This is a genomic window from Streptomyces sp. NPDC053493, from assembly GCF_044544825.1.
Taxonomy (GTDB): domain Bacteria; phylum Actinomycetota; class Actinomycetes; order Streptomycetales; family Streptomycetaceae; genus Streptomyces.
The window spans coordinates 1-55,756 of the sequence record NZ_JBITXS010000004.1 but is presented as its reverse complement, the minus strand read 5'-3'; the positions used below and the strand labels follow the sequence as shown (position 1 = coordinate 55,756).

Genomic DNA, 55,756 nt, shown 5'->3' with positions numbered 1-55,756 from the left:
GTCCGGCTCCGGCAACTGCGGATACCGCACCTCGTGCCCTCGCCCGCGCAGTTCCCCGGCGAGCCAGTGCTGCCAGTGGCCGGGCGGCCGGTGGTTCTGGAAGCCGTGCAGGACGAGGTAGGTGGCCCTGGAGGGGGTGGTCGCGGAGGGGGTGGTCGCGGAGGCGGTGGCCCTGGAGGGGGCGGGCCCGGGAGTGGTCGTCATGGCTCCGATCGTCCGGGCCCGGGCCCGGACGGTCCAGAGCGGTTCCGAGGAATGGACGCGCTGGGAGCGCTGGGAGCCCTGGGAGCGCTAGGAGGCGTGCAGGCCGAGCAACTGGCGTATGCCCGCCTTCAGTTCGGCGGCCGAGAGGCGCTGTTCCTCGGAGAGGTGGTGCATCAGGCTCGGCGAGAACGGGGCCAGGAGGAGATGGGCGACGAGGGCGGCGTTGGCGGCGGGGCGGGCCTCGGCGAGCAGGAGGGTGACGTGGGCGTGCATCGCGAGATAGGCGCCGCTGGTGTAGCGGGCGACGGGGGCTGCGGTCTGGGCGGCGAGGAGGATCGCGCGCTGCTCGACGACGCGGTCCACGAGCGCGTCGAGGAAGGCGTCGAGACGTTCGGCGGCCGGCGCGCCGGGGCCGAGCGGCGGCGGCCCGCCGAGATAGGCCTCCTGGAACTGCCGCTCGCGGTCGTCGAGCAGGGCCCAGAGCAGTTGCGAGACGTCGCCGAAGCGGCGGTAGACCGTGCCGACGCCGATGCCGCTGGCGTGGGCGACCTGGTTCATGGTGACGGCCTCGGGGCCCTGCTCGGCGACGATGCGGGCGGCGGCGTCGAGGATCTTGCGCCGGTTGCGGGCGGCGTCGGCGCGTTCGGGCGCCGGGCCTCCGACGGTCGGGAGCAGGTTGAGCAGGGGTGCCGACGCGCCCGGGCCGGGCCGGCCGGCCGCCTCGTCGGTGCCCGGTTTCCTCGTGCTCATGACCCGCCGCCCGCCTTTCCTTCGGTGCCCGTTCCCCCCTCGGTCCGTTCCGTTCCTTCCCGAGCATACCCGCACCTCTTGCGAAGCGGATAGCTGTCCGCTTAGCCTGATGGCATTGAAACGGAAAGTAATCCGTTTGTCGTCCGGTTTTTGGAGGGCTCGTCATGTCCGTCAAGGTCGCCGTCATCTACTACTCGGCCACGGGGAACGTCCACCAGCTCGCCCAGGCCGTCGCCGAAGGCGCCGAGAAGGCCGGCGCCGAGGTCCGCCTCCGCCGGGTCGCCGAGCTCGCGCCCGACACGGCCATCGACGCGAACCCGGCCTGGCGCGCGCACGTCGACGCCACCGCCGACGCCGTCGAGGTCGCCGCGCTCGACGACCTGGAGTGGGCGGACGCCTACGCGCTCGGCTCGCCGACCCGCTTCGGCAACGTCGCAGCCCAGCTCAAGCAGTTCATGGACACCACCGGCGGCCTGTGGCAGCAGGGCGTGATGGCCGACAAGCCCGCCACCGCCTTCACCAGCGCGTACAACACCCACGGCGGCAACGAGTCGACGCTGCTCGCGCTCTACAACACCTTCCACCACTGGGGATCGGTCATCGTCTCGCCCGGCTTCACCGACCAGTCCGTCTACGCGGCCGGCGGCAACCCGTACGGCACCGCCCACCCGGGCACCAACGGCGCCCCCGACGAGAAGGTCCTGGCGGCCGCCCGCTACCAGGGCGAGCGCCTGACGAAGATCGCCAAGCGCCTGAAGGGCCTCGCGGTCGACTGACCCGACACCTCCATCGGCCGCCCGGGGCGCCGGGAGTGCGTCAGGCCAGCGAGAGGAACAGCTTCTCGAGCCTGGCCCGCATCTTGTCGGCATCCTCGCCGTCGCCCCGCCCGTTCTCCATCTCGGACAGGCACTGCTGGAGCCCCGTCGCGATGATCGCGAACCCGGCCCGGTCGAGAGCCCGCGAGGCGGCGGCGAGCTGCGTCACGACCTCCTCGCAGTCGCGGCCCTCCTCGATCATCCGGATGACGCCGGAGATCTGCCCCTGCGCCCGGCGCAGCCGGTTCAGCACGGCCTTGAGCTCAGCGCCCGCCAGATCCAGTTCCACGACCACTCCTCCACAGACACCCCAGCGGGTACTTCGCTCCCCCGGCCCGGGGTCCCGTCGACGTCCAAGGATGACACCCGCCTGCCCCCTCGCCCTTCTTCCCACTCCCTCGCCCCGGCCACTGCCGCGACGACGGAGCCGCCGGGAGGAAAGCCGTGGTCAGGGGTCCAGGCGGGCGGCGCGGGTTTGGAGGTAGCGGCGTTCCGGGAGGCTGAGGGTGGCGCGGGCGGCGGCGCGGTAGGCGTCGGCGGCGGCGCGGCGGGCGCCGGTGCGTTCGAGGAGGTGGGCACGGACGGCGGGGAGGCGGTGGGAGTCCGGGAAGCGGGGCTCCAGGGCGGCGAGGGCCGCGAGGCCGGCTTCCGGGCCGTCGACCATCGCGAGGGCGACCACCCGGCCCAGCTCCGCCATCGGGTCGGGCGTCCGGGTGACGAGGACGTCGTAGAGGGCCAGGATCTGGGGCCAGTCGGTGCTGCCGTGGTCCGGGGCCTCGTCGTGGAGGGCGGCGATCGCCGCCTGGAGCTGGTACGGGCCGGGCGGGCCCTCGGCGAGGGCCTCCTCGACCAGGGCGGTGCCCTCGGCGATCGCCGCCCGGTCCCAGCGGGTGCGGTCCTGCTCGTCGAGCGGGATCAGCTCGCCCTCCGGCCCGCTGCGGGCGGCGCTGCGGGCCTCGGTCAGCAGCATCAGGGCGAGCAGCCCGGTCACCGCGCCCTCGCGCGGCAGCAGCCGGCGGGCGGCGCGGGTCAGCCGGATCGCCTCACGGGCGAGGTCGGCGCGGTGGAGGGCGGGGCCGGAGGTGGCGGTGTAGCCCTCGTTGAAGATCAGATAGAGGACGTGGAGGACGGAGGCGAGGCGCGCGTCCCGGTCCTGCGGGCGCGGCGGGCGGAAGGGCCGGTCGGCGCCGGCCGCGCGCAGCTTCGCCTTCGCCCGGCTGATCCGCTGGGCCACCGTCGCCTCCGGCACCAGGAACGCCCGGGCGATCTCGGCCGTCGTCAGGCCGCCCACCGCCCGCAGCGTCAGCGCGATCCGGGCGGCGGGCGGCAGCGCCGGGTCGCAGCACAGGAAGAGCAGGGTGAGCGTGTCGTCGTCGGCGGGCGCCGCCCGTACCTCGCGCGGCTGCAGCCGGAACGCCGTCTCCTCCCGCCGCGCCCGCGCCGCCTCCGACCGCAGCGCGTCCGCCAGCCGCCGGGACGCCACCCGGATCAGCCAGCCGCGCGGATTGGCCGGCACACCGCCGTCCGGCCACTGGGCGGCGGCGGCGAGCAGCGCCTCCTGCACGGCGTCCTCGGCGGCGTCGAAGTGGCCGTACCGCCGTACGAGCGCGCCGAGGACCTGCGGCGCGTGCAGCCGCAGCAGGTCCTCGACGCCGTGCCCGCCGGTGTGCCCGCCGGTGTGCGCGGAGGTGTGCGCGGCGGTCACCCGAGGTCGCTCCCGCCCGCCTCGTCGATCGGCCGGATCACCACCGGGTACTCCGGCGCCCCGGCCGGCTGCGGGCACTGCGCCACACGCGCCGCGATCTCGGTGACCCGGTCCAGGCTCGTGCAGTCGAGCACCCAGTACCCGGCCAGCACCTCCTTCGTCTCCCCGTACGGCCCGTCCGTGACGACCGGCCGTCCCTCGGAGTCCGCCGTCACGAACCGCGTCCTGGCGGGCTCGACCAGGCCCTGCGCGTCGACGAGCTCACCGGTCTCGGCGAGGTCGTCGTTGATCGCGTTCATGTACGCGAACATCGCCCTGAGCTCCTGCTCGCTCCACGCCGGGCTGTGCTCGGAGGCCTTGCCGTTCATCGCGGCGTAGTCGGCCTGAGCGCCCTGCACCATCACCAGGTACTTCATGACGTCCTCCTTCGGCGAACCGGAGTGACCGCCTGTCACCGTGTGCCGGTTCCTACACAAGAGACGTCGGAGCCGGTGCGCGATCCTCGACACACCGCCCGGACCGAGCCCGATCTCACCCGGAGGGAGGAAGGTGCGGCCGCGGCCGCCGTACGAGCCTCAGGGCGGGCGCCGTACGAGCCTCACCGCGGGCGCCGCATGAGCCTCTGAGCCTCATGACGAGGAGAGTTCCCGCTCCAGCGGCGTACGGAAGCGGGGCGTGATCCGTACGTCGGCGACCCAGGCGCTCAGCCGGGCCGCCTCCGCCTCCACCGCGCGCACCGCCTCGCTCCCGACGTCGGTGAGCAGCCGCCACACGACCTCGCCGTCCGCGCGCTGCGCCCAGCCGCCGACGACCCGGCCGTTCCACCACACTGTCGGGCCGATGTTGCCGCTGCGGTCGAAGAGCGCGGGCCGGTGCTCCGGGTCCAGGAACCAGTCCCGGTACTGCCATCCCATCGGCGTCGGGTCGAGCGCGGGCAGCAGCGCCGCCCAGGACTGCCCGGCGCGGGCGGGGCCTGCGGGGCCGGTGGGGCCGGTGGCGCCGGTGGGGTCGGCGGGCCCGCCGACGACATCGAGGGCATCGAGGGCATCGAGGTCGTCCGGCAGCACGTAGCCCGGTCCCTCGTCGAGGACCACCTCCACCGCGCCGACGCCGGTGAGCGCCCGCCGTACGTCCGTCACCTTCCAGCCCGTCCACCACTTCAGATCGGCCTCGGTGGCCGGACCGTACGCGGTGAGCCAGTGCCGTACGAGCTCCGCCCGCGCCTCCTCGACCGGCAGGTCCGCGTGCGGCGGCACCAGCGCCCACCGGAAGCGGCTCGACGTCCAGCCGCCCTGCGGCCGGCCCCGGGCAATCCGGCCCTCCATGCCGAGGACCCGCAGGACGCGGCTGGAGACGGACTGCGGTCCCTCCTGGTTGGTGCCGACGCCGTACACGTACTGCGCACGCAAACGCGGTACGGCGCTGCCGAGTTCGGCGCCCGTCGCCTCGCCCCGGGTCGCCAGCTCGGCGAGCACCTGGCGCTCGGTCTCGGCCAGCCAGTCGGCGTCGTAGTCGCTGCCGGCCGCCAACTGCTTGACCAGCATGGCGCGTTCGCGCGCCGAGGCGGCGTCCGTGGTGGAGGAGTGGACGGTGGCGGCGAGCGCGGTCGGCACGACGAAGAGCGTGTGCCGCATGCCGTGCATCCGGGTCAGCGTCCGCTCCTCGTACAGCGCCCGCTCGACCTCCGCCACCGGGTCGCGGCCGCCGGCAAGGCGAGCGCCGGTCGCGAGGAAGACCGTCGCCGCGTCCGTCGCGTGCAGCGCCACGAGCGAACCGGCGACCTCCTCCGCCGTCGCCGCCCGAGCCGCCCCGGCCAGCCGGTGCCGCGACGCGAGCCGGGCCCGGCGTTCGTCCGCACCGATGGTCCTTGTGCTCGTGCCCGTGCTCCTGCCCGTGCTCTTCCTCATGGGACCAGGATGACGCCGCCCGGCGGTTCCTGGGACAGGAAACAAGGGCCGGCGGGGCAGCCGCGAGGACCTGGGGCCTCAACAGCGGCCCCGGCCCCGGCTCAGTCCGCCGCCGCCCGCTCGCCCGCCGGGCGGCGGCGCAGCGCGGGGTCGGTCAGGACGGGCGGCCGCCAGGCGCCGTCGGCCTGGTAGAGGTCGGTGCCGGGCGGGACGATCGCGTCGATCCGGTCCAGGACCTCGTCCGTCAGGACCAGGGACGCACCCTTCAGCAGCCCCTCCAGCTGCTCCATCGTGCGCGGCCCGAGGATCACCGAGGTGACGGCCGGGTGCGCGGCGGCGAAGGCGACGGCCAGTTCGGGCAGCGTGCAGCCGATCTCCTCGGCCAGCGCCACGAACTCCTCCACGGCGTCGATCTTCGCCGCGTTGGCCGGCAGGGCCGGGTCGAAGCGGTGCGGCGTGAGCGCGGGCCGCCCGGTGCCGAGATCGGTCGCCCGGCCCTTGCGGTACTTGCCGGTGAGGAAGCCGGACGCCAGCGGCGCCCAGGTCAGCACGCCCATCCCGTACCGCTGCGCGACGGGCAGGACGGAGGTCTCGACGCCGCGCGCGAGCAGCGAGTACGGCGGCTGTTCGGTACGGAAACGGCGCAGGCCGCGCCGTTCGGCGACGGCGTGCGACTCGACGATCTGCTCGGCGGGGAAGGCCGAGCAGCCGAAGGCCCGGATCTTGCCCTGGGAGACGAGGTCGCCGAGGACGTCGAGGGTCTCCTCGATGTCGGTGCGGTGGTCGGGCCGATGGATCTGGTAGAGGTCGATCCACTCGGTGCCGAGCCGTTTGAGGCTTGCCTCCACGGCCTGCGTGATCCAACGCCGTGACGACCCGCCCCGGTTGGGGCCCTCGCCGCCGACCGGGAAGTAGACCTTCGTCGCCAGCACCGTCTCCTCGCGGCGGCGCGGGTCGCGCAGCGCCTTGCCGACGATCTCCTCGGACTCGCCCGCCGAGTACATGTCGGCGGTGTCGACGAAGTTGACGCCCTGGTCGAGGGCGGCGTGGATGATCCTCACGGCATCCTGGTGGTCAGGATTGCCGACGGCCCCGAACATCATCGTGCCGAGGCAGTACGTGCTGACTTCGATCCCGGTCCCGCCGAGTACCCGATAGCGCATGCGCCGCACCCTAGGTGTTGGAGTCCACTCCAGCGCAAGGCCCTGCCACGTCCTCGGCGAGGAATCCGGCGACGAGCGCGTGCAGCACCTCCGGCCGCTCCAGGTGCAGGTCGTGCCCGGTGCCGGGTACGCAGACACCGCGCAGCGCGGGCAGCCGGCGCGCCATCTCCTCGTACTCCGCCTGCCCGATGATCCCCGTCTGGCCGACGACGGCGAGGACGGGCACGCGGATCGCCGCCCACTCCTGCCACCAGTCGCGCCCGGTGTTCTCGGCCAGCGAGGCGATCAGCACCTCGGGGTCGAATCGGGGCCACAGCCCGCCGTCGCGCTCCTCCAGGCCGTCCGCCCAGCCTTCCCCTACGGGTCCGCCGCCGAGGTACGCGACGGCCGCCTCCCGCGACGCGAACGGCACCGGCCAGGCCCGCAGCCAGCCGCCGACCTCCGCCACGACCTCCGGTCCGGCGCCGCCCGGCCCGGCCTCGACGAGGACGGCGCCGGCGATCCGGTCGGAGTGCGCGGCGGCGGTGAGCAGCGCGGCATGCCCGCCGTACGACTGCCCCACTAGCACGGCGCCGTCGTGACCGTGTTCGCCGTGAGGTTCGTCGTGGAGTTCGTCGAGGAGGTCGAGTACGGCGAGGACGTCGGCGACGTACGCGGCCCGCGAGACGTCGCCCGGGTGCCGTTCGCTCGCGCCGTGCCCGCGCTGGTCGAGGGCGAGGACCCGGTGTCCGTCGGCGCGCAGCCGCCGGGCGACGCCGTCCCATTCGCCGGCGTGCCCGGCGAGCCCGTGGAGCAGCAGGACGGGCCGCCGTCCGGTGCCGCCGGCCCCGTCACCGTCGCCGCCCCAGTCGCGCAGGGAGAGCCGTACGCCGTCGCGTACGAGAGTGCGCTCGGTCCAGTGCGCGGTGGGCGGGGCCGTCCGTGTCATACGAGTTCCTTGGGGCAGAGCAGGGCGTCGGCGACGGCGGTTCGGGCGTAGAGCACGGACCGGCCGCTGCGGTGGGCGGTGACGAGACCGGCGTTCTTGAGGGCGGTGAGGTGCTGGGAGACGGCGGCCGCCGACAGGCCGAAGGCGGCGGCGAGATGGGTGGTCGAGGCGGGCGTGTCGAGTTCGGCGAGCAGCAGGGCGCGCGAGCGGCCGAGGACGCCGGCGACGGCGTCGGTGGCGGTCGTGGTGGTGCGCGGCTCCCAGAGGTTGCCGATTCCGCGGGCGGGATAGGCGAGTTGGGGCGGGTCGGGCGCGACCGAGCGGGTCAGGACCTTGGGCCAGGCGAAGGCGCTGGGCACGAGCAGCAGCCCCGAGCCGGCCTGGTCGCGGGTGATCCCGCAGGCCCGCCGCACGAGCCGCAGGGTGCCGTCGTCCCACCGTACGGTCTCGTGGAGTTCGCCGAGTACGCGCGCCGATCCGTGCTCGGCGACCTGGCGGGCGCGGTGGAAGACGTCCGCCTCCAGGAGGCCGCGGATGCGGGCCCAGTAGGGGGCGAGGGCGAGTTCCCAGTAGGTGGTGATCTCGTCGCAGAGCCGTTCGAGGTCGATGCCGGGCTCGCCCGCGAGGTCGTTGCCCGGCCCGTCACCGAGGTCGTCGCCGGCGCCGGCAGCGCCGGCCGCCGCGGCGCCGGAGGCGATCCGGCCCAGCTTGCCGAGGTCGCGGGCGATCAGGTCGGGCGGAGTGCGCCGGATGGCGTCGAGTTCGCCGTCCAGGGTCGGAAACGGCCCGGTAGGTGTCGGGTTGAGGAAGTCGGCGAGGAAGCCGCCACCGGGGACCAGTCGGGCGAGCAGCCCGCGGTCGAGCCCGGCGCGGACGACCCTCGGGCGCACCTGGGAGGCCCAACGCCGGTGGAGCGGCGGGTCGACCGGCTCCCGGAGCAGCCGGAAACTGGTGACGACCTCCCACATCGGGGAGACGGCGAAGCGGGTCTGGGCGAGGTCCGCCGCGGAGAAGCTGAGTTCGGTCTCCACGCGTTCCTACCTCCCAAGGCCCCGCGCTTCCGCGCCCGGATTCGGTCTGAGCTTAATCATTGGAGGGCGGGCAGGGCAGAGGCGCAGTCTCACCGCATGCCCTCCTCCCGGACCTCGCTCCTGCCCTCGTCGTTCACCGCCCTCCCGGCCACCGTGTGGACGGTCTTCGGCGGCACGATCGTCAACCGCATCGGTCACATGGTGACCCCGTTCCTGGTGTTCTTCCTCGCCGCGCGGGGCGTGACCGGGACCGAGACCTCCTACGTCCTCGGCGCGCTCGGCGCCGGCAACCTCCTCGGACCGGCCGTCGGCGGCGTCCTCGCCGACCGCCTCGGCCGCCGCCCCACCATGCTCATCGGCCTGATCGGCGCGGCGGTCGCGCAGGGCGCGCTCTTCGTCGCGCCGGGCGTGTGGACGATGGCCGCGGCGGCGCTGCTGATCAGCTCGGCCAGCACGGTCGTCCCGCCGGCCGCGTACGCGCTGATGGCCGACGCCGTCGACGCCGAGCGCCGGCAGCGCGCGTACGCCCTCTTCGGCTGGGGCGTCAACATCGGCACCGCCGTCGCCGGCGTCCTCGGCGGCGTGCTCGCCGCCCACGGCTACTGGCTGCTGTTCGCGGTCGACGCCGGCACGATGCTCATCTACGCGGTCGTCGTCGCCACCCGCCTGACCGAGCCGGCGCGCGGGCCGCGCCCCGAGAAGGACGGCCTCGGCTACGGCGTCGTCCTGCGCGACCGTCTCACCGTGCTGCTGCTGCCGATCTTCGGCGTCCAGCTGTTCGTCTACTCCCTCACCGAGGTCGCCCTGCCGCTCGCGATCCACGACAGCGGCCTCTCGCCCGCCGTGTACGGCGCGATGGCGGCCGTCAACGCCGTCCTCGTCGTCGCCCTCCAGCCCTTCACGACCGCCCGCCTCGCCCGCCTGCCCCAGATCCCGGTGCAGGTCGCGGGCAGCGCCCTGATCGCCGTGGGCGTCGCCCTCACCGGCCTCGCGGACGGCCCGCTCGGCTTCGCCGTCTCGGTCGTCGTCTGGTCCCTGGGCGAGGTCGTCGTCGCCGGCATCGGCGCGGCCGTCGTCGCCAACCTGGCCCCGGCCCACGCCCGCGGCCGCTACCAGGGCGCCTACAGCTGGACCTGGGGCGTCGCCCGCTTCGCCGCCCTCACCGTGGGCGTCACCGTCTACACGGGCCTCGGCGCCGCCACCCTCTGGTGGTCCGCCCTGGTCATGGGCCTGGCCGCCTCCGCCGCCACCCTGGCCGTACGCCGCCGGGTCGAGGCCCGGACCGAGTCAGCGCTGACGAGCGTGAGCGACGAGAGCGTTGGCGTGGCCGTGGCCTAGCCCGAACTCGGCCTTGAGCCAGGCCACGAGCTCCATGTGCTGGACGAGCGGGGAGGCGTCGATGAGCTCGAGCCACTCGGCGACGGGACGCCCGTACTTCTTCTCGATGGCGGGAAAGTAGCTGGCGGGACCCTTGACGGCGGGGCTGGCGGACATGCGAGACCTCGTCTCTTCGAAGCGGCCGCGGAACGGCTGACATACGAACAGACGTCGGGGCCACCGAAAACTCATCGGTGGCCCCGAGATCTTTCCCGCTTCCTTGCGGCTCCGGCTCAGTCCCGCCGGATGTGCTCGGGATCGACATGCCGCCGTACGACGGGCAACGAGGCCACTCCACCGGCCACCAGCACCCCGAGCGCGCACACCACCAGCAGGGGCAGTCCCTCCCAGTCCCAGTGCACGGCCCCGCCGCCGGTGATCAGGTAACTCGACTCCGCCAGCCACCCGGTCACCACCGCCGCCCCGAGCCCCACCCCGAGCGGCAACACCACCTGCGCGGCCTGCGCCACCCGCAACGTCCCACCCCGCGCCCCCAACAACACCAGCGCGGCCACCTGCCCCCGCCGCTCCATCGCCCGATCCGCCACCGACACCACGAACGCCGCCACCCCGACAACCAGCCCGAGCACCATGCCGGAGGCGAGCAGACTGCGGATCACGGTGAGCTGGTGGAGCGAGCTGAAGACGATGCCGACGGGCTCGACGTGCGCGGTGGGCGCGATGGCACCGATGGCATCGAGGGTGGCGCGGACGGTGGCGGGGTCGGATGCGGTGACCAGATGCATGCGACCCTCCGCCAGGACAGTGCCGCGAGGTAGCAGCGAGGGAGGGATGAGCACGCTCGCACTGGTGAAGGCGGAGGGCTGGTACGTGTGCACCGTCACGACCTCCCGGGGAACGGCAACGTTGAGCTTCGTTCCATCACTGAGAAGGAACGGGAAGCTTCGCCCGGGCACGGCCGCCGCGTCTTCGGCAATGACCGGGTCGTGAAGGCGGATCACCTTACCGTCGATGCAGCCGCTGGACGCTTTGACGAAGGCCTTCAATTGGGCGCACGTGGCCACCGCCGCATAGAGGCGAGGCGGATTGTCCTCGTCGAGGCTGCGGATCCACGAGTCGGCGGTGATGGTGTGACCGCCCACTCCCTCGACGCGAGTGAGTCGAGTCCGCTGCCCGTTGTCCAACTCTTCGAGGGGCAGTTCGAATTCCTGCACGGGCGCGGTCCGTCGGCTCACCTGATCGAGTTCGACCAGAACACCCTGCGTCAGCGAGGTCGCGTAGACGAGAAGCACCAGGCCGGTCACGACTCGCAGGGCACTTCCGGGCTCGACCTCAGCCCGGCGCATCGCGAGTGAAAGCGGCAATGACTGCACTCTCTGGGCCAGGAGACGGGCAAGCCATGCCGTGATCGGCGCGAGCCCGAGCACGAGCCCTGCGCCTGTCAGCAGTACAGCTGCTGGTACGAGGACGGTGTTGCCACTGCCGCCGGACGGGTCACGTCCCAGAACGCTGAGTGCGCAGTATCCCCCGATGACCCCTAGGCCGGGCAGCAAGAGAAGCGTTCCGTACTTCCGCGGTGGTTTTCCCTGCGCGGTACGACGCACGTTGAGCGGCGTGAGCGCGGCTTCCCGCGCGGACCTCCGCCCGACGAACCACGCCAGCGCCGGGCACAGCACCAGGCACAGGACGACGGTCGTTGCCTCGGGCCGCCCGTCGGCCGGGAACCAGTGGAGCCCCGGGAGCCCCACCCGCGCCATGACCTCGTTGAAGCCGAGGTACCCGACAATTCCGAGCAGGGCTCCAAGAACGGCCGCGGCGACCGTCTCCCCGGCGTTGACCCGCAACGTGTCCTTCACGCTCAGCCCGACCAACCGCAGCGCGGCGAGCCGACGGGCCCGCGACTCGGCGGACAGCCGGGCGCAGACGGAGAGGAAGACGGCGAGCGGCAGCAGGACGACGCAGGAGAGAGTGAAGCGCAGGATGTCGAGAGTGGACTCCTCCACCACGTCGTGGCGGGGATACGGCTTTCCAAAGGACACCACTGCGCTTGCGTCCGAAGGCAGTTGTTTCACCGTACGACCGATGTAGGCGTAGAGGTCGTCCTGACCGGCCAAGCCGCTAGGCCCGATCACGTCCACGATCCTGCCCGGCACGAGCCCGGAGAGCGCTGGCTCCTGGGCCAGGATGTCCTTCAGCCGAGGAGAGACGATGGCCTCGCCCGCAGCAGGCAGCCGCTTCAGTCCTGGAGGCACCGGGGCCGCCCCCGGCGCCGTCCGTGCGACGAAGAGCCGGTAAAGCGGCTCGGATCCGTAGGCGTCGTCGCGCTCGGCCACCGCGATCGTTGTGACGGGACGCGGTTGCATTTCCGGCGTGACGAAGAGGGGATTCCGGGCAGCGTCGCGAGCCGCGTTGGCATCGAGGATCGTCGGAATCGTGAGCACCGCAGCCAGGCAGGCGACCCCGAGTGCGCACCCTGCCGTCATCAGGGCGAACCGGGCCCTTCCTCGGCGTCCGGTGCGCCACAGCAACCTCAGGCCGAGAAGGAAGCCACTCATTTCAGGACTCCGTCGACCATCGTGTAGCTCGTATCGGCCTGAGCGGCGACGCTCTGGTCGTGGGTCACGATCACCACAGACGTGCGCTGGTCGCGGGCGAGCCTGAGGAACTCGTCCAGCACCGCCGCCGCGTTGGCGCTGTCGAGTGCGCCCGTTGGCTCGTCCGCGAAGACCACGGCCGGCCTGTGCACCAGCGCCCGCGCGACGGCGACCCGCTGGCTCTGGCCGCCGGAGAGCTGTGAGGTCCTGCGCTGTAACAGCTCGGTCATTCCGAGGCGCCCCAGCACCTCGCCGGCCGCCTCGTGCGCGGGGGCCTTGCGCTGGCCCGCGAGGCGCAGCGGCAGAGCCGCGTTCTCCTCGACTGTCAGCTCGGGCAGCAACTCCCCGTACTGGAAGACGAACCCGAACTGCTCCCGCCGCAGCGTGCTCAGTTCCTCGTCGTCGAGGCTCTTGAGATCGACGCCGTCGAAGACGACCCGCCCGCTCGTGGGTGCCAACACCCCGGCGAGGCAGTACAGCAGCGAGGACTTGCCCGACCCGCTGCTGCCCATGACGGCGGCCACTTCTCCGCGCCGAAGAGCGAAGTCGGCACCGTGAACGGCCCGGTGGGCCCCGTAGTAGAGATCAACGCCCTCGGCGCGGAGAACGGCACTCATGACGTCCCGTTTCCCTCTCGATGGAAGTAGAGGGTGGTGGTGCAGTTGTCCGGGCGCAGCGAGCCACGGTCACGGCACAGGTGGAGCCAGGCGTCCGAGGTGTACTGAGCTTGGCCGTCGTAGACGACCTTGTCGATGTGCACGGTCTTCTTCTGCGTGCCCTTGAGGCGATTCCAGTCGTATCCCTCGACCTTCACCTCGAGGTAGACGTTGTGACCGTCGCCAGGCTCGATGTCCGCGAGGTCGCCCTTGAGATGGAAGCCGCCGTGGTTCCTGCCCTTGGGTTCGAAGACGTATTGGCCACCGCGGAATTCCGCCCCGCCGGTGTACTGATGCGGAATGGTCGTCCAAGACGCGGCCACGGCCCCGCTCGCCCCACCCATGAACAACCCGGCAGCCACCGCCACCGAAACCCACCTGCGCATAGCGCCTCCAACTCGGGAAAGACGGCCCCGACGGGTCGTCGCCATGAGTATCGAGGTGATAGCGCTCCGTAGTGAAATGGTGGATCGTTTCCTTCCCACCATCCGGTGAACCGACGAGCAGACCGCCGTCAACGGCGCCCCACCACCCCGCCGGTCGCGCAGGGCGCGCGAGGCCGCTCCAAGCGCAAGGCCCCAGAGCCGCCCCGCCTGCCCCGCGTGTCGCGCCATTTCCGCCCCCCGGCTCGCGCCGCCTCCTACGCTCGGTCCGTGACCGAGAACGAGATCAAGCTCAAGGCCATCGCCGCACTGACGGCGCTGCGCGGCGGAGTCGACGAGGGACTCGTTTCGGACCTCCTGGGTGAGGTGATTCCCGGGCAGTTCGCGGTGCCGTCCGAGGCGACCACCGAGGAGGTGGGCCTGGCGGTGCTGGCCCAGTTGTCCGATCCGCTCAGCGCGCTCGTCAACGGCTTCATCCTCGCGTTCGAGGCCGTCGCCGACGCCCACGACGGCTCGGGTGCCAAGCCCGCGACCGAGGCGATCCTGCAGGAGCTGGCGCTGCGGCTGGCCAGCGACGACAGCTTCTGACCGGCGCTGGGAGAGACGGCAGCTCCGGCGCGTCCGCCCCGTACCTCCACCGGCCCTCCCCGCGCGCCCACCCGGCTCCGCCGCGCGCGCTGATCGGGTGAAGGCGAGGTGTCGCTGACGCGTGCGCGTCCGGGCGCGCCCGCATGTTGGGCGCGTCGGTCGGAGCCGTCGGTGATCGCGCCGCGGTCCGGCCCGGCCCCGGAGAGGAGCGTGTATGTCCGTCTCGGACGCCCGGCCCGGCGAGGTCCGCCGCAGGCCGTTCCCTCGACGCCCGCGTAGATGGTTCGCCGCCAGGTTCCTCGCCGCGGCCGTCGCCACTCTCGTCACCGCTGTAATGGGCAACGTCGTCCTGACCGTCCCGGCTCCCGCGTACGCCGACGACGCGGTGACGAAGGGCGGCCTCGACATCCGTACGGGCCCGCCGGGCACCGCCCTGACCTGGGGCTACAACGGCTCGGGGCAGCTCGGAGACGGCAACACGCCGGTGGACTCCCGCGTTCCCGGGCGGGTCTGCGGGAACGCCACCTGCACCACGGCGCTCGACAAGGTCGTACAGGTGGCGGCCGGCGGTCTCCACAGCGTCGCCCTGCTCGACGACGGAAGCCTGCTGAGCTGGGGTGACAACGGGCACGGCCAGCTGGGCGACGGGACCCGGACGGCTCGCACCACGCCGGTCCGGGTGTGCGCGGTCGGTGAGCCGGCGCCGTGTGCCGCGTTTCTGAGGAACGTCGTCGCCGTCTCGGCCGGCAACGCGCACAGCCTCGCGCTGCTCGCCGACGGGACGGTCGTGTCCTGGGGCGACAACACGTACGGCGAGCTGGGCGACGGCACCGCGGCCCCCGACCGGACGTCTCCCGTGCAGGTGTGCGCGGTCGGCGCGACGGCGCCGTGCGGCTCGTACCTGAGCAACGTCACCAGCATCTCCGCGGGGTACGTGCACAGTCTCGCGCTGCGTACCGGCGGCTCGGTCAACGCCTGGGGCTACAACGGTTCCGGCGCCCTCGGGGACGGCTCCACCACGAACCGCAACGTCCCCGTCCACGTCGGCGGCGCGGCCTTCAGCGGGGTGTCGGTGGCGGGCGGTGTCTTCCACAGCGTCATGGCCCGGGACGACGGCTCCGTCCTGGCCTGGGGCGAGGGCCAGGCGCTGGGCGACGGTGTCGGTGAGCTGACCACGCTTCCCGTACGGGTCTGTGCGCCCGGGGCGACCGCGCCCTGCACCTCGTACCTGTCGGGTGTGACGTCCGTGGCCGCCGGCGCCCTTCACACCCTGGCCCTCCGGAACGACGAGACGGTCTTCGCCTGGGGCGTCAACGACGGCGGTCAGCTGGGCAACAACACGACCACGCCGAGCGCGGTGCCGGTCCAGGTCTGCGCGCCGGCGGACTGCGTCACCACGCTGTCCGGCGTCACCGCCGTCGCCGCGGGCAGCACCGGCGACCATTCGTTGGCGCTGCGTTTCGACGGATCGGTGCGCGCGTGGGGCACCAACTTCAACGGTCAGCTCGGCGACGGCACCAGCATCCACCGCCTGCGGCCGGTGCCGGTCTGCGCCGTCGGCCAGACGGCGCCGTGCACCCGGTTCCTGGAGGGTGTCACGGCGATCAGTGCCGGCTCGAACTTCAGCGCCGCCGTCTTCCGGCCGCTCGCCGACCTGGCCACCTCGATCTCCGCGAGCCCGGAGCCGGTCGCCGACGGCGGCACGCTCGTCTACACGATCCGGGTCCGCAACTTCGGCCCGACGGCCGCGGAGAAGGTCGTCCTCACCGATCACCTGCCCGCGACCGTCCGCTTCGTGAGCGCGTCGACGTCCAGCGGAAACTGCGACACCCCGGCGGCGGGGTCGACGGACTCGGTCGTCTGCCATCTGGGGACCGTTCCCAAGGGCGGAACGGCGACGGTGACGCTTTCCGTGCGGGTACGGGCGGCCGGCGGCGGCGTCACCGACAGCGCCTCGGCCACCAGCGACACCCCGGACCCGAGTAAGGACAACAACACGGCCACCATCACCACGCCGGTGGGGTGATCACCCGGTAGAGGTGATCACCGGTGTGCCTGCGTGATCGGGCACGGCGCGGCTGACGAGGATGCGCCCATGCGCCTTTCCTCCTCGCTCCCGCGCCGTGCCCTGCTGCCCGCGCTCGCGCCGTTCGTGGCGGCCGTCGCCCTGCTGACCACGGCGGTTTCGGCCACCGCGACCGCCGCCGAGGCCTGCGGTTCGATCATCACGGCTCCGCTCGCCCCGCCGGTCCCGGCCGACGACCCGTGTCCGAGCACCGACCCGGTCGTGTGCCGGATCCGTGTGATGCCGATGGACGAGAAGGTCGACGCCCAGCGGACCCGGATCCGCTACCACGACCTCCTGGAGGACATGCACCGCACGGAGGCCGACATGCGCGCGGCGGGCGCGACCGAGGAGGAGATCGCCCGCGAGATGGTCGACATGCGCAACCAGGCGAAGGAGATCACCCGCGCCGGCATGACGCCCGACGAGGTCCGCGTCCTGGAGGAGCGCAACCAGGCCAAGTACGGCAACCCGCTCGGCCCGACGGCCGACCAGCTCTACGCGAAGTACGGCTCCTGGGAAAAGGTCACGGACGCCTCCATGCGCACCAGCTACGCCGTGGACCGCGAGCTGAGCCTCGAGTACCGCCCCTGCCCGGTCTGAGGGAGAAAGCGGCGCGGCGGGTGCGCGCCCGACCTGACGCCGCCGCCGTGACGGGACAACGCCAAAGGGCCGGACCGCTTGTGCGGTCCGGCCCTCTGGGCTGGCGGAGGATACGAGATTCGAACTCGTGAGGGGTTGCCCCCAACACGCTTTCCAAGCGTGCGCCCTAGGCCTCTAGGCGAATCCTCCGTGGAGAACATTACATGACCGGGGAGGGTGCTCGCGCACGTGATCCGGAGCGGAGGGTGGGGCGAAGGTCGCAGGTGGGTGGGGAGGTGGGGGAGGGGGCCGAGCGGGGGTCGGGATCGGGTACTCTGGGCGGAGCCCCTCACGTGGCGCTATCTGACTGAACTCCCCCAGGGCCGGAAGGCAGCAAGGGTAGGTCGGCTCTGGCGGGTGCGTGGGGGGCGCTTGCGTTTGCGGGTGCCCGGGTTGTCAGTGGGCGCCTATAACCTCGTATACGTGTCGTCTCTCGCGCTGTACCGCCGCTACCGCCCCGAGTCCTTCGCCGAGGTCATCGGGCAGGAGCATGTCACCGACCCGCTGCAGCAGGCGCTGCGGAACAACCGGGTCAATCACGCGTACCTGTTCAGCGGGCCCCGTGGCTGTGGCAAGACGACCAGTGCGCGGATCCTCGCCCGGTGTCTGAACTGTGAGAAGGGTCCCACGCCGACGCCCTGCGGGGAGTGCCAGTCCTGCCGGGACCTCGCGCGCAACGGGCCGGGTTCGATCGATGTCATCGAGATCGACGCCGCTTCGCACGGTGGTGTGGACGACGCCCGTGACCTGCGGGAGAAGGCCTTCTTCGGGCCGGCCTCCAGCCGCTACAAGATCTACATCATCGACGAGGCGCACATGGTCACCTCGGCGGGCTTCAACGCCCTGCTGAAGGTGGTCGAGGAGCCGCCGGAGCACCTCAAGTTCATCTTCGCGACGACCGAGCCCGAGAAGGTCATCGGCACCATCCGGTCGCGGACGCACCACTATCCGTTCCGGCTCGTGCCGCCCGGCACGCTGCGGGACTATCTGGGCGAGGTCTGCGGGCGCGAGGGCATCCCCGTCGAGGACGGCGTGCTGCCGCTGGTCGTGCGGGCCGGTGCCGGGTCCGTGCGTGACTCGATGTCGGTGATGGACCAGCTGCTGGCCGGTTCGGGCGAGGACGGTGTGACGTATGCCATGGCGACGTCGCTCCTCGGCTACACGGACGGCTCGCTGCTCGACTCCGTCGTGGACGCCTTCGCCGCCGGCGACGGTGCCGCGGCCTTCGAGGTCGTCGACCGGGTCATCGAGGGCGGCAACGATCCGCGCCGGTTCGTCGCCGACCTGCTGGAGCGGCTGCGTGACCTGGTGATCCTGGCGGCGGTGCCGGACGCCGCCGAGAAGGGGCTCGTCGACGCGCCCGTCGACGTCATCGAGCGCATGCAGGCGCAGGCCTCCGTGTTCGGCGCGGCCGAGCTGAGCCGGGCCGCCGACCTCGTGAACGCCGGTCTGACCGAGATGCGCGGGGCCACCTCGCCGCGGCTCCAGCTGGAGCTGATCTGCGCGCGCGTGCTGCTGCCCGCCGCCTTCGACGACGAGCGGTCGCTGCAGGCCCGCCTCGACCGGCTGGAGCGCGGGGCCGCCGCCGCGCCGCCGGCCGTCTTCACGACCACCTCGCCCGCGCCGCAGATGGGTTACGTGCCGACGGCCGAGGCGCACGTCCCGCCGCCGGCCCCGGCGCAGCCCGCACCGCAGGTCCAGGAGGCGCCCGCCCAGTCCGCGCCCCAAGCTCCCGCGCCGCAGCCGGCACCCCAGGCTCCCGCGCCTCAGGCGGCACCCCAGGCTGCCGCGCCGCAGGCCGCGCCGGCCCAGGGGCAGCGGCCCGGTGCCTGGCCCGGGGCCGCCAAGCCCGGCGGCGGTGCGCCCGGCGCCTGGCCCGGAGCGCCCGCGCCCGCCCCGCAGCACCAGCCTCCGGCCGCGGCTCCCGCGCCGCAGCAGGCCGCGCCGGCCGCCGCGCCCGCCGCCGGCTCCACGGCCGCGGGCGCCGCGCAGGTGCGCGCCATGTGGCCGCAGATCCTGGAGGCGGTCAAGAACCGCCGCCGCTTCACCTGGATCCTGCTCTCGCAGAACGCGCAGGTCGCGGGCTTCGACGGCACCACGCTCCAGCTCGGCTTCCTCAACGCCGGCGCCCGCGACAACTTCGCCAGCAGCGGCAGCGAGGACGTCCTGAAGTCGGCGCTGGCCGAGCAGTTCAACGTGCACTGGCGGATCGAGGCGATCATCGATCCCTCCGGCGGCGCCAACCCGCCGCCCGCCGCCGGAGGCTTCGGCGGCGGCCGCCCGGCCGCGCAGGCCCCCGCGCCCGCCTACCAGCCCGCGCCCGCGCCCGCGCAGCACCAGGCCCCGGCCCCCGCGCCCGTACAGCCGCAGGCCCCGGCTCCGGCGCCCGCGCCCGTACGGACTCCGCCGCCCGCCCCGCAGGCGCCCTCGCACGCACCGGCGCCGCACTCGCCCCAGGCGCCGCCGCCCGTCGCGCCCGAGGACGACGTGCCCGAGGAGGACGACCCGGACCTCGTCGACTCCGCGCTGTCCGGTCACGAGCTGATCGTGCGCGAGCTCGGCGCCACGGTCCTGGAGGAATACACGAACGAGTAGGAGCGTCTCGCTCGGTGGCCCGCACAAGGAGCGGCCCGCCCCGCGGGCTACCCTGGCTGGCGTGAAGGTCCTCGTCATCGGCGGCGGCGCCCGCGAACACGCCCTGTGCCGCTCTCTCTCCCTCGATCCCGACGTCACCGCTCTGCACTGCGCGCCCGGCAACGCCGGAATCGCGGAGGTCGCCGAGCTCCACCCCGTCGACCAGCTCGACGGCGACGCCGTCGCCGCGCTCGCCACCCGGCTCGGCGCCGAGCTCGTCGTCGTCGGCCCGGAGGCCCCGCTCGTCGCCGGTGTCGCCGACGCCGTCCGCGCGGCCGGCATCCCGGCCTTCGGCCCCTCCGAGGAGGCGGCGCAGCTGGAGGGCTCCAAGGCCTTCGCCAAGGACGTCATGGCCGGTGCCGGCGTTCCCACCGCCCGCAGCTACGTCTGCACCACGGCGGAGGAGATCGACGAGGCGCTGGACGCGTTCGGCGCCCCGTACGTCGTCAAGGACGACGGTCTCGCGGCCGGCAAGGGCGTCGTCGTGACCGACGACCTCGCCGAGGCGCGCGCGCACGCGCTCGCCTGCGACCGCGTCGTCATCGAGGAGTACCTCGACGGCCCCGAGGTCTCCCTCTTCGCCATCACCGACGGCACCACCGTCCTCCCGCTGCAGCCCGCGCAGGACTTCAAGCGCGCGCTCGACGGCGACGAGGGTCCGAACACCGGCGGCATGGGCGCCTACTCGCCGCTGCCGTGGGCCGACCCGAAGCTGGTCGACGAGGTCCTGGCGACCGTCCTGCAGCCCACCGTGGACGAGCTGCGCCGCCGCGGCACGCCGTTCTCCGGTCTGCTGTACGCGGGTCTGGCCATCACCAGCCGCGGCGTGCGGGTCATCGAGTTCAACGCGCGCTTCGGCGACCCGGAGACCCAGGTCGTGCTGGCCCGGCTGAAGACCCCGCTGGCCGGCGTCCTGCTGAACTCCGCCAACGGCACCCTCGCCGACCAGGAGCCGCTGCGCTGGAGCGACGACGCGGCCGTGACCGTCGTCGTCGCCTCCCACAACTACCCGGGCACCCCGCGCACCGGCGACCCGATCGAGGGCCTCGCCGAGGTCGCGGAGAAGGACGCGCCGCACGCGTACGTGCTGCACGCCGGTACGAAGCGGGACGGCGACGCCGTGGTGAGCGCGGGCGGCCGCGTCCTGTCGGTCACCGCCACCGGAACGGACCTGGCCCAGGCCCGCGAGCGGGCGTACGCGGCGGTCGGCCGTATCCGCCTTGACGGTTCGCAGCACCGCACCGACATCGCCGAGAAGGCCGCCCGCGGCTGAGCCCGGCGCCCGGCGGCGCGGTCGCACAGTGAAGCGTACGGCCGCGCCACCGTCATCACCTTTGCCCAAAGCCATTCCATCGAGTGACGACGGGGCCATCCGGATGACGCCCGCCGACACCCCAACTAGGGTGCGGCGAAGGCGGTCCGGCACTTGGCCCACCGACATTGCGATGTCAGTGGCGGGTGCCACAGTGGGGGAGTGAGCAACACCGCCACGGGCAGTCCCGACGAGGGCAGGAGGGGGTGATGTACGGCGTGACCGGTACCGGTTCCGCGGCCGGCGAGGAGCTCGGCGCGCGCGCCGCGCGCTCCCGGGCCCTCGCCGTGCTGCGCGTCCGGGGCAGGGCCCTGGGCATCGCGGTGCTCCCCGCCGCCGTCGCCGTCGTGCTGTACGCGGGCGGCGTCACCGGCCACTTCACGGGCCCGGGCTGGGACACCGCCCGCTGGCTGGTGACCGCCCTCGCGGTGGTCGTGCTGCTCGTCGCGGCGGCCGTCGCGATCGTCGTCGTGCGCTCCCGGCCGGCCGTGACGCCGACGGTGGAGCTCGCCGAGAGCGCGGCTCCCGACCTCTACCGACTGGTGCGCGACCTCGCCGACCGGCTCGGCGTGCCCGCGCCCTCCGGGATAGCCCTCACGCCCGACTGCGACAGCTGGCTGGAGGACCGCTCGCACCCGACGCACCGCCGGCACCACGGCGGCTCGGGCGGCGACGCGCCCGTCCTCGTCATCGGCTCGCCCTTCCTGTGGTGGATGCGGGTCGGCGAGCTGCGCGCGGTCCTCGCGCCGGTCGTCGCCGGTACGGGACCGGCGGCCCACCCGGACATAGCGGCGGCCCGGCGTTTCGTCCGCGGGCTCGACGCGGCGGTCGCCGTGCCGCGCCGGCCCGGCCTCGACCCGGTCAGCAGACTCGGCGCACAGGGCGTCGGCCGGCTGGCCCGGATCCTGCTCAAGGGCTGTCGCGGGCATGCCGCCGAGATGGAGCGGGGCGTCGCGGCGGCGGGCTCCGAGCGCGCCCAAGCCGTCGACTACGGCGTACGGATCGTCGCCCAGGAGCAGGTGGGCCTCGCCTACGCCGGCTGGGACCGGCTGCTGACCCGGGTCGCGCTGCCCGCCTGGCGGATGGGCCGCTGGCCGGCCCGCCTGGACGCGGGCGTGGTCTCCGCGCTCACCGAGCTGTCGCGCCGCGACCGGCTCGCCGAGAGCTTCGGCTCCCGGCTCGGCGAGCGGCCCGCGTGCGACCTCCTGGAGGAGCCGGGCGCGGTCGACGAGGCCACCTCGCTGCTCGCCGCCCGCCTCTTCCACGGCGCCCCGGCGGAGCCGGGCGCGGACTGGGCGCCGGTGGAGTGGAGCGAGTACGCGGAGGAGGTCGTCGACCGCAAGTGGCGCACCGACGCGGCCCGCCTCCACCAGGTGCTCGACCGCCTCGGGGTCAGCCCTCTGGACACCCGCCCGACGACGGGCCCGCCGTCCGACGGCCCGACCCTCACCCGCATCATGTCCCACCTCGCGACCCCGCGAGCGAAGCCCGACACCCTGACGGCCCCGGCGGAACGGGACGATGCCCGTGTGGACGGCGCCCTCAGCGCGGGCCCCGTCGATCCGCCGGACCCGACGTCGCCGGACGGCGCCCCCGCGGACGGCGCCCTTGCGGACGGCGGCCCTGCCGACCGCGGCCTTGCCGGTCCTGCTGACCATTTCGCGGAGGACGACCCCGTCGACGACGACCTCGCCGCCCCCCGTGACCGCGCCGCCGTCGACGCGCTCGCCGCCGCGTTGGCCGCGCAGGCCGCGCGGGAGGAAGGGATGCGGCCGGTGGCGCCGGCGGCGGAGGGGCCCGACGGGCCGTTGCCGTTGTTCCCGTTGCAGCCGCCGCGCACCGGGCGGGACCTGCTGGCCGATCACGTGGTGGCCATGGTGTGCTGCGCCGCCGTGGACACGGCGGAGGCGGCGCCCGGCCTCGACTGGCTGGACGGGCCCGCGCTGTTCGTGCGGGGCGTGCGGAGCACGGACCTGACGGCCGTGGTGCTCGCGCTCGTCGAGGACGGCGATCCGGAGCCGCTGCGGGCCTGGCTGACCAGGACCGGAGTCCGCCCCGAGAAGCCGGTCCGGCTCGTCTGACGGCGAGGCTCCAGACGGAAGACCGCGTTCCACTCCCGTCAATTCGCGACGAACGGTGACGGAGTGCGTGCGTTATGTGATGTGCTGGAGACCGGCACTGACAGAGGCAGACACCAGAGGCACTGACCAGCCGACCAGTCGACCGGCCGACCGGGGGAGTCGAGGGAGGGGCGCACCATGGGGGCGGAGCAGCAGATCGGGCGCTGGGAGTCGGGCGCGCTCGCCCACGCCGTCTCGGATCCCTTCGGCCAGGGCCCGCTGCCCTGGCTGCGCGGTTCGGAGAACTACTTCGACGGCACCGGCCAGCTGGTGCCCTGGTACGCGGACGAGACGCTGGCGCGCGGCGGCGCCGGCGGGCCGCGTACGGCCGACGACGTGCACGGCCAGATCAAGGGCTTCGTGTCGAGCGGGGCCGTCGCGCCCGGCGAGGCGATCGACTTCCATGTCACCGTGGACCCGCCGCAGCAGTTCTCGGTCGACATCTACCGCATCGGGCACTACGCCGGCGACGGCGCCGCCAAGATCACCACCAGCCCGCGGCTGTCCGGCATCGTCCAGCCCGCTCCGCTGACCGCCGACCGGACGGTGTCCTGCCACCACTGGTGGCAGTCGTGGCGCCTCCAGGTCCCTTCGTACTGGTCGATCGGCGCGTACGTCGCCGTGCTGACCACGGCCGGCGGCTATCGCTCCCACATTCCTTTCACGGTCCGCGACAGCCACCCGGCGGACCTGCTGCTCGTCCTGCCGGACGTGACCTGGCAGGCGTACAACCTCTATCCGGAGGACGGCCGCACCGGCGCCAGCCTCTACCACGCCTGGGACGAGGAGGGCCGGCTGCTCGGCGAGGAGGAGGCGGCGGTGACCGTCTCCTTCGACCGGCCGTACGCGGGCGCGGGCCTGCCGCTGCACGTCGGGCACGCCTACGACTTCATCCGCTGGGCCGAGCGCTACGGCTACGACCTGGCGTACGCGGAGACCCGTGACCTGCACGCGGGCCGGGTGGATCCGAGCCGCTACCGGGGCCTGGTCTTCCCGGGCCATGACGAGTACTGGTCGGTGCCGATGCGCCGTGCCGCCGAGCTCGCCCGGGACCAGGGCACGTCGCTGGTGTTCCTGTCCGCCAACACCATGTACTGGCAGGTGGACCTCGCGCCCTCGCCGTCCGGTGCCCCGGACCGGCTGCTGACCTGCCGCAAGCGCCGAGGCCCGGGCCGGCCGGCGCTGTGGCGGGAGGTCGACCGGCCGGAGCAGCAGCTGCTCGGCATCCAGTACGCGGGGCGGGTGCCCGAACCGCACCCGCTGGTCGTGCGGAACGCGGAGCACTGGCTCTGGGAGGCCACCGGAGCGGGCGAGGGCGACGAGATCCCGGGCCTGGTCGCGGGCGAGGCCGACCGCTACTTCCCGCGGACCCCGCTGCCCGAGCACCAGGGCCGCATCCTGCTCGCCCACTCGCCCTACCGGGACGGCGAGGGCGCGCTGCGGCACCAGGAGACGAGCCTGTACCGGGCGCCGTCCGGGGCCTGGGTCTTCGCCTCCGGCACCTTCGCCTGGTCGCCCGCGCTGGACCGGCCGGGCCATGTGGACACCCGGATCCAGCGCGCCACCGCGAACCTGCTGGACCGGATCTGTAAGAGGGACTGAGCGCGGGCTCACACGGCCCGGCGGACGGACCCGCCCGCATGTACGAGAGAATCGGACTCGCTCCTGGATCAACCTACGCGGAGGAACCGTGTCCGGATTCGTAGAAAAGCCCGAACCCGTCCAGGTCCCGGGCCTGACCCATCTCCACACGGGCAAGGTTCGCGACCTCTACCGCGACGAGGCGGGCGACCTCGTCATGGTGGCGAGCGACCGCATGTCCGCGTTCGACTGGGTGCTGCCCACCGAGATCCCCGACAAGGGCCGGGTGCTGACCCAGCTGTCGCTGTGGTGGTTCGACAAGCTCGCCGACCTGGCGCCCAACCACGTCCTGTCGACCGAGCTGCCGGCCGGCGCGCCCGCCGACTGGGCGGGCCGCACCCTGGTGTGCAAGTCGCTCAACATGGTGCCGGTCGAGTGCGTGGCCCGCGGCTATCTGACCGGTTCCGGCCTGCTGGAGTACAACGAGTCCCGCACGGTCTGCGGCCTGGCGCTTCCCGAGGGCCTGAGCGACGGCTCCGAGCTGCCCGCGCCGATCTTCACCCCGGCGACGAAGGCCGCCGTCGGCTACCACGACGAGAACGTCTCGTACGAGGAGGTCGCCCGCCAGATCGGCGCGGAGACCGCGGCGATGCTGCGTCAGATGACGTTGGCCGTCTACAGCCGGGCCCGGGACATCGCCCGTGAGCGCGGCATCATCCTGGCCGACACCAAGTTCGAGTTCGGCTTCGAGAGCACCCCGCACGGCGACCGTCTCGTCCTCGCCGACGAGGTCCTCACGCCGGACTCGTCCCGCTTCTGGCCGGCCGACCAGTGGCAGCCGGGCCGAGCCCAGCCCTCGTACGACAAGCAGTTCGTGCGGAACTGGCTGGTCTCGCCGGCGTCCGGCTGGGACCGCAAGAGCGAGCAGCCCCCGCCGCCGCTGCCGCAGGAGGTCGTGGACGCGACCCGGGCGAAGTACATCGAGGCGTACGAGCTGCTGACCGGCCACGCCTGGTCCTGAGGTCCGGGGCCGAGGAACGAGAAAGCCCCCGGTCGGATCGACCGGGGGCTTCTTCATGGAGCGGACGACGAGATTCGAACTCGCGACCCTCACCTTGGCAAGGTGATGCTCTACCAACTGAGCCACGTCCGCATGCGCCGTAGCGCGCTGCTAACTATACCCAAGCTTCCCGGGCGGATGGCAAATCCCTCTGTGGCGGTGGTCACTCCGCTTTGCCCGGAGAACGACGAAGGCCCCGGTTCCAAGAACCGGGGCCTTCGTTTCCCTGAGCGGACGACGAGATTCGAACTCGCGACCCTCACCTTGGCAAGGTGATGCTCTACCAACTGAGCCACGTCCGCATGCCTCCGACCGGCTTTCACCGGGCGGTGCGAGCACCACTCTACCTGATGCACCGGAGTGCTCGGTAATGCGATGCAGAGCGGGTGACAGGGATCGCACACTGCGCCTTCCCCCTGGAAGGGGGCTGTTCTGCTACTGAACTACACCCGCACGCTGCGTGAGGTTCGGCTTTGCGGCCTCGCCCCTCGGCGTGATCCAGACTCTAGCGGATCATGGGGGGTGTCATGCAAATCGGCCGACGCGAAGGCCCTGACCCGGGGCCGGTGCGGGCCGCGACCTCTGCCGTCTCCCCGCCGCTTCCCTGCCGCCCCCGCCGTCTCAGCTCGCCGCGCGGAAGGCCTCGTAGACCCGCTTCGGGATCCGGCCGCGGGCCGGGACGTCCATCTTGTTGGACTGGGCCCAGGCGCGGACGGCGGCCGGGTCCGGGGCGAGCACGGTGTGCTTCTGGACGTTCGTGGACGGGCCCGGCCGGCCGGCGGACCGGCCGCTCAGCTTGCGGCCGGCGGCGAGGTAGGGCGCGAGCGCGGTGCGCAGTTTCTTTGCATTGGCGGGATTCAGGTCGATCTCGTACGTCTTCCCGTCCAGGCCGAACGCGACCGTTTCCGCCGCTTCTCCGCCGTCGATGTCGTCGAAGAGGGTGACCACCACACGCTGAGCCACGGATATCGGTCCTTTCCTGCGGATTGCCTGCCGTATCGACGCGGGCACGCTTCTGACGTGCGGCGATGCCGATACTGCGGCCCTCCGGGGGCAATTTTGCGTTCCTCTGTATTCCTTTGTACAGCGGCGGGTGGCGCAGGGGGAAGCCCACGCAATTGTTTCCGCGTGTCTCGGCGTGCTCGCAATATTCCGCTTGAATTCATCGAGGCGCTGTTTGGGCGCCCTTTGTAGGATCCTTCAGACTTCTACTCGCGTAGAATTTGGAGGCAGGTACGCTGAAGGAACCGCCCACGCAACACACCACCGGGAGTGCCAGTGGCACGCGTCGTAGTCGACGTCATGCTCAAGCCGGAGATCCTCGACCCGCAGGGACAGGCGGTGCAGCGTGCACTGCCCCGCCTCGGATTCCAGGGGATCGCCGACGTCCGCCAGGGGAAGCGCTTCGAGCTGGAGGTGGAGGGACCGGTCGACGAGGCCGCCCTCGCCCGCATCCATGAGATGGCCGAAACCTTCCTTGCCAACACCGTGATCGAGGACTTCATCGTGAAGGTGGAGTCGTGACCGCACGCATCGGCGTCGTCACGTTCCCCGGAACGCTCGACGACCGCGACGCGCTGCGCGCCGCCCGCCTCGCGGGCGCCGAGCCCGTCTCCCTCTGGCACCGCGACAAGGACCTCAAGCAGGTCGACGCCGTGGTCCTCGCCGGCGGCTTCTCCTACGGCGACTACCTGCGGGCCGGAGCCATCTCCCGCTTCTCGCCGGTGATGGAGACGATCATCGAGCAGGCGAAGGCGGGCATGCCCGTCCTCGGCATCTGCAACGGCTTCCAGATCCTCACCGAGGCCCACCTGCTGCCGGGCGCCATGCTGCGCAACAACCACCTCCACTTCATCTGCCGCGACCAGAAGCTGCGGGTGGAGAACGCGGAGACCGCCTGGACCGCCGACTACGAGCAGGGCCAGGAGATCGAGGTCCCGCTCAAGAACATGGACGGCCGGTACGTCGCCGACGAGCGCACGCTCGACGAGCTGGAGGCCGAGGGGCGGGTGGCCTTCCGCTATCTCGACATGAACCCCAACGGCTCGCTGCGCGACATCGCGGGCATCACCAACGCCGCCGGCAACGTGGTCGGCCTCATGCCGCACCCCGAGCACGCCGTCGAGCCGCTGGTCGGCACGGGCAAGACCGACGGCCTCGGTTTCTTCACCTCGATCCTCAAGAAGCTGGTCAACGCCTGATGAGCCTCGACACCGTCAAGCACGCCACCGAGACCCCGGACGTCGAGCAGCCGTGGGCCGAGCTCGGCCTCAAGCAGGACGAGTACGAGCGCATCCGCGAGATCCTCGGCCGCCGTCCCACCGGCGCCGAGCTCGCCATGTACTCCGTCATGTGGTCCGAGCACTGCTCCTACAAGAGCAGCAAGATCCACCTGAAGCAGTTCGGCGAGAAGGCCCCCGAGAACGACGCCATGCTCGTCGGCATCGGCGAGAACGCCGGCGTCGTCGACGTCGGCCAGGGTTACGCGGTCACCTTCAAGGTCGAGTCGCACAACCACCCCAGCTACATCGAGCCCTACCAGGGTGCGGCCACCGGCGTCGGCGGCATCGTCCGCGACATCCTCGCCATGGGCGCCCGCCCGGTCGCCGTGGTCGACCCGCTGCGCTTCGGCGCCGCCGACCACCCCGACACCAAGCGCGTGCTGCCCGGTGTCGTCGCCGGCATCGGCGGCTACGGCAACTGCCTGGGCCTGCCGAACATCGGCGGCGAGGTCGTCTTCGACGAGTGCTACCAGGGCAACCCGCTGGTCAACGCCGGCTGCATCGGCGTGATGAAGCACGAGGACATCCACCTCGCCAAGGCCTCCGGCCCCGGCAACAAGGTCATCCTCTACGGTGCCCGCACCGGCGGCGACGGCATCGGCGGCGTGTCCGTCCTGGCCTCGGAGACCTTCGACGACACCAAGCCGACGAAGCGCCCCGCCGTCCAGGTCGGCGACCCGTTCCAGGAGAAGCTCCTCATCGAGTGCACCCTGGAGATCTTCAAGGAGAAGCTGGTCGCCGGCATCCAGGACCTCGGCGGCGCCGGTCTGTCCTGTGCCACCTCCGAGCTGGCCTCCGCCGGCTCCGGCGGCATGCGGGTCGAGCTGGACACCGTCCCGCTGCGCGACGCGACGCTCTCGCCCGAGGAGATCCTCATGAGCGAGTCGCAGGAGCGCATGTGCGCGATCGTCGAGCCGCAGCACGTCGACCGCTTCATGGAGATCTGCGAGAAGTGGGACGTCACCGCCACCGTCATCGGTGAGGTCACGGACGGCGACCACCTGGAGATCTTCTGGCACGGCGAGCTCATCGTGGACGTGCCGCCGGGCACCGTCGCGCACGAGGGCCCGACCTACCACCGGCCGTACGAGCGCCCGGAGTGGCAGGACGCGCTGCAGGCCGACGACGCCGGCAAGCTGCCCCGCCCGCAGAACGGCGCCGAGCTGAAGGACCAGGTCCTGAAGCTCGTCGGCTCGCCGAACCAGGCCTCGAAGTCCTGGGTCACCGACCAGTACGACCGCTTCGTGCAGGGCAACACCGTCCTCGCGCAGCCCGAGGACGCGGGCATGATCCGGATCGACGAGGAGTCGAACCTGGGCGTGGCCATGGCGACCGACGGCAACGGCCGCTACGCGAAGCTCGACCCGTACACCGGTGCGCAGCTCGCGCTGGCGGAGGCGTACCGCAACGTCGCCGCCTCCGGCGCCAAGCCGCTGGCGATCTCGGACTGCCTGAACTTCGGTTCGCCCGAGGACCCGGCCGTCATGTGGCAGTTCGCCGAGGCCACCCGTGGTCTCGCGGACGGCTGCCTCCAGCTCGGCACGCCGGTCACCGGCGGCAACGTGTCGCTGTACAACCAGACCGGTGACGTGGCCATCCACCCGACGCCCGTCGTGGCCGTCCTCGGTGTGATCGACGACGTCAACCGCCGCACCCCGATCGCCTTCGCGGAAGAGGGCCAGCTCCTCTACCTGCTCGGCGACACCAAGGAGGAGTTCGGCGGTTCGGCCTGGTCCGAGGTGATCCACAAGCACCTCGGCGGTCTGCCGCCGGCCGTGGACCTGGACCGGGAGAAGCTGCTCGGCGAGATCCTGATCTCGGCCTCCCGCGACGGCATGATCGACGCGGCCCACGACCTGTCCGACGGCGGCCTGGTCCAGGCGGTCGTCGAGTCCTGTCTGCGCGGCGGCAACGGCGCGCGCCTGGTCGTGCCCGAGGGCCTGGACGCCTTCACCTTCCTCTTCAGCGAGTCGGCCGGCCGCGCGGTCGTCGCCGTCCCGCGCAGCGAGGAACTCCGCTTCACCGACATGTGCGGTGCGCGGGGTCTGCCGGCGACCCGGATCGGTGTCGTCGACGGTGACGCGGTCGAGGTGCAGGGCGAGTTCAGCGTGACGCTGGAGGAGCTGCGCACCGTGCACGAGGCGACGATCCCGGGCCTGCTGGCCTGATCGGCACCGAGGTGTGACGAGCCCCCGCCCGGGACCTTGGGGCGGGGGCTTCGTCGTCAGCGGTCCGGCGAGGAGAACCCGCCCGGTTCCTCCGGGCGAGGACTTCGTCGTCAGCCGTCCAGCGAGTAGAACGCGTCGAGCTCCGCGATGTCCTCGACGCACTCGTCGATGTCGGAGACCTTGCCTCCGATGATCGTGAAGAAGAGGGCGCCCGGCATCTCGATGCCGCGGTCGCCGTGTTCGGCGAACCACTTGTGGCTCGCGATGGCGTGGCCGCGCCCGTCGACGCAGATGCTGCCGAGTTCGATGCGCATGGTGCCGCCGGTGTACTCGGCCATGGCCGCGTACATGGCGAGGATGTTGTCCCGGCCCTTGAAGTGCCCGCCGAAGCGGGTGCTGCCGGGCGCGTGGTGGGTGCAGTCGCTGGTCATCATCGCGCCCAGCGCCTCCATGTCACCTTTCTCGAACGCTTCGTAGCCCTGGCGGACCAGGGCGGCATCGGGGTGCTCGTGATGGGTCATGGCCCTGGCACCGCCTTCCGGTGAGGGGATGCCCCCTCCTCCAAGTCTCGGGGCTAGCCTCTGCCCATGCCACCCGCCAAGAAGCGCTCCCGCAGCTACGACTCCGCCAAGATCCGCGCCGCCGTGCTCGCCCAGTTCGGGCACGTCAGGGACGCGGTGCTCGCGCTGCCGCCGGCGGCGCTCGACGGGCCGACGCGGCTCGGTGGATGGACGGTGCGGGACCTGGCCGGGCACATCGCGTGGATGGTCGACAGCGTGCCGCAGCTGCTCGCCGCGCCGGAGCCCGCGAAGCAGGAACTCCCGCTGCTCGACTGGCCGTTCGCGACCGCGGCGGCGGCCGGAAGGATCGACGAGCACACCCGGTCGCTGGACTCCGCCGATCTCGCGGGTCTGTACGAGCGGACGCGCGAGGCGTACGGGCAGGCGGTCGCCGGCGCCGCGGACAGCCGGCTGCTGCCGGTGAGCCTCGGCGCGATGACGCTCGCCGACTTCCTCGTCACGCGGACTGTGGAACTGGTCGTCCACACCGACGACCTGGCCGCGGCGACCGGCGCCGCCATCCCCTACGACCGGCAGGCGCTCGCCGCCTGCACCCGGCTCCTCGCGGACGCCCTCGCGGCGAAGGCCCCGGGCGGCGCGGTAGAGGTGCGGGTCCCGCCGTACGCGGTGGTGCAGTGCGTCGAGGGCCCGCGGCACACCCGCGGCACCCCGCCCAACGTGGTCGAGACCGACCCGCTCACCTGGATCCGGCTCGCGACCGGCCGCTCCGGCTGGGCGGCGGAGCTGGACGCGGCCCGGGTGCGCGCGAGCGGCGAGCGCGCGGACCTGGCGGGGCTGCTGCCGATCATGGGCTGAGCGCGGGAGGCCGGTCTTCGTGCGGAGGGCGCCGGCCGTCGCGTACGGGTCCCGTACGGGTCCGCGCCGGGGTCCTTACGGGCGTGGCGCCCGGAACCGTACGGGCGTGGCGCCCGGAACCGTACGGGCGTGGCGGCCGTCCCATTCGCATGCAGAAGCCGCGTACGACCGCCGTCCTCGCCGTCTCCGTCCTCGGCGTCCTCCTCTCCGCGTGCGGTGCCCAGCCGGGCTCGGGCTCCGACGCCGCACCGGACGCACCGGACCTGCCCGTCGCGGGCACGCACTGGACGATCGCCTCGGTCACCGTCGACGGCGCCCGCTCGGCCGCCCCGCCCGGCGCGAACCTGGAGATCACGCAGAAGGGCCGCGCCCAGGGCCACACCGGCTGCAACGGCTTCGGCGCCGCCGTCGACGTGCACGGCGACAGCCTCACGGTCTCTCCGCAGGAGGTCACCGAGATCGGCTGCCCGCCCGACCGGGACCGTTTCGAGCGCGCCCTGCTCAAGGCCCTCGACGGGAAGCTGAAGGGCAGCATGCGGGACAAGGCCCTCACGCTCACCTCGGCCGACGGCCGCAGCACCGTCGAGCTGACCGCCGAGCCCGACGCGCCGCTCGTCGGCACCACCTGGACGGTGAACGCCCTGCTCGCCGGGGACACCGCGGGAGCGCTGCCGGCCGGCTCGGAGGGCAAGGCGAAGCTGACCTTCGGCAAGGACGGCCGGCTGACCGGCAGCCTGGGCTGCAACCGGGTCACCGCGCCCGCGCAGATCACCGGCTCCCGCATCACGCTGGGCGCGATCGCGACGACCCGGATGATCTGCACGGGCCCGGAGATGGACCTGGAGACCAAGCTGTACGACGCGCTCGACGGCCCGCTGACCTTCCGGCTCGACCACCGCACCCTGACCGTCACCGACGCGGACGGCCAGGGCTTCACGGCGCAGGCGGGCGAGGCCGGGCAGGCCGGACAGTCCGGACAGGCCGGTCAGGCGCCCTCCGGGGCGTCGCGCTAGTTCGCGTACGGCAGGAGGCCGGCGTCGGTGCGTTCCCAGGCGGCGCGCAGTTCGGCCAGCCGCTCCTTCTCGTACGGCGCCCGGTCGGCCTGCTCGCGGGCGTCCTCGGTGAGGTGGAAGAGCTGGTCGCGGCCGCTCTTGCCCCGGTAGTACTTCCAGTCGCCGCGGCGCAGCGCCCGCTCGCCGCGCACCCGCCAGAACAGGTCGCGCTCGCGGACCGGCTCGCCGCGCAGCAGGTGCCCGGCGAGGCTGGTGCCGTCGAGCGGGTAGGCGGGATGGGGCCGGGCGCCGGCGATCTCGAGGAGCGTGGCGGTCCAGTCGGGCGAGAACACGGGCAGGTCGCTGACCTGGCCGCCGTCGATGCGGGCGGGCCAGCGCAGGATCGACGGGACGCGGATGCCGCCCTCCTGCAGCGAGCCCTTGTTGCCGGCGAGCGGCCAGTTGTAGGAGAAGCGCTCGCCGCCGTTGTCGCTGCCGAAGAAGACGAGGGTGTCGCGCTCGCGGCCGGCCCGCTTGAGCGCGGCCAGGACCTGCCCGACGGAGCGGTCGAGGTCCTCGACCATCTGCGTGTACTTCTCGACGGAGCCGCCGTCCTGGTGCCAGAGCGCGGAGCGGTCGCCGGCCTTGATGCGGCGGACGATCTCGGCGCTGGCCTCCTCGTCGCCGTCGGCGATCCAGGGCCAGTGGGGCGTGGTGAAGTTCAGGTTGAGGAGGAAGGGCCGGTCGTGGTCGCGGGCGACGTACTCGCTCGCCCGCTCGGTCAGGACGCGGGTGTAGTAGCGCAGGTCCTTGTACTCGGCGTCGCCTTCGTAGAGGTCGTACTCGCCGCCGAGGCCGAGCTTGGAGTAGTACTCGAGCGCGCCGCCGAAGTTGCCGAAGAACTCGTCCCAGCCGGAGCGGGTGGGCGAGTAGTCGGGCAGGTAGCCGCAGTGCCACTTGCCGATGAGGGCGGTGGTGTAGCCGGCGTCGCGCAGCAGCGAGGCGAGCGTGGGGTGGGTGGGCTCGAGGCCGACCGACCGGTCGGCGATGGGCTCGGCGAGCCCGCCCTTCGTGCGGCCCGGGTAGCGGCCGGTGTAGAGGCTGAAGCGGGTGGGCGAGCAGGTCGCGGAGCCGGAGTAGGCGTCGGTGAAGCGCACGCCCTGGCGGGCGAGCCGGTCCAGGTGCGGGGTGTGGATGTGCGGGGAGCCGTACGAGGAGAGGTCGGCCCAGCCGAGGTCGTCGCCGAGGATGAACAGGATGTTCGGGCGGGCGGAGTGCCGACCGGGCGCGGCGCGGAACGGCCGCTCCGGTGCCGGAGCGGCGGCCTGGGCGGCCTGGGCGCTGGGCGCGGCGGCGCCGAGGGCGGCCGCGGCGGCGGCGGTGACGGCGGCGCCGCCGAGGGCACGGCGGGACAGGGACGAGGACATACGTGTCTCCTGGTGGAATGCAGGACTGCCTGAAGAAGCGCCCCGAGCGGGGCGGAACCCCGAGTGGGGCGGGCACCCCTAGCGCGGGGTGGAACCCCGAGTGGGGCGGGCGCCCCGAGCGGGGCGGGAGAGATTTCAGGCGCGGCGACAGATCGCGCTCGCGACACGGGCCAGGTCCACGTGCCGGCGCGCGACGAGGGAGACCGAGAGGTCGAGGTCGCTGACGGGCTGCATGATCACGAAGAGTGGCGGAGCCCCGCCGGAGGTGTCAACGCCCGTCCCGCCCCGTGGACGGCCCGCGGCCCACCGGCCGTCATCCCACCGCCCACCGGCCGCCGTCCCGCTGCCGTCCCGCCGTCGTTCCGGCCCCGCCCCGCCGCGGACGATCACCGTCCCGTCGTGGACTCCGTCACATCCCGACCGTTCGGACCGTGGCGTACGAGCGTCCGCTCGGGATCACCCCACCCGGCCCCAGCCCTTGCCCCGCATGCTTTGTGGGCTCCCACAAGCAAGCGACGATCAGTTCATGCGATCGCACAGTCGCGTTATCACGCTCCTGAGCGAATTCGGACCGGTGGTCGATCTCGCCTACACTCGGTGGCGTGCCACGTGGTGACGGACGACTCAACCACGACCTGCTCCCCGGTGAGAAGGGCCCCCAGGACGCCTGCGGCGTCTTCGGTGTCTGGGCTCCGGGCGAAGAGGTCGCAAAGCTCTCGTACTTCGGGCTCTACGCCCTCCAGCATCGGGGTCAGGAATCCGCGGGAATCGCGGTCAGCAACGGCTCCCAGATCCTCGTCTTCAAGGACATGGGACTTGTCTCCCAGGTCTTCGACGAGACCTCTCTCGGTTCCCTCCAGGGTCATATCGCGGTCGGTCACGCCCGCTACTCGACCACCGGAGCGTCCGTGTGGGAGAACGCTCAGCCGACCTTCCGGGCGACCGCCCACGGCTCGATCGCGCTCGGCCACAACGGCAACCTGGTGAACACGGCGCAGCTGGCCGAGATGGTCGCCGACCTTCCCAAGAAGGAGGGCCGGGCCACCCAGGTCGCCGCCACCAACGACACCGACCTGGTCACCGCGCTGCTCGCGGGCCAGGTGGCCGAGGACGGCACGCCGCTCACCATCGAGCAGGCGGCCGCGAAGGTCCTCCCCGAGGTCCGGGGCGCCTTCTCCCTCGTCTTCATGGACGAGCACACGCTCTACGCGGCCCGTGACCCGCAGGGCATCCGCCCGCTGGTGCTCGGCCGGCTGGAGCGCGGCTGGGTGGTCGCCTCCGAGTCCGCCGCGCTCGACATCTGCGGTGCGAGCTTCGTCCGCGAGGTCGAGCCGGGCGAGATGATCGCCATCGACGAGAACGGCATCCGCACGTCGCGATTCGCGGAAGCGAAGCCCAAGGGCTGTGTCTTCGAGTACGTGTACCTGGCGCGTCCCGACACCGACATCGCCGGCCGGAACGTGTACCTCTCCCGCGTGGAGATGGGCCGCCGGCTCGCCAAGGAGGCGCCCGTCGAGGCCGACCTGGTGATAGCGACGCCGGAGTCCGGCACCCCGGCCGCGATCGGCTACGCGGAGGCCTCCGGCATCCCGTTCGGCGCCGGCCTGGTCAAGAACGCCTACGTCGGCCGGACCTTCATCCAGCCCTCGCAGACCATCCGCCAGCTGGGCATCCGGCTGAAGCTGAACCCGCTCAAGGAAGTCATCAAGGGCAAGCGCCTGGTGGTCGTCGACGACTCGATCGTCCGCGGCAACACCCAGCGCGCGCTGGTCCGGATGCTCCGCGAGGCCGGCGCCGCCGAGGTCCACATCCGGATCTCCTCGCCGCCGGTGAAGTGGCCCTGCTTCTTCGGCATCGACTTCGCCACCCGCGCGGAGCTGATCGCCAACGGCATGTCGGTCGAGGAGATCGGCAAGTCGCTCGGCGCGGACTCGCTGTCGTACATCTCGCTCGACGGGATGATCGAGGCGACCACCATCCAGAAGCCCAACCTGTGCCGCGCCTGCTTCGACGGCGAGTACCCGATGGAGCTTCCGGACCCGGAGCTGCTGGGGAAGCAGCTCCTGGAGACCGAGCTGGCCGCGGGCCCCGCCGCCACCGCGGCCGCCGACGCCCTGCGCCGCCCGTAAGACCCCGCCGCTCGCGCCGCGACCCGCGGCGCGAGCGGTACGAGCACGACGACACGAAAGCTCTGAAGTCATGTCTCAGCACCCCTATGCCGAGGGCGGCGCCAGCTACGCGAGCGCGGGCGTCGACATCGAAGCGGGCGACCGCGCCGTCGAGCTCATGAAGGAGTGGGTGAAGAAGACGCAGCGCCCCGAGGTCCTCGGCGGCCTCGGCGGTTTCGCCGGCCTCTTCGACGCCTCCGCCCTCAAGCGCTACGAGCGTCCGCTGCTCGCCTCGGCCACCGACGGTGTCGGCACGAAGGTCGACATCGCCCGCCAGATGGGCGTGTACGACACCATCGGCCACGACCTGGTCGCCATGGTCATGGACGACATCGTCGTCTGCGGCGCCGAGCCGCTCTTCATGACCGACTACATCTGCGTCGGCAAGGTCCACCCGGAGCGGGTCGCCGCCATCGTCAAGGGCATCGCCGAGGGCTGCGTCCTGGCCGGCTGCGCCCTGGTCGGCGGCGAGACCGCCGAGCACCCGGGTCTGCTCGGGCCGGACGACTTCGACGTGGCCGGCGCGGGCACGGGCGTCGTGGAGCACGACCGGCTGCTGGGCGCCGATCGCATCCGTACGGGTGACGCGGTCATCGCCATGGCGTCCTCCGGGCTTCACTCCAACGGGTACTCGCTCGTCCGCCACGTGGTCTTCGACCGGGCCGGGATGAGCCTCGACCAGCAGGTCGAGGAGTTCGGCCGGACCCTGGGCGAGGAGCTCCTGGAGCCCACCAAGATCTACTCGCTCGACTGTCTGGCGCTCACCCGGACGACCGATGTGCACGCCTTCAGCCACATCACGGGCGGCGGCCTCGCCGCGAACCTGGCGCGGGTGATCCCGGACGGGCTGCACGCCACGGTCGACCGCTCGACCTGGGCCCCGGGCGCCGTCTTCGACCTCGTCGGCAAGGCCGGGCAGGTCGAGCGCCTGGAGCTGGAGAAGACCCTCAACATGGGCGTCGGCATGATGGCCGTGGTGCCGGCCGAGTCCGTGGACGTGGCCCTGGCGACCCTGGAGGACCGGGGCGTGGAGTCGTGGGTGGCCGGTGAGATCACCGAGCGCGGCGACCGTGCGACGGGCGCGGAGCTGGTCGGGGACTACGCGAAGTAGGACCGGAAGCGCGATCGGCGAAAGCCACGAAGGAGCGGCCTCTCGGAGGCTGCTCCTTCGGCGTTTCCTCCAAAGGGGGCGGTCCGGACAGCGCAGAAACCCGGTCCGGGTGCCCCGGACCGGGTTTCGGTGTTCAGAAGGTCAAGCGCGACGCTGAGTGGACGCCGGACCGGACTCGTCGTCCTCGTCCTCGTCGTCCGTGTTGTAGAGATCCGCGTACTGCGCGTACGGGTCGTCTTCCTCGTCGTCGTCCTCGAACGGCTCGCCATTCGGCGGCTGGCTCGAAGTCGATGCGCCCAGCTCGCTGGCCAGACGCGACAGGTCAGTCCCGCCGCTGCTGTACTTCAGCTGGCGGGCGACCTTGGTCTGCTTGGCCTTTGCCCGGCCGCGCCCCATGGCTCGACCCCCTCGGTGACGGGGCTCTTTGGCCCCAGAGTCTTGACACGCGTTCATGATCCAGAACGGGCTCTCGAAGAGAGACCGGTCCGTAGGGCTTCAACGGTACCTGTTTCCGTCGGTCTACGGTACGCCGCGCGCATCACATACCCCGGTACAGAACCATCGAGGTGCCCTGTCCTCGCTGGTCAATCGCGATTTTAACCTCTTCTTGAGGTCCGACCCGCCGATCGGCGTGAGCGAAGTCTCGCGAATCGCGCGCGAGCGCCCGGCCGGCCGGCGGGCCGTCCCTGTCAAGCTCAGGCCGTGCGCGCCTCGGCCATGCGCTGCTCGGCGATCCGGTCGGCCGCCGCGGCCGGCGGAATCCCGTCCGACTTCGCACGTGCGAAGATTTCGAGCGTGGTGTCGAAGATCTTCGTCGCCTTGGCCTTGCAGCGGTCGAAGTCGAAGCCGTGCAGCTCGTCGGCGACCTGGATCACGCCACCGGCGTTGACGACGTAGTCGGGCGCGTAGAGGATGCCGCGCGCCTCCAGGTCCTTCTCGACGCCGGGGTGGGCCAGCTGGTTGTTGGCCGCGCCGCAGACGATCCGCGCGGTCAGGAACGGCACGGTGTGGTCGTCGAGGGCGCCGCCGAGCGCGCAGGGCGCGTAGACGTCCAGGCCCTCGGTGCGGATCAGGGCGTCGGTGTCGGCCACGACGGTGACCTGCGGGTACTTGTCGGTGATCCGGCGCACCGACTCCTCGCGGACGTCCGTGACGACGACCTCGGCGCCGTCGGAGATCAGGTGCTCGACCAGGTAGTGGCCGACCTTGCCGACGCCCGCGACGCCGACCTTGCGGCCCCGCAGCGTCGGGTCGCCCCACACGGCCTGCGCGGAGGCGCGCATGCCCTGGAAGACGCCGAAGGCGGTCAGGACGGAGGAGTCGCCGGCGCCGCCGTTCTCGGGGGAGCGGCCGGTGGTCCAGCGGTTGGTGCGGGCCACGACGTCCATGTCGGCGACGTAGGTGCCGACGTCGCAGGCCGTGACGTAGCGGCCGCCGAGGGACGCGACGAAGCGGCCGTAGGCGAGGAGCAGCTCCTCGGTCTTGATCTTCTCGGGGTCGCCGATGATGACGGCCTTGCCGCCGCCGTGGTCCAGGCCGGCCATGGCGTTCTTGTACGACATGCCGCGGGAGAGGTTGAGCGCGTCGGCGATCGCCTCGGCCTCGGTGGCGTACGGGTAGAAGCGGGTGCCGCCGAGGGCGGGGCCCAGGGCGGTGTTGTGGAGGGCGATGACGGCCTTGAGGCCGGTGGCGCGGTCCTGGCACAGCACGACTTGCTCGTGGCCTCCCTGTCCCGAGTGGAACAGGGTGTGCAGTACGTCAGGAACGCCGGTCGCATCGGTCACGGTGGTGACTCCCAAGAAGAATCGGCGGAAGGTCCCCCCTGCGGGTGGGGGTGGGACCAGGTCGGCAGAAGGGTAAGTCCTACCTGGCCGTAGCAGTGACGCAGTGCTGAGGATCACCCCCTCCAGGAGTACGTGCGTGGAAGGATTTGCGACATGTCGGTCCGCTCCTCGGTGCTCGTGCCCTATGCCTCCTACCTCCGGGTGTACGAGCCGCTGGCGGCGTTCCCGGAGCCGGAGCGCAGTCACTGGGCGGGCTACGCGCGCCGTACGGACACTCCGGACGCGCAGGACGAACTGCGCGGCTCGCTGGCCGACTTGGTGCCGGTGCCGCCGGTCCCGGTGCCGGTGCGGGAGAGCGGGGACGCGTTCGTGACGACGCGGGACGGCGTGGTGCTCGTCTGCCCGTGGCGGACCCGGCTGCGCGGCTGGCTGGCGCTGACGGAACTGACCGGCGGGACGCTGCCGGCGCCGGTCCTGGACGCGATGCTGCCGCCGGTGGTGCGGGCCCAGGTGACGGCGGACCACGAGCGGTGGCGGGAGCGGAACCCGGACGCGCGGCCGTGGATCCGGGGCGCGGTGTGGCGGGTGCCGCTGAGCTGGTTCACGCTCTTCGCGGACGAGGAGCGGGAGTACGAGCCGGGTCGGGCGCCGGCCGTGGCGCCCGTGCTGCGGTACCGGACGTCGATGGCGCAGGCGCGCAGGCGGCTGGCGCGGGCCCTGAAGGCGCTGCGGGGCGCGATCGAGGACGGTCCGATGACGGAGAGTCTGGTGGACGTGGGGCGCTGGCTGGAGGAGTTCCATCCGCGGGCGCTGGTGGAGCTGGACTACGGCGGTCTGGTGCACGCGGTGGCGGCGGAGTCGCTGGCGGCGGACCGGTCGGCGGCGGACGTGGCGGAGGGCATCGCGGCGCTGCGGGACGGTGACGGGGAGCTCGCGCAGGAGGCCTACGGGCGGTTCGCCGAGCGGTGGCGGGCGGTCCGCAACCTGGAGTTCGCCAGCTGACCATCCGCAGGACATGTCCACCTGATGTAAATGATCTTCTGCTCTGGACACCTGTTCGGACCTTTGGTGTGCTCTGTGGGGCCCTTGGGACGGGTGGGGCAGGACGTAGGTCCCGATCCGGGCCTTTGGCTCAAGCGTGACGGACAGCACTTACCGTACCCTTGCGCCCATCGCCCACCCTCGTGCCAAAATAGGACAAGGAGTCCGGGGAGGGTTCCTTCCGTCCAAGTATGGGCGGAACGCTCAGCATTGCACTCTATGGGGGGTCTGAGGACTCCTGATCGCTCTGTGACTGATCGTCACAGTGGCGTGACTGTCCGTTATGGCATGGTCCATCGACTTCCGCCGCTGATGAACACCTGCGAGGGCAATTCCATCGGTTTGGCCGACGTGGCTGGACGGATGGTGTAGTTGTAGTGCCGAGGACAAGCCGTTCGTCCTATAACCGACTCGGCCCGCTTCTGCCATTTCGGGCAAGGCGGGTCAAGGTGCAGAATTTAGAGGAAAGAACCGAGAAGGTTCGGTTCTCCCGAGGAGGCCGCTCATGACCGCTCGCACCCCTGATGCCGAGCCGCTGCTGACCCCTGCCGAGGTTGCCACGATGTTCCGCGTGGACCCGAAGACGGTGACCCGTTGGGCGAAGGCCGGCAAGCTCACGTCCATCCGCACCCTGGGTGGGCACCGCCGGTACCGCGAGGCCGAGGTCCGCGCTCTGCTGGCGGGCATTCCGCAGCAGCGCAGCGAGGCCTGAGGCGCCCGCGAAGCACGCGACACCCCGTAACACCGGGCACATCCCGGGTCCCCCAACCCGGTCCGCCCACCCCAAGCTCTGCCGACGAGTACCTGCCCCAACAGGTTCTGCGTCATCGATCGCGCTGGACTCCGCCGGGTCCAGCGCGATCTTCTTTTGCCCGCCTGCGCCCGCGCGGATCCCGTGCAATTGCACATATTAAATCGGGGCGGTGTAGGGAGGGTGTAAGGACGGCACTTTCTGAAACGGATTCAGTGACACCCGTCACACTGCCGAAGACTTGCCACAGAACAGCCTTCCAGTCCCACGGAGTTCGCCAACACGCCGTCGGTCACCCCTTGGTGGGACCTTGGTCCCTCGATCGTGGGAACGCAAGAAGGCCCGCACCGATCGGTGCGGGCCTTCTTCGAGAGCGATCCTGACGGGACTTGAACCCGCGACCTCCACCTTGACAGGGTGGCGAGCTAACCAACTGCTCCACAGGACCTTCGCAGCCTCTGAAGCGTGGCTGCGAGGAAAACTGTACAGCAGGTCAGCGGTCTGGTCGAACCGGCGGTGCACCGGCCCGCGGACGGGCCGTGGACCGGCCGGTGCACCGGCCCCTGGACCGGCTACGGGACGGCGGCGTCGATCGCCTTCACGATCCGCTTGTCCGACACCGGGTGCGCCGTGCCGAGGGCGTGCGCGAAGTAGCTGACCCGCAGCTCCTCGATCATCCAGCGGATGTCCGTCACCGACGACGGCACCGGCCGGCCCTTCGGAAGCTGCTCGAGCAGCCAGGCGTGCTCGTCCAGCATCTCGTGCACCTTCTCCATCCGGGTGGTGTCACGCTGCACGCCCGTCGGCATCTGCTGCAGCCGCCGGTCCACCGCCACCAGGTAGCGCATCAGGTCCGGCAGCCGCTTCAGGCCCGTACGGGTGACGAAGCCGGCCGGCATCAGCCAGGACAGCTGCTCCCGCACGTCCTGGAGGTTCGGCAGCAGCGCCGGGCTGGCGGTGGCCTTCAGGCGCCGCTCGCAGGCCTGCCAGGCCGCCAGGACCTGCTGGACCTGGCCCACCGTCCGCACGGTCAGCTCGACGAGGTCGGCGCGGACCTTGTCGTACAGCTTCCGGAAGGACTCCTCGTCCCACACCGGCCCGCCGTGGTCCGCGATCAGCTTGTCGGCCGCGGCGGTCGCGCAGTCCTCGAACAGGGCCTGGATCGAGCCGTGCGGGTTCGCGGACAGGGCCAGCTTCTGCTGGTTGGTCAGCTTGTCCGAGGCGAACTTCGCCGGGTTCACCGGGATGTTCAGCATGATCAGCTTCCGGGTGCCGCGCCACATCGCCTGCGCCTGCTCGGCCTCCGAGTCGAAGAGCCGTACGGCGACGCTGTCGCCCTCGTCCACCAGCGCCGGGTACGCCTTGACCGGCTGGCCGGCCCGCCGGGTCTCGAAGACCTTCGTGAGCGTGCCGATCGACCACTCCTTGAGCCCCGTGCGCTCCAGGGAGGGCCCGGAGCCGTCCGGGCCGCCCGTGGCCGCCGCGGCGGCCTTGGAGAGCGCCTGGCGGGCCTTCGGGCGCAGCTTCAGCCGCAGCGTCTCCAGGTCCTTGTCCTCGGCCAGCTTCCGGCGCCGCTCGTCGACGATCCGGAAGGTGATCTTCAGATGCTCGGGCACCTTCGCCCAGTCGAAGTCGTCCGCCGTGACCGGGACGCCGACCATCCGCTGCAGCTCGCGCGCGAGCGCCGTCGTCAGCGGCTCCTGCACCGGCACCACCGAGTCCAGGAAGCGGGCGGCGAAGTTCGGCGCGGGCACGTAGTGGCGGCGGATCGGCTTCGGCAGCGAGCGGATCAGCTCCGTGACGACCTCCTCGCGCAGGCCCGGGATCTGCCAGTCGAAGCCCTCGTCCGTGACCTGGTTGAGCACCTGGAGCGGCACGTGGACCGTCACGCCGTCCGCGTCCGCGCCCGGCTCGAACTGGTAGGTCACCCGGAACTTCAGCGCGCCCTGCCGCCACGAGTCCGGGTAGTCGTCCTTGGTGACCGCACCCGCCTTCTCGTTGATGAGCATCTCGCGCTCGAAGTCGAGGAACTCCGGCTCCTCGCGCCGCTTGTGCTTCCACCACGAGTCGAAGTGCGCGCCCGACACGACGTGTTCGGGCACCCGCTTGTCGTAGAAGTCGAAGAGCGTCTCGTCGTCGACGAGGATGTCCCGGCGCCGGGCGCGGTGCTCCAGCTCCTCGACCTCGGTCAGCAGCTTGCGGTTGTCGGCGAAGAACTTGTGGTGGGTGCGCCAGTCGCCCTCGACCAGCGCGTTGCGGATGAACAGCTCGCGCGAGACCTCCGGGTCGATCCGCCCGTAGTTCACCTTGCGGTCGGCGACGATCGGCACGCCGTACAGCGTCACCTTCTCGAACGCCATCACGGCCGCCTGGTCCTTCTCCCAGTGCGGCTCGCTGTACGTCTTCTTCACCAGGTGCTGGGCGAGCGGCTCGATCCACTCGGGCTCGATCCGGGCGTTGACCCGGGCCCAGAGCCGCGAGGTCTCCACCAGCTCGGCGGACATGACGAACCGCGGCGGCTTCTTGAAGAGCGCGGAGCCGGGGAAGATCGCGAACTTGGCGTTGCGGGCGCCCAGGTACTCGTTCCGGGTGCCCTCGCGCTTGGCGTCCTTCGCCTCCTTCACGTCCTTGAGGCCGATGTGCGAGAGCAGGCCGGCGAGCAGCGAGACGTGCACGGACTGCTCCGGGGCGTCCTCCTCGTTGAGGTGGATCCCCATCTGCTTGGCGACCGTCCGCAGCTGGGCGTAGATGTCCTGCCACTCGCGGATCCGCAGGAAGTTCAGGTACTCCTGCTTGCACATCCGGCGGAAGGAGCTGGAGCCGCGCTCCTTCTGCTGCTCGCGGACGTAGCGCCAGAGGTTGAGGTACGCGAGGAAGTCGCTGGTCTCGTCCTTGAAGCGGGCGTGCAGCTGGTCGGCCTGCGCCTGCTTCTCGGCCGGCCGCTCGCGCGGGTCCTGGATGGACAGCGCCGCCGCGATCACCATGACCTCGCGGACACAGCCGTTCTTGTCGGCCTCCAGGACCATGCGGGCGAGCCGCGGGTCGACGGGCAGCTGGGAGAGCTTGCGGCCCTGCTCGGTGAGCCGCTTCTTCGGGTCCTTCTCGGCCGGGTTCAGCGCGCCCAGTTCCTGGAGGAGCTGCACGCCGTCGCGGATGTTGCGGTGGTCCGGCGGGTCGATGAACGGGAACTTCTCGATGTCGCCGAGGCCGGCCGCGGTCATCTGGAGGATGACGGAGGCCAGGTTGGTGCGGAGGATCTCCGCGTCCGTGAACTCGGGCCGGGTGAGGAAGTCGTCCTCGGAGTAGAGGCGGATGCAGATGCCGTCCGACGTACGGCCGCAGCGGCCCTTGCGCTGGTTGGCGCTGGCCTGGCTGATCGGCTCGATCGGCAGGCGCTGCACCTTGGTGCGGTGCGAGTAGCGCGAGATGCGGGCGGTGCCCGGGTCGATCACGTACTTGATGCCCGGGACGGTCAGCGAGGTCTCGGCGACGTTCGTGGCGAGGACGATCCGGCGGCCGGAGTGGGCCTGGAAGACCCGGTGCTGCTCGGCGTGCGAGAGGCGCGCGTACAGCGGCAGGATCTCGGTGTTGAAGAGTCTCTTCTTGAGCAGCGCGTCCGCGGTGTCGCGGATCTCGCGCTCTCCGGAGAGGAAGACCAGGACGTCGCCCGGCCCCTCCTTCTGGAGCTCGTCGACCGCGTCGCAGATCGCGGTGATCTGGTCGCGGTCGGCCTCCTCGGAGTCCTCTTCCAGGAGCGGGCGGTAGCGGACCTCGACCGGATACGTGCGGCCGGAGACCTCCACGATGGGCGCGTCGCCGAAGTGGCGGGAGAAGCGCTCCGGGTCGATGGTCGCCGAGGTGATGACGACCTTCAGGTCCGGGCGCTTCGGCAGCAGCTGGGCCAGATAGCCGAGCAGGAAGTCGATGTTGAGGGACCGCTCGTGGGCCTCGTCGATGATGATCGTGTCGTACGCGCGCAGCTCGCGGTCCGTCTGGATCTCGGCGAGCAGGATGCCGTCCGTCATCAGCTTGACGAAGGTCGCGTCCGGGTTCACCTGGTCGGTGAAGCGGACCTTCCAGCCGACCGCCTCGCCCAGCGGTGTCCGCAGCTCCTCGGCGACGCGCTCGGCGACCGTGCGGGCGGCGATCCGGCGGGGCTGGGTGTGCCCGATCATGCCCCGGACGCCCCGGCCCAGCTCCAGGCAGATCTTCGGGATCTGCGTCGTCTTTCCGGAGCCGGTCTCACCGGCGACGATCACGACCTGGTGGTCGCGTATCGCCTCCAGGATCTCGTCCTTCTTCTGCGAGACCGGGAGCTGCTCGGGATACGTGACGGTGGGCACGCGCGCGGCGCGTGCCTCGACCCGCTCCTTGGCCTTGCCGGCCTCGGCGGCGATCTCGTCCAGGACGGCCTCGCGGGCCTCGGGCTTGCGGATGCGGCGGGCGCCTTCGAGACGGCGGCCGAGCCGGTGGGAGTCCCGCAGCGAGACCTCGGCCAGGACGGTCTGGAGGGCGGCGAAGGAAGTAGACATACGGGATCCAGGATCGCACCTGCGGCCGAGAAGCGGCGAACCGATTTACGAGTGGGTCCGCGAGCGGCGGCGGCCGCGCTGCGTAATATTTCGGGCACACCGGCCAGCACGCCCCGAAAGGTTTCCGCATGTCCCGCACCCTGCGCGCGCTGGCGGCCTTCGCCGCGCTGGCGGGGCTGGTCATGGGCCTGATGGTGTGCGGAACGGTCGCGCCGGCCCCGGTCGGGAAGCCGGCCGCGGCCGCCCCGGCGGGGCCCGGCTGCGGCGAGAGCCACGGCGGCGAGGGAGCCTCGGCCCCTGCCGTACCGCCGCGCCCGCACGGCTTCGGTGAGCTGCTGCCGTCGCTCGCGGCGGAGCGGACACCGTGCGGCGCCTGGGGCACGGACCAGGAGGTGGCGGACGCGGTGCCGGGGCCGGAGCCGCCGGACGTCCTGCCGCCGTCACCGGTGGAGCTGTCGGTCCTGAGGGTTTAGACGTCGGCGTTCGTTCCCGCCGTCCGTCCACTTCTCCGTACCCAGGAGCGCTTCAGCATGCCCAAGTCCGTGCCCAAGTCCGCGTCCAAGTCCGCGTCCACGCCCACGTCCACGCCCAGGCGGACGTCCGGCTCCCGGCCCGGCGCCACGTCGAAGCCCGTCATCGCCGTGGCCGGAGTGGCGCTGGCCGCCACGCTGCTCGCCGTCGTCTCGTACACCGCCACCAAGCCGTCCTCGCCCTCCTCCGGGAACTCGGTGGCCGAGGTGTCCGCCGACCCGTCCGCCGGGATCTATCCCGAGCTGGAGTCCTACGCCCGCCGCGACCCGTCCGACAGGCTCGCCCTCGGCCGGGCCGACGCGCCCGTCGTCCTGATCGAGTACGCCGACTTCAAGTGCGGCTACTGCGGGAAGTTCGCCCGGGACACCGAGCCCGAGCTGGTGCGGACGTACGTGGACGCCGGCACCCTGCGCATCGAGTGGCGGAACTTCCCGATCTTCGGCGAGGAGTCGGAGGCGGCGGCTCGCGCCTCGTGGGCGGCCGGGCGGCAGGGCCGGTTCTGGGAGTTCCACAAGGCCGCGTACGCGCCGGGTGCCAAGGAGAAGGGCTTCGGCGAGGAGCGCCTGGCCGAGCTCGCCAAGGCGGCGGGCGTCGCCGACCTGGCCCGCTTCGCGCGGGACGCGGACAGCGCGGCGGCCCGGGAGGCGGTGCGCAGGGACCAGGAGGAGGGCTACGGGCTCGGCGCCACCTCGACGCCGTCCTTCCTGGTCAACGGCCGGCCGATCGCCGGAGCCCAGCCGACGGAGGCGTTCGCCCAGGCGATCGAGGCGGCGGCGAGGACGGCCCGCCCGGCCCGGCCGACGTCGTCCGGACCGACGTCGCCCCGGCCGACGCCGCCCGGACCGACGTCGGCGAGCCGCCCCGCCGGACCGGAATCCGCGCCGCCCAAGGCCGCGGGACCGAGCGGGGCCGCGGAGCCCGGGGCCGCGGAGCCCGGGGCCGCGGAGTCCGAGGCCGCGCGGTCGGGTGGGGCCGCGGGGACGGGCGGGGCCGCGCGGTGACCGGCGGCATCGGCTACTTCGCCGCCTTCCTCGGCGGCCTCCTCGCCCTGCTCAGCCCGTGCAGCGCCCTGCTGCTCCCGGCCTTCTTCGCGTACTCCGTCGACACCCGCGCCCGGCTGGTGTCCCGGACCGGGATCTTCTACGCCGGTCTGGCCACCACCCTCGTCCCGCTGGGCGCGGCCGGCTCCTTCGCCGGGCGCCTCTTCTACGGCCACCGGGACCTGCTGGTGGCCGTCGGCGGCTGGCTGATCGTCGCCCTCGGGCTGCTCCAGATCCTCGGCCTGGGCTTCGCCTCCCGCCGGATGGCCGAGGCCAGCGGCCGGATCCGGCCCACGACCGCGTTCTCCGTGTACGCGCTGGGCCTGGTGTACGGCCTGGCCGGCTTCTGCGCGGGCCCCATCCTCGGCAGCGTCCTGACCGTGGCCGCGCTCAGCGGCAGCCCGGCCTACGGCGGCCTGCTGCTCGCGGTGTACGCGCTGGGCATGGCCGTACCGCTGTTCGTGCTCGCGCTGCTCTGGGAGCGTTACGAGCTGGGGCGGCGGCGCTGGCTGCGCGGCCGACCGCTGCGGGCCGGCCGCTTCGAGCTGCACTCGACCTCGCTGCTGTCGGGCCTCTTCTTCATCGCCCTCGGGACCCTCTTCCTGGTCTTCGACGGCACGACCGCGCTGCCCGGGCTGCTCTCGGTCGACGACTCCTTCGCCGTGGAGGAGCGGGTCGCGGGCCTCGGCCGCGCGGTGCCCGACGGGGCGCTGCTCGTGGCCGTGGTCGCGGTCGTGGCGGCCGCGTCGGCCTGGCGCGCCCGGCGCCGCCGGACCTCCTAGGCCATCCCTCGCCGATCAGGCCCGGGCTGTCTGGTCCGGCCTGATCGGCGAGCCGCCCCGCTGGGCGAGGGCGGGGAGGGAGACACGACGAAGGCCCCGCTCTTTCGAACGGGGCCTTCTCCTGTGGCTGGGGCCGGGGTCGAACCGGCGACCTATCGCTTTTCAGGCGATCGCTCGTACCAACTGAGCTACCCAGCCACGAAGCTGTTTCCAGCTTCAGCGATCCTGACGGGACTTGAACCCGCGACCTCCACCTTGACAGGGTGGCGAGCTAACCAACTGCTCCACAGGACCATATGGTGTGCGAGACAAGTCTCGCACAGGGTTGTGCGTGCCCCCAACGGGATTCGAACCCGTGCTACCGCCTTGAAAGGGCGGCGTCCTGGGCCACTAGACGATGAGGGCTAAGGGCCCACCTGGGCGCTTCTCAGCGCGTCGGGGACGTGAGAAGCATATGGGATGGCGGGCGGTATCGCCAAAACGGTTTCCCGGAGGCGCCGGCGTCAGCCCCAGCCCAGCTCGTGGAGCCGTTCGTCGTCGATGCCGAAGTGGTGGGCGATCTCGTGGACGACGGTGACGGCGACCTCGTGGATCACGTCCTCCTCCGTCTCGCAGTAGCGCAGGGTCGGACCCATGTAGACGGAGATGCGGTCCGGCAGGACGCCGGCGTACCACTCGCCGCGCTCGGTGAGCGGCGTTCCCTCGTAGAGGCCGAGGAGTTCCGGGTCGGACGGGTCCGGTTCGTCCTCGACGAACACGGCCACGTTGTCCATCACCCGGGTGAGTTCCGGCGGGATCGTGTCCAGGGCCTGGGCCACCAGTTCTTCGAACGTGTCGCGCGTCATCTCCAGCACACCGCCATTGTCCGGTGCCGGGGCGGTGAACCGCAGTGGCATTGGAGTGGCGATCACGGGCGAGTGGTGACCAGGCCGGGGCCGCGGCGGTTCTCCGGATCATGAACAACACCTTCACGCGCTCCCTCGCGGGCGCCACCGTCGCGGTCGTGTCCCTCCTCGGCGTGGCGGGTACCGCGCACGCGGACACGGGCGACGTCCACGGCGTGGCCAACCTGGTCGACATCGACGACGTGGTGGACGTGCACGACGTCCTGGAGGGCCTGAGCCTCCTGGGTGACCGCACCACGAACGGCGCCACCACCGACACGGCCGCCGCTGCCGCCGCCGACGCCCTCAAGGCGCCGGCCGCGATGGCGAACACGACGACCACGACGACCACGACGGCCGCCACGGCCGCGGTCACGCCGGCCACGAGCGCGACCACGGCCACCGCCACCACCACGCCCGCCACCACCACGCCGGCCTCGGCCACCGCCAAGGCCACCGCCAAGGCGCTCGCGCCGCTCGGCTTCGTCGGCGGTCTGCTCGGCCTCGGCCGCTGACCACCGTGGTGGGCGTGTCCCCGGTGGCACAAAGGGAGTTGGGAAGGGCAACGCGTTCGAACCGCGTCCCGTTCCTGCCGGTCGTGTCCTGGAGGTGCCTCCGTGCGCCATTTGCCCACCCCTGTGAGATGGGCCGCCACCGCGTTGGCGGTCGCCGCCTGCGCGGGCCTCAGCGGCTGTATGAGCGTCGGTGAGGACGGCGCGAAGCCGGCTCCCAGCACCTCTGCCGGAAAGCGGGGCGCCGGGGCCGGTGCCGGCGAGGACGGGGGACTCGCCGGCGGCGGTGCGGGCGGGAGCGGCTTCGACCGTACGGGCCGGAGCGGGCCCGATCCGGACGGCGAGGGCAAGGAGACGCCCGTGCCGAGCGGATCGGCGTCCGCGCCGGCACAGCCGCCGGCCGGCGGGGCCGGCCCGGCGGGTCCGGGCGGGGCGCCGCAGCCTCAGCAGCCGCCGGGCGGCGGGACGGACGCGGGCGGGGCCGCGGGCGGCGGATCCGGGGAGCCGGGCGGGACGCCGGCGCCGCCGGTGGACCCGACGACGCCGGCGCCGACCCAGGAGCCGCCCGAGCCGACGCAGGAGCCGTCGCCCGAGCCGACGGTGACGGAATCGCCCACGACGACGCCCGGCGCGGACACCCACATGGGCGCCATGCGGGCCGCGGACGGGCCGGGCGGGACGACGGAGCCGGAGGCATCGCCGCAGGCCGGGCCGGTGTGACGGGGATGTGACGCGGCTCGGTTTGCCTTGGACGGGGGAGAGTGCGTATGGTGGTAGATCGTTTGATCCCATTTGCCCGGCGCCACGACCGAAGAGCGCCGCGACTGGCGCGTACTCTCCCTTGCCGTGGCTGACCGCATCGAGGCGGTCTTGTGCGAAACACGGAGTTGACGGGCGCGTGCCGAGACTCCGGAAGGTTTCGCATTTCGCATGTCCATTTTCAGTGCTGATCACGCCGTTCTGCCCGAGAACGCCGAGAACATCGACACCGACGAGATCGTCGACGTCGCCGAGGTCACCGAGGTGACCGAGATCGTCGAGACGGTCCGCCTCGACGAGGCCGCCGAGGCCGACGACGCCGACGAGACCCCGCAGATCACCTTCGGTGACCTGGGTCTGCCCGAGGGCGTCGTGCGCAAGCTCGCCCAGAACGGTGTGACCACGCCCTTCCCGATCCAGGCCGCGACCATCCCGGACGCCCTGGCCGGCAAGGACATCCTCGGCCGCGGCCGCACCGGCTCCGGCAAGACCCTCTCCTTCGGTCTGCCGCTGCTCGCGACCCTGGCCGACGGCCACACCGAGAAGAAGAAGCCCCGCGGCGTCATCCTCACCCCGACCCGTGAGCTCGCGATGCAGGTCGCGGACGCCCTCCAGCCGTACGGCGACGTGCTCGGCCTCCGTATGAAGGTCGTGTGCGGCGGTACGTCCATGGGCAACCAGATCTACGCCCTGGAGCGCGGCGTCGACATCCTCGTCGCCACCCCGGGCCGTCTGCGCGACATCATCAACCGCGGCGCCTGCTCCCTGGAGCAGGTCCAGGTCGCCGTCCTCGACGAGGCCGACCAGATGGCCGACCTGGGCTTCCTGCCCGAGGTCACCGAGCTGCTCGACCAGGTCCCGGCCGGCGGCCAGCGTCTGCTCTTCTCCGCCACGCTGGAGAACGAGATCGACAGCCTGGTCAAGCGCTACCTGGTGAACCCGGTCACCCACGAGGTCGACCCGTCCGCCGGCGCCGTCACCACCATGACCCACCACGTCCTGGTCGTGAAGCCGAAGGACAAGGCCCCGGTCACCGCCGCCATCGCCGCCCGCAAGGGCCGCACCATCATCTTCGTCCGCACCCAGCTGGGCGCCGACCGCGTCGCCGAGCAGCTGCGCGACGCCGGTGTGAAGGCCGACGCGCTGCACGGCGGCATGACCCAGGGCGCGCGGACCCGCACCCTCGCCGACTTCAAGGACGGTTACGTCAACGTCCTCGTCGCCACCGACGTCGCCGCCCGCGGCATCCACGTCGACGGCATCGACCTGGTCCTCAACGTGGACCCGGCCGGCGACCACAAGGACTACCTGCACCGCTCGGGCCGCACCGCCCGTGCCGGCCGCTCCGGCGTCGTGGTCTCGCTGGCCCTGCCGCACCAGCGCCGCCAGATCTTCCGCCTGATGGAGGACGCGGGCGTGGACGCCTCGCGCCACATCGTCGGCGGTGCCGGCGCCTTCGACCCGGAGGTCGCCGAGATCACCGGCGCCCGGTCCCTGACCGAGGTCCAGGCCGACTCCGCGAACAACGCCGCCAAGCAGGCCGAGCGCGAGGTCGCCGACCTGACCAAGCAGCTGGAGCGCCTGCAGCGCCGTGCCGTCGAGCTCCGCGAGGAGGCCGACCGCCTGGTGGCCCGTGCCGCCCGTGAGCGCGGCGAGGACCCGGACGCGGCGATCGCCGAGGTGACCGAGGCCGCCGAGGCGGAGCTCGCCGCGGCCGCCGCGGCCGCGGAGGCGGAGCGCGCGAAGGAGGAGCGCCGCGACTTCGACCGTCGTGACGACCGCGGTGGCTTCGAGCGCCGTGACGACCGTCGTGACGGTGAGCGTGGCGGCGACCGCGGTGGTTTCCGCCGGGACAACGACCGTCCGTCGTTCAACCGCGACCGTGACCGTCGTGACGACCGTCGTGACGGTGACCGCGGTGGCGACCGTGGCGGCTTCCGCCGGGACAACGACCGTCCGTCGTTCAACCGCGACCGTGACCGTCGTGACGACCGTCGTGACGGTGACCGCGGTGGCGACCGTGGCGGCTTCCGCCGGGACAACGACCGTGGCGGCTTCCGCCGCGACAACGACCGTCCGTCCTTCAACCGCGACCGTCGCGACGAGCGCCCGTCGTTCAACCGCGACCGTCGTGACGACCGTGGCGGCTTCGAGCGCCGTGACGACCGTCGTGACGGTGACCGTGGCGGCGACCGTGGCGGCTTCCGCCGGGACAACGACCGTCCGTCCTTCAACCGTGACCACCGTCGCGACGACCGCCCCGCCGGCGGCCACCGCGGCAGCGACCGTCCGTTCAACCGCGACCACCGTCGCGACGACCGTCCGTTCAACCGCGACCGTCGCGACGAGCGCCCCGCGTTCAACCGCGACCGTCGTGACGACCGTGGCGGCTTCCGCCGCGACGACAAGCCGCGCTGGAAGCGCAACGGCTGACCGAAGCGGTCATCGAACGGCTGACCGAACGGCTGGAACCGCAGCGGAACACCCGCGTCCCCTCGGGGCGCGGGTGTTCCGCTGTCCTGACAGCCGTTCCGCTTGATGCACCGATCCATGCGATTCAGGGGGGCCTGAACAGAAGTGAGAAACCGTCACCTCGCCCGTACGGGTGCCGTCGCCGTCGTCACGGCGCTCGGCCTCGCCACCGGCATCGTCCGCGGCGCCGCGCCGGCCGCGTTCGCGGACGAGCCGCCGGCACCGGCCGGACTGACCGTCCCGGCCGAGACCACGGGCGACCCGCAGGCCGCCGTGCTCCAGCAGACGGGCGACACCGGCTTCCTGACCGGGACCTGGCAGCAGGGCTTCCACTGGACCTCGTACGCCGACGGGACCACCAGGCCCGTCCCCGTACCGCCCGGCTACAAGACCGTCTACGGCAGCTCGTCCGACATCGTCGCCTTCGTCGGCGACGGCAGGACCGTCCTCCAGCGCGACATGCGCGACGGCTCGGAGCGCACCGTCGAGCTGCCCGCGGGCCACCGGCTGCGCTGGGCCTTCGGCGACTCCGTCGTGACGGAGAGCTCGTCCCCGTACCCGGCCTCGCTGAGCATCCTCAGCTGGGGCTCGGACGGAAAGCTGCACGAGGAATACGGAGTCAGCTCCCAGACCTTCGTCGGCATCCTCGGCGGGGACCGGGACGGCATCTACACGGCCGCCGAGTACGGGCCGGTCACGCTCGTGGACCACCTCACCCGCAACGGGCGGGAGAGGACCCGGCTCGAGGACGTGCCGTACGAGACCGAGGTGAGCGGCGCCTTCGTCTCCCAGTGGCACGACGACGGACGGCTGACCGTCTTCCGGACGAGCGATCTGCAGAAGCCGGCGCACACGCTGACCGTCGAAGGCCCGGACACGGCCAAGCTGCTCGGCGTCGTCGGCGACCAGGTGCTGGTCGCCCGGCCGCTGCCGGGCTTCGACTCGCCCGCGTACGCCGAGCTGAGCTGGCGCGTCGTCGCCGTCCCGCTCACCGGCGGGCCGGAGAAGACCGTCCTGGAGCGGGCCACCGCCATGCCCGACTTCCTGCCCGACGGCACCATGGTGATCGCCCGCGCCGACACCGGCGAGGGCACCGGCCAGGGCATGTACACGGTCAAGCCCGGCGCCACGGCGGGCACTCTCGCCGTCACCAAGGTCGCCGACGCCCCGGGCGTGCCCGTCGCGACCACCCGGCTCGCCCTCGCACAGGGCCGGCTGAGCACCGTCGGCCGGCTGCCGGGCCTCGACGGGCCCCAGGCCCGGCTGCGGACCCAGGACCTCACCGTGACCGGCGGCACTCCGCGGACCAGCGGGCCGCGCACGGACCGCGGCGCGAACGCGGCGGACTTCCCGGGCGGCTGCGTCCCGGCCGCCGGCTGCCCGGTGCCGCTGGCCACCGGCGACGGCCGGCTGGTGTACCGGAAGAAGGACGGCAGCGGTCTCGGCGTCGTCGCGGCGGACGGCTCGCTGCCCGGCCGCGGCGTCGCCGTCGCGGGGACGGACCCGCGGCCCGAGGCGCTGGACGTCTCCGGCCGGTACGCGGCCGTGCGGGTGACCGGCGAGCGCGTCCAGGTCGTCGACCTCGACACGGGCCGGACCGTCCACACGGGCCCCGCCGCCCGGCCGGTGGCCGCGCTCAGCGGCGCCTCGCTGTGGACGTACGAGGGCGGGACCGAGGTGCGGGCCGTCGACGTCCGCACCGGCCGGGCCACGGGCGGCGGCGCGGTCGTCGGCGACTGCGCGGTGACGGACCTTCAGGCTGCCGGAACGTTCCTCTACTGGCGCTGCGCCACCGGCGAGGCCGGTGCCTACGACACGGCAGCCCAGAAGTCCGTACCGCTGCCCGCCCACACCTCCGCCCTCCTCTCCGACGGCTACGTCGCCTGGCTGAAGGACGGCGAGCTGCGGACCACCGACCTGCGGGCCGCCGACCCGCTCGCGGCGGCCGCCACCCGGGTGATCGGCACTCCGCGCGGCACCGAGCCGGGCCGGGACTGGACCGTCGACCGCTTCGGCGGGCCCGTGGCGTACGCCGACGCCGACGAGGCCGTCCACGTCGTGCCCGCCGGCTCCGCCGGAGCGGCGGACTCCGCCCTGGTCGCGGCCGACGCCGCCGTGCCGGCCGCCGTGGACGTCCGTCAGACGGCGTGGAAGCCGCGCTGGTGGCTGTCCGAGCCCGCGGCCTCCTGGTCGCTGACCCTCACCCACCGCGCCACCGGCACCGTCGTACGGACGCTGACCGGCGGCGAGACCCGCGGTCTGCTCGGCCCCGCCTGGGACGGAAAGGACGACGGCGGCCGGCCCGCCATGAGCGGCGCCTACACCTGGACGCTGACGGCGAAGCCCGCCGACGGCACCGGCGCGGACCTGCGGGTGGACGGCGACCTGCTGCTCGGCGGCGGCCTGGCCGCCGACCTCGGCACGTACAAGCCGGTCACTCCCGTGCGCCTGATGGACACCCGTTCCGGTCTCGGCGTCCGCAAGGGCAAGGTCGGCCCGGCCGGCACGGTCACCCTGGCCGTTCCGCAGCCGGACGCGACGGCGGTGGTCCTGAACGTGACCGCGACCGGCCCGACCGCCGGCGGCTTCGTCTCGGTCTACCCGTACGGCACCCAGCGTTCGGCCGCGTCGAACCTGAACTTCACGGCGGGTCAGACCGTCCCCAACCTGGTCGTCGTCCCGGTGCAGGACGGCAAGGTCACCTTCTACAACCACCTCGGCTCGGTCGACCTCATCGCCGACATGGCCGGCTACTTCACCGCCGACGGCACCGGCTCCACCTACGCCCCGGTCACTCCGGCGCGTCTGATGGACACCCGTTCCGGTCTCGGCGTCCGCAAGGGCAAGGTCGGCCCGGCCGGCACCGTCACCCTCCCGGTCACCGAGCCGGGCGCCACGGCGGTCGTCCTGAACGTGACCGCGACCGGCCCGACCGCCGGGAGCTTCGTCTCGGTCTACCCGTACGGGACGCAGCGTTCGGCCGCGTCGAACCTGAACTTCACGGCGGGTCAGACGGTGCCGAACCTGGTCGTCGTCCCGGTGCAGGACGGCAAGGTCACCTTCTACAACCACCTCGGCTCCGTCGACCTCATCGCCGACGTCGCCGGCTACTACAAGACCGGCGCCGCCGGCGCCGAGTACAAGTCGGTCACTCCGGCCCGCCTCATGGACACCCGCTCCGGCCTCGGCGTGCCGCAGGGTCCCGTCGGCGGCGGCCAGACCGTCAGCCTGTCCGTCCCCCGACCGGGTGCCACGGCCGTCGTCCTCAACGTGACGGCGACCGGCCCGACGGCCGGCGGCTTCGTCTCCGTCTACCCGTACGGCACCCAGCGCACCGCCGCGTCCAACCTGAACTTCACCGCCGGCCAGACCGTTCCCAACCTGGTCGTCGTCCCCGTCAAGGACGGCAAGGTGACGTTCTACAACCGCGCCGGCTCGGTCCACCTGATCGCCGACGTCGCCGGCTACTACCTCCACTGACCACCCGGCCCCGGGGGGGGGGGGGGGGGGGGGGGGGGGGGGGCCGCCGGGGGGGGGGGGGGGGGGGGGGGGGGGGTGGGCGGGGGGGGGGGGGGGGGGGGGGGGGGGGGGGGGGGGGGCGGGGGGGGGGGGGGGGGGGGGGGGGGGGGGGGGGTGTGGGGGGTGGGGGGGGGGGGGGGGGAGGGTCG

At 72.4% G+C, this 55,756-nt stretch carries 47 protein-coding genes, 8 tRNA genes and 1 other RNA gene (1 of these 56 cut by a window edge); 27 read left to right on the top strand and 29 right to left on the bottom strand.

Going from position 1 to position 55,756, the window contains the following annotated elements:
* A protein-coding gene (locus tag ACIGO8_RS13570) for an RBBP9/YdeN family alpha/beta hydrolase (protein ID WP_399728713.1) crosses the window boundary here: on the bottom strand, positions 1 to 204 show its beginning. The gene continues 447 nt to the left of window position 1, outside the view; only the first 204 of its 651 coding nucleotides appear in the window; the start codon lies at positions 202 to 204; its stop codon lies off the left edge, out of view.
* 87 nt (positions 205 to 291) lie between these two features.
* On the bottom strand, positions 292 to 954 hold the full coding sequence (locus ACIGO8_RS13565; RefSeq protein ID WP_399728710.1) for a TetR/AcrR family transcriptional regulator: 663 nt from the start codon (positions 952 to 954) through the stop codon (positions 292 to 294).
* 164 nt (positions 955 to 1,118) lie between these two features.
* Between ACIGO8_RS13565 and wrbA the strand changes: the two genes are divergently transcribed.
* Positions 1,119 to 1,730 (top strand): NAD(P)H:quinone oxidoreductase, encoded by a 612-nt coding sequence (wrbA, locus tag ACIGO8_RS13560; protein ID WP_399728707.1) that lies wholly within the window; start codon positions 1,119 to 1,121, stop codon positions 1,728 to 1,730.
* A gap of 40 nt (positions 1,731 to 1,770) precedes the next feature.
* Here wrbA and ACIGO8_RS13555 read toward each other — a convergent pair whose 3' ends face one another.
* From ACIGO8_RS13555 to ACIGO8_RS13525, 7 genes are all read right to left on the bottom strand, one after another.
* Positions 1,771 to 2,058: a metal-sensitive transcriptional regulator gene (locus ACIGO8_RS13555; RefSeq protein WP_399728704.1), complete on the bottom strand. Its 288-nt coding sequence runs from the start codon at positions 2,056 to 2,058 to the stop codon at positions 1,771 to 1,773.
* A gap of 159 nt (positions 2,059 to 2,217) precedes the next feature.
* Positions 2,218 to 3,474, bottom strand: coding sequence for an RNA polymerase sigma factor (locus tag ACIGO8_RS13550; RefSeq protein WP_399728702.1), 1,257 nt, complete (start codon positions 3,472 to 3,474; stop codon positions 2,218 to 2,220).
* Positions 3,471 to 3,890: a YciI family protein gene (locus ACIGO8_RS13545; protein WP_399728699.1), complete on the bottom strand. Its 420-nt coding sequence runs from the start codon at positions 3,888 to 3,890 to the stop codon at positions 3,471 to 3,473. The genes ACIGO8_RS13550 and ACIGO8_RS13545 overlap by 4 nt, the downstream gene beginning before the upstream one ends.
* A gap of 213 nt (positions 3,891 to 4,103) precedes the next feature.
* Entirely contained in the window at positions 4,104 to 5,381 is a 1,278-nt protein-coding gene (locus tag ACIGO8_RS13540; RefSeq protein WP_399728696.1) for a winged helix DNA-binding domain-containing protein, read from the bottom strand.
* A gap of 101 nt (positions 5,382 to 5,482) precedes the next feature.
* On the bottom strand, positions 5,483 to 6,544 hold the full coding sequence (locus ACIGO8_RS13535) for an aldo/keto reductase (RefSeq protein WP_399728693.1): 1,062 nt from the start codon (positions 6,542 to 6,544) through the stop codon (positions 5,483 to 5,485).
* A gap of 10 nt (positions 6,545 to 6,554) precedes the next feature.
* On the bottom strand, positions 6,555 to 7,472 hold the full coding sequence (locus tag ACIGO8_RS13530; RefSeq protein ID WP_399728690.1) for an alpha/beta fold hydrolase: 918 nt from the start codon (positions 7,470 to 7,472) through the stop codon (positions 6,555 to 6,557).
* On the bottom strand, positions 7,469 to 8,503 hold the full coding sequence (locus ACIGO8_RS13525; RefSeq protein ID WP_399728688.1) for a DUF5937 family protein: 1,035 nt from the start codon (positions 8,501 to 8,503) through the stop codon (positions 7,469 to 7,471). The genes ACIGO8_RS13530 and ACIGO8_RS13525 overlap by 4 nt, the downstream gene beginning before the upstream one ends.
* Positions 8,504 to 8,599: 96 nt before the next feature.
* Here ACIGO8_RS13525 and ACIGO8_RS13520 point away from each other — a divergent pair, with 96 nt between their 5' ends.
* Positions 8,600 to 9,841, top strand: a complete 1,242-nt coding sequence (locus tag ACIGO8_RS13520; protein WP_399728685.1) for an MFS transporter — start codon at positions 8,600 to 8,602, stop codon at positions 9,839 to 9,841.
* Here ACIGO8_RS13520 and ACIGO8_RS13515 read toward each other — a convergent pair.
* From ACIGO8_RS13515 to ACIGO8_RS13500, 4 genes are all read right to left on the bottom strand, one after another.
* On the bottom strand, positions 9,791 to 9,997 hold the full coding sequence (locus ACIGO8_RS13515) for a DUF4287 domain-containing protein (protein WP_399728682.1): 207 nt from the start codon (positions 9,995 to 9,997) through the stop codon (positions 9,791 to 9,793). The two genes, ACIGO8_RS13520 and ACIGO8_RS13515, sit on opposite strands and share 51 nt — an antisense overlap.
* A gap of 116 nt (positions 9,998 to 10,113) precedes the next feature.
* A complete protein-coding gene (locus ACIGO8_RS13510; protein WP_399728680.1) occupies positions 10,114 to 12,396 on the bottom strand; it encodes an FtsX-like permease family protein in 2,283 nt (760 codons plus the stop codon).
* A complete protein-coding gene (locus ACIGO8_RS13505; protein ID WP_399728677.1) occupies positions 12,393 to 13,052 on the bottom strand; it encodes an ABC transporter ATP-binding protein in 660 nt (219 codons plus the stop codon). Before ACIGO8_RS13505 ends, ACIGO8_RS13510 begins: the two co-directional genes overlap by 4 nt.
* Complete coding sequence (locus ACIGO8_RS13500; RefSeq protein WP_399728674.1) at positions 13,049 to 13,459, bottom strand: hypothetical protein; 411 nt, start codon at positions 13,457 to 13,459, stop codon at positions 13,049 to 13,051. The genes ACIGO8_RS13505 and ACIGO8_RS13500 overlap by 4 nt, the downstream gene beginning before the upstream one ends.
* Before the next feature lie 285 nt (positions 13,460 to 13,744).
* Between ACIGO8_RS13500 and ACIGO8_RS13495 the strand changes: the two genes are divergently transcribed.
* The 3 genes from ACIGO8_RS13495 (at position 13,745) to ACIGO8_RS13485 (ending at position 16,730) form a co-directional block, all read left to right on the top strand.
* Complete coding sequence (locus tag ACIGO8_RS13495; protein WP_399728671.1) at positions 13,745 to 14,062, top strand: hypothetical protein; 318 nt, start codon at positions 13,745 to 13,747, stop codon at positions 14,060 to 14,062.
* 334 nt (positions 14,063 to 14,396) lie between these two features.
* Positions 14,397 to 16,088 carry a hypothetical protein gene (locus ACIGO8_RS13490; protein WP_399728668.1) on the top strand — a complete coding sequence of 564 codons (1,692 nt, stop codon included), beginning with the start codon at positions 14,397 to 14,399 and terminating at the stop codon, positions 16,086 to 16,088.
* 69 nt (positions 16,089 to 16,157) lie between these two features.
* Positions 16,158 to 16,730, top strand: a complete 573-nt coding sequence (locus tag ACIGO8_RS13485) for a hypothetical protein (RefSeq protein WP_399728666.1) — start codon at positions 16,158 to 16,160, stop codon at positions 16,728 to 16,730.
* A gap of 101 nt (positions 16,731 to 16,831) precedes the next feature.
* On the opposite strand, the gene ACIGO8_RS13480 is transcribed toward ACIGO8_RS13485, so the two are convergent.
* A tRNA-Ser gene (locus tag ACIGO8_RS13480) sits at positions 16,832 to 16,919 on the bottom strand.
* Positions 16,920 to 17,049: 130 nt separating this feature from the next.
* On the opposite strand from ACIGO8_RS13480, the gene ffs reads away from it, so the two are divergent.
* The 6 genes from ffs to ACIGO8_RS13450 all read left to right on the top strand — a co-directional run bounded on the left by ffs (position 17,050) and on the right by ACIGO8_RS13450 (position 25,437).
* An RNA gene (gene ffs, locus ACIGO8_RS13475) (signal recognition particle sRNA small type) lies at positions 17,050 to 17,148 on the top strand.
* Positions 17,149 to 17,192: 44 nt separating this feature from the next.
* Positions 17,193 to 19,364: a DNA polymerase III subunit gamma and tau gene (locus tag ACIGO8_RS13470; RefSeq protein WP_399728663.1), complete on the top strand. Its 2,172-nt coding sequence runs from the start codon at positions 17,193 to 17,195 to the stop codon at positions 19,362 to 19,364.
* A gap of 61 nt (positions 19,365 to 19,425) precedes the next feature.
* Complete coding sequence (gene purD / locus ACIGO8_RS13465; RefSeq protein WP_399728659.1) at positions 19,426 to 20,676, top strand: phosphoribosylamine--glycine ligase; 1,251 nt, start codon at positions 19,426 to 19,428, stop codon at positions 20,674 to 20,676.
* 248 nt (positions 20,677 to 20,924) lie between these two features.
* Positions 20,925 to 22,796, top strand: coding sequence for a hypothetical protein (locus tag ACIGO8_RS13460; RefSeq protein ID WP_399728656.1), 1,872 nt, complete (start codon positions 20,925 to 20,927; stop codon positions 22,794 to 22,796).
* A 177-nt stretch (positions 22,797 to 22,973) separates the two neighbouring features.
* Complete coding sequence (locus tag ACIGO8_RS13455) at positions 22,974 to 24,437, top strand: N,N-dimethylformamidase beta subunit family domain-containing protein (protein WP_399728653.1); 1,464 nt, start codon at positions 22,974 to 22,976, stop codon at positions 24,435 to 24,437.
* An 88-nt stretch (positions 24,438 to 24,525) separates the two neighbouring features.
* Complete coding sequence (locus tag ACIGO8_RS13450; protein ID WP_399728649.1) at positions 24,526 to 25,437, top strand: phosphoribosylaminoimidazolesuccinocarboxamide synthase; 912 nt, start codon at positions 24,526 to 24,528, stop codon at positions 25,435 to 25,437.
* Positions 25,438 to 25,493: 56 nt separating this feature from the next.
* Here ACIGO8_RS13450 and ACIGO8_RS13445 read toward each other — a convergent pair.
* From ACIGO8_RS13445 to ACIGO8_RS13430, 4 genes are all read right to left on the bottom strand, one after another.
* A tRNA-Gly gene (locus ACIGO8_RS13445) sits at positions 25,494 to 25,569 on the bottom strand.
* 136 nt (positions 25,570 to 25,705) lie between these two features.
* A tRNA-Gly gene (locus ACIGO8_RS13440) sits at positions 25,706 to 25,778 on the bottom strand.
* Positions 25,779 to 25,857: 79 nt separating this feature from the next.
* A tRNA-Gly gene (locus ACIGO8_RS13435) sits at positions 25,858 to 25,929 on the bottom strand.
* Between the two features lie 168 nt (positions 25,930 to 26,097).
* Entirely contained in the window at positions 26,098 to 26,439 is a 342-nt protein-coding gene (locus ACIGO8_RS13430; protein WP_399728646.1) for an Lsr2 family protein, read from the bottom strand.
* Positions 26,440 to 26,754: 315 nt separating this feature from the next.
* Here ACIGO8_RS13430 and purS point away from each other — a divergent pair, with 315 nt between their 5' ends.
* The 3 genes from purS to purL are packed head-to-tail and all read left to right on the top strand — an operon-like array spanning position 26,755 to position 29,926.
* Positions 26,755 to 27,000 (top strand): phosphoribosylformylglycinamidine synthase subunit PurS, encoded by a 246-nt coding sequence (purS, locus tag ACIGO8_RS13425; RefSeq protein ID WP_399728643.1) that lies wholly within the window; start codon positions 26,755 to 26,757, stop codon positions 26,998 to 27,000.
* The gene (gene purQ, locus ACIGO8_RS13420) at positions 26,997 to 27,677 is read left to right on the top strand and encodes a phosphoribosylformylglycinamidine synthase subunit PurQ (RefSeq protein ID WP_399728640.1); all 681 of its coding nucleotides are present in this window, start codon (positions 26,997 to 26,999) and stop codon (positions 27,675 to 27,677) included. The genes purS and purQ overlap by 4 nt, the downstream gene beginning before the upstream one ends.
* On the top strand, positions 27,677 to 29,926 hold the full coding sequence (gene purL, locus ACIGO8_RS13415) for a phosphoribosylformylglycinamidine synthase subunit PurL (RefSeq protein ID WP_399728637.1): 2,250 nt from the start codon (positions 27,677 to 27,679) through the stop codon (positions 29,924 to 29,926). The genes purQ and purL overlap by 1 nt, the downstream gene beginning before the upstream one ends.
* A 110-nt stretch (positions 29,927 to 30,036) precedes the next feature.
* Here purL and ACIGO8_RS13410 read toward each other — a convergent pair whose 3' ends face one another.
* Complete coding sequence (locus tag ACIGO8_RS13410) at positions 30,037 to 30,447, bottom strand: nuclear transport factor 2 family protein (RefSeq protein ID WP_399728634.1); 411 nt, start codon at positions 30,445 to 30,447, stop codon at positions 30,037 to 30,039.
* A 66-nt stretch (positions 30,448 to 30,513) separates the two neighbouring features.
* Between ACIGO8_RS13410 and ACIGO8_RS13405 the strand changes: the two genes are divergently transcribed.
* The gene (locus ACIGO8_RS13405; protein WP_399728631.1) at positions 30,514 to 31,302 is read left to right on the top strand and encodes a sterol carrier family protein; all 789 of its coding nucleotides are present in this window, start codon (positions 30,514 to 30,516) and stop codon (positions 31,300 to 31,302) included.
* Between the two features lie 149 nt (positions 31,303 to 31,451).
* Positions 31,452 to 32,315, top strand: coding sequence for an META domain-containing protein (locus tag ACIGO8_RS13400; RefSeq protein WP_399728628.1), 864 nt, complete (start codon positions 31,452 to 31,454; stop codon positions 32,313 to 32,315).
* Here the strand turns inward: ACIGO8_RS13400 and ACIGO8_RS13395 are convergent.
* Both ACIGO8_RS13395 and ACIGO8_RS13390 read right to left on the bottom strand, forming a co-directional pair.
* Complete coding sequence (locus ACIGO8_RS13395; protein ID WP_399728625.1) at positions 32,312 to 33,721, bottom strand: sulfatase; 1,410 nt, start codon at positions 33,719 to 33,721, stop codon at positions 32,312 to 32,314. The two genes, ACIGO8_RS13400 and ACIGO8_RS13395, sit on opposite strands and share 4 nt — an antisense overlap.
* A gap of 135 nt (positions 33,722 to 33,856) precedes the next feature.
* Positions 33,857 to 33,955, bottom strand: coding sequence for a putative leader peptide (locus ACIGO8_RS13390; protein WP_399728622.1), 99 nt, complete (start codon positions 33,953 to 33,955; stop codon positions 33,857 to 33,859).
* Positions 33,956 to 34,323: 368 nt separating this feature from the next.
* On the opposite strand from ACIGO8_RS13390, the gene purF reads away from it, so the two are divergent.
* A complete protein-coding gene (purF, locus tag ACIGO8_RS13385) occupies positions 34,324 to 35,850 on the top strand; it encodes an amidophosphoribosyltransferase (protein ID WP_399728619.1) in 1,527 nt (508 codons plus the stop codon).
* 70 nt (positions 35,851 to 35,920) lie between these two features.
* The gene (gene purM, locus ACIGO8_RS13380) at positions 35,921 to 37,000 is read left to right on the top strand and encodes a phosphoribosylformylglycinamidine cyclo-ligase (protein WP_399728617.1); all 1,080 of its coding nucleotides are present in this window, start codon (positions 35,921 to 35,923) and stop codon (positions 36,998 to 37,000) included.
* Positions 37,001 to 37,141: 141 nt separating this feature from the next.
* On the opposite strand, the gene ACIGO8_RS13375 is transcribed toward purM, so the two are convergent.
* Together ACIGO8_RS13375 and ACIGO8_RS13370 are read right to left on the bottom strand one after the other, a co-directional pair.
* Entirely contained in the window at positions 37,142 to 37,396 is a 255-nt protein-coding gene (locus ACIGO8_RS13375; protein ID WP_356068407.1) for a DUF3073 domain-containing protein, read from the bottom strand.
* 299 nt (positions 37,397 to 37,695) lie between these two features.
* The gene (locus ACIGO8_RS13370) at positions 37,696 to 38,784 is read right to left on the bottom strand and encodes a Leu/Phe/Val dehydrogenase (protein WP_399728613.1); all 1,089 of its coding nucleotides are present in this window, start codon (positions 38,782 to 38,784) and stop codon (positions 37,696 to 37,698) included.
* A 153-nt stretch (positions 38,785 to 38,937) separates the two neighbouring features.
* Between ACIGO8_RS13370 and ACIGO8_RS13365 the strand changes: the two genes are divergently transcribed.
* Together ACIGO8_RS13365 and bldC are read left to right on the top strand one after the other, a co-directional pair.
* Entirely contained in the window at positions 38,938 to 39,786 is an 849-nt protein-coding gene (locus tag ACIGO8_RS13365) for a hypothetical protein (RefSeq protein ID WP_399728610.1), read from the top strand.
* A gap of 544 nt (positions 39,787 to 40,330) precedes the next feature.
* Positions 40,331 to 40,537 (top strand): developmental transcriptional regulator BldC, encoded by a 207-nt coding sequence (gene bldC, locus ACIGO8_RS13360; protein ID WP_003949541.1) that lies wholly within the window; start codon positions 40,331 to 40,333, stop codon positions 40,535 to 40,537.
* A 413-nt stretch (positions 40,538 to 40,950) separates the two neighbouring features.
* Here the strand turns inward: bldC and ACIGO8_RS13355 are convergent.
* Positions 40,951 to 41,024, bottom strand: a tRNA-Asp gene (locus tag ACIGO8_RS13355).
* A gap of 124 nt (positions 41,025 to 41,148) precedes the next feature.
* A complete protein-coding gene (gene hrpA, locus ACIGO8_RS13350) occupies positions 41,149 to 45,108 on the bottom strand; it encodes an ATP-dependent RNA helicase HrpA (protein ID WP_399728607.1) in 3,960 nt (1,319 codons plus the stop codon).
* 128 nt (positions 45,109 to 45,236) lie between these two features.
* Here hrpA and ACIGO8_RS13345 point away from each other — a divergent pair, with 128 nt between their 5' ends.
* The 3 genes from ACIGO8_RS13345 to ACIGO8_RS13335 are packed head-to-tail and all read left to right on the top strand — an operon-like array spanning position 45,237 to position 47,461.
* Entirely contained in the window at positions 45,237 to 45,581 is a 345-nt protein-coding gene (locus ACIGO8_RS13345) for a hypothetical protein (RefSeq protein ID WP_399728605.1), read from the top strand.
* Between the two features lie 57 nt (positions 45,582 to 45,638).
* Positions 45,639 to 46,640, top strand: coding sequence for a thioredoxin domain-containing protein (locus ACIGO8_RS13340; RefSeq protein ID WP_399728602.1), 1,002 nt, complete (start codon positions 45,639 to 45,641; stop codon positions 46,638 to 46,640).
* A complete protein-coding gene (locus ACIGO8_RS13335) occupies positions 46,637 to 47,461 on the top strand; it encodes a cytochrome c biogenesis CcdA family protein (protein ID WP_399728599.1) in 825 nt (274 codons plus the stop codon). Before ACIGO8_RS13340 ends, ACIGO8_RS13335 begins: the two co-directional genes overlap by 4 nt.
* A 124-nt stretch (positions 47,462 to 47,585) precedes the next feature.
* Here the strand turns inward: ACIGO8_RS13335 and ACIGO8_RS13330 are convergent.
* From ACIGO8_RS13330 to ACIGO8_RS13315, 4 genes are all read right to left on the bottom strand, one after another.
* A tRNA-Phe gene (locus ACIGO8_RS13330) sits at positions 47,586 to 47,659 on the bottom strand.
* Between the two features lie 22 nt (positions 47,660 to 47,681).
* Positions 47,682 to 47,755: transfer RNA gene (locus ACIGO8_RS13325), tRNA-Asp, on the bottom strand.
* Positions 47,756 to 47,793: 38 nt separating this feature from the next.
* A tRNA-Glu gene (locus ACIGO8_RS13320) sits at positions 47,794 to 47,866 on the bottom strand.
* 98 nt (positions 47,867 to 47,964) lie between these two features.
* Complete coding sequence (locus ACIGO8_RS13315; protein WP_399728596.1) at positions 47,965 to 48,315, bottom strand: metallopeptidase family protein; 351 nt, start codon at positions 48,313 to 48,315, stop codon at positions 47,965 to 47,967.
* Positions 48,316 to 48,416: 101 nt separating this feature from the next.
* Here ACIGO8_RS13315 and ACIGO8_RS13310 point away from each other — a divergent pair, with 101 nt between their 5' ends.
* The 4 genes from ACIGO8_RS13310 to ACIGO8_RS13295 all read left to right on the top strand — a co-directional run bounded on the left by ACIGO8_RS13310 (position 48,417) and on the right by ACIGO8_RS13295 (position 55,568).
* Positions 48,417 to 48,860 carry a hypothetical protein gene (locus ACIGO8_RS13310; RefSeq protein WP_399728593.1) on the top strand — a complete coding sequence of 148 codons (444 nt, stop codon included), beginning with the start codon at positions 48,417 to 48,419 and terminating at the stop codon, positions 48,858 to 48,860.
* Between the two features lie 180 nt (positions 48,861 to 49,040).
* Positions 49,041 to 49,577: a hypothetical protein gene (locus tag ACIGO8_RS13305; RefSeq protein ID WP_399728590.1), complete on the top strand. Its 537-nt coding sequence runs from the start codon at positions 49,041 to 49,043 to the stop codon at positions 49,575 to 49,577.
* A gap of 210 nt (positions 49,578 to 49,787) precedes the next feature.
* The gene (locus ACIGO8_RS13300; protein ID WP_399728587.1) at positions 49,788 to 52,049 is read left to right on the top strand and encodes a DEAD/DEAH box helicase; all 2,262 of its coding nucleotides are present in this window, start codon (positions 49,788 to 49,790) and stop codon (positions 52,047 to 52,049) included.
* Between the two features lie 144 nt (positions 52,050 to 52,193).
* Positions 52,194 to 55,568 carry a FlgD immunoglobulin-like domain containing protein gene (locus ACIGO8_RS13295; protein WP_399728584.1) on the top strand — a complete coding sequence of 1,125 codons (3,375 nt, stop codon included), beginning with the start codon at positions 52,194 to 52,196 and terminating at the stop codon, positions 55,566 to 55,568.
* Positions 55,569 to 55,756: the final 188 nt, after the last annotated feature.

What these genes read in the sequence shown, in the direction of transcription:
- ACIGO8_RS13565 (WP_399728710.1), bottom strand. Translation starts at nt 954, where the DNA reads ATGAGCACGAGGAAACCGGGCACCGACGAGGCGGCCGGCCGGCCCGGC.
- wrbA (WP_399728707.1), top strand. Translation starts at nt 1,119, where the DNA reads ATGTCCGTCAAGGTCGCCGTCATCTACTACTCGGCCACGGGGAACGTC.
- ACIGO8_RS13545 (WP_399728699.1), bottom strand. Translation starts at nt 3,890, where the DNA reads ATGAAGTACCTGGTGATGGTGCAGGGCGCTCAGGCCGACTACGCCGCG.
- ACIGO8_RS13540 (WP_399728696.1), bottom strand. Translation starts at nt 5,381, where the DNA reads ATGAGGAAGAGCACGGGCAGGAGCACGGGCACGAGCACAAGGACCATC.
- ACIGO8_RS13535 (WP_399728693.1), bottom strand. Translation starts at nt 6,544, where the DNA reads ATGCGCTATCGGGTACTCGGCGGGACCGGGATCGAAGTCAGCACGTAC.
- ACIGO8_RS13530 (WP_399728690.1), bottom strand. Translation starts at nt 7,472, where the DNA reads ATGACACGGACGGCCCCGCCCACCGCGCACTGGACCGAGCGCACTCTC.
- ACIGO8_RS13520 (WP_399728685.1), top strand. Translation starts at nt 8,600, where the DNA reads ATGCCCTCCTCCCGGACCTCGCTCCTGCCCTCGTCGTTCACCGCCCTC.
- ACIGO8_RS13515 (WP_399728682.1), bottom strand. Translation starts at nt 9,997, where the DNA reads ATGTCCGCCAGCCCCGCCGTCAAGGGTCCCGCCAGCTACTTTCCCGCC.
- ACIGO8_RS13510 (WP_399728680.1), bottom strand. Translation starts at nt 12,396, where the DNA reads ATGAGTGGCTTCCTTCTCGGCCTGAGGTTGCTGTGGCGCACCGGACGC.
- ACIGO8_RS13505 (WP_399728677.1), bottom strand. Translation starts at nt 13,052, where the DNA reads ATGAGTGCCGTTCTCCGCGCCGAGGGCGTTGATCTCTACTACGGGGCC.
- ACIGO8_RS13490 (WP_399728668.1), top strand. Translation starts at nt 14,397, where the DNA reads ATGGGCAACGTCGTCCTGACCGTCCCGGCTCCCGCGTACGCCGACGAC.
- ACIGO8_RS13485 (WP_399728666.1), top strand. Translation starts at nt 16,158, where the DNA reads ATGCGCCTTTCCTCCTCGCTCCCGCGCCGTGCCCTGCTGCCCGCGCTC.
- ACIGO8_RS13460 (WP_399728656.1), top strand. Translation starts at nt 20,925, where the DNA reads ATGTACGGCGTGACCGGTACCGGTTCCGCGGCCGGCGAGGAGCTCGGC.
- ACIGO8_RS13455 (WP_399728653.1), top strand. Translation starts at nt 22,974, where the DNA reads ATGGGGGCGGAGCAGCAGATCGGGCGCTGGGAGTCGGGCGCGCTCGCC.
- purL (WP_399728637.1), top strand. Translation starts at nt 27,677, where the DNA reads ATGAGCCTCGACACCGTCAAGCACGCCACCGAGACCCCGGACGTCGAG.
- ACIGO8_RS13410 (WP_399728634.1), bottom strand. Translation starts at nt 30,447, where the DNA reads ATGACCCATCACGAGCACCCCGATGCCGCCCTGGTCCGCCAGGGCTAC.
- ACIGO8_RS13405 (WP_399728631.1), top strand. Translation starts at nt 30,514, where the DNA reads ATGCCACCCGCCAAGAAGCGCTCCCGCAGCTACGACTCCGCCAAGATC.
- ACIGO8_RS13400 (WP_399728628.1), top strand. Translation starts at nt 31,452, where the DNA reads ATGCAGAAGCCGCGTACGACCGCCGTCCTCGCCGTCTCCGTCCTCGGC.
- ACIGO8_RS13395 (WP_399728625.1), bottom strand. Translation starts at nt 33,721, where the DNA reads ATGTCCTCGTCCCTGTCCCGCCGTGCCCTCGGCGGCGCCGCCGTCACC.
- ACIGO8_RS13390 (WP_399728622.1), bottom strand. Translation starts at nt 33,955, where the DNA reads ATGCAGCCCGTCAGCGACCTCGACCTCTCGGTCTCCCTCGTCGCGCGC.
- purM (WP_399728617.1), top strand. Translation starts at nt 35,921, where the DNA reads ATGTCTCAGCACCCCTATGCCGAGGGCGGCGCCAGCTACGCGAGCGCG.
- ACIGO8_RS13375 (WP_356068407.1), bottom strand. Translation starts at nt 37,396, where the DNA reads ATGGGGCGCGGCCGGGCAAAGGCCAAGCAGACCAAGGTCGCCCGCCAG.
- ACIGO8_RS13365 (WP_399728610.1), top strand. Translation starts at nt 38,938, where the DNA reads ATGTCGGTCCGCTCCTCGGTGCTCGTGCCCTATGCCTCCTACCTCCGG.
- bldC (WP_003949541.1), top strand. Translation starts at nt 40,331, where the DNA reads ATGACCGCTCGCACCCCTGATGCCGAGCCGCTGCTGACCCCTGCCGAG.
- hrpA (WP_399728607.1), bottom strand. Translation starts at nt 45,108, where the DNA reads ATGTCTACTTCCTTCGCCGCCCTCCAGACCGTCCTGGCCGAGGTCTCG.
- ACIGO8_RS13345 (WP_399728605.1), top strand. Translation starts at nt 45,237, where the DNA reads ATGTCCCGCACCCTGCGCGCGCTGGCGGCCTTCGCCGCGCTGGCGGGG.
- ACIGO8_RS13340 (WP_399728602.1), top strand. Translation starts at nt 45,639, where the DNA reads ATGCCCAAGTCCGTGCCCAAGTCCGCGTCCAAGTCCGCGTCCACGCCC.
- ACIGO8_RS13310 (WP_399728593.1), top strand. Translation starts at nt 48,417, where the DNA reads ATGAACAACACCTTCACGCGCTCCCTCGCGGGCGCCACCGTCGCGGTC.
- ACIGO8_RS13305 (WP_399728590.1), top strand. Translation starts at nt 49,041, where the DNA reads ATGAGCGTCGGTGAGGACGGCGCGAAGCCGGCTCCCAGCACCTCTGCC.
- ACIGO8_RS13300 (WP_399728587.1), top strand. Translation starts at nt 49,788, where the DNA reads ATGTCCATTTTCAGTGCTGATCACGCCGTTCTGCCCGAGAACGCCGAG.